Genomic DNA, 53185 nt, shown 5'->3' with positions numbered 1-53185 from the left:
GAGGCTGCCGGACATCAGCCCCAAGGTCCTCACGGACCGCTTGCACATCCTCAGGGAACGCGGCCTGGTCACCCAGGAGCGCCTCCCCGGATTCCCTGTGCGCACGCGCTACGCGCTCACCCAAGCCGGCCGGTCCCTGCGCCCGCTCCTCATCGAGCTCTACCGCACAGGCGAGGCGCTGAGGGACGGCGGGCCCGAGAGTGCGCTCTGAGAGACGCGGCACAGCACGCAGAGCCGCGGGAGGGCTGCGTGATCACCGTGTGGCCGGCGAGGCCGCGGGCTGTGGGCTGTGGGCCACGGCCTTGACAACTGCCACCCCCGGATCGGGAATGACCCCAGCGCGTAGCGCCGCCGCCCGCGGTCTTCGCCGCTGCCCGGAACCGGTCGGAGTCGTTGCTCAAGGTCAGCGAGGCGTGAGGAGGCAGAACTCGTTGCCTTCCGGGTCGGCCAGAACCGTCCACGAGATTGCGGACTGATCGATATCAGGGCTGGTGGCGCCCAGGGCGCGCAGGCGGGTTTCCTCCGCGGCCATGTCGTCACCGGGGTAGGGGCAGACGTCGAGGTGGACGCGGTTCCACACGCTCTTGGTGTCGGGGGTGCGGACGAACTCCAGGTAGGGGCCGACGCCTTGGGCGGAGCGCATGGTCGCGTGGTCGTCGGTGACCTCGTGCAGCGTCCAGTCCATGGCCCCGTCCCAGAACCGGGCCATCGCTCGTGGGTCGGTGCAGTCGACCACCACCGCGGCGATCGGCCCGGTGTCCCGGTAGATCGGGCGGGGCTCCAGGACGCAGAACTCGTTGCCCTCCGGGTCGGCCATGACCGTCCAGGGGACGTCGCCCTGCCCCACGTCGGCGAGCGTCGCGCCGAGATCCTTCAAGCGCGCGACCAACTCTGCTTGATGGGCGGTCGAGGTGGTCGCGAGATCAAGGTGCACCCGGTTCTTGTCCGTTTTGGGTTCCGGGCGGGCGACGATGTCGATGCAGACGGCCACGGGGTCGGGGTAGGCGAAGCCGACGGGTTCGAGGTTGGTCACGCCGGGTCCCTCGCTGTCGACACCCCAACCGAGTGCCTCCCCCCAGAACCGGCCGAGTGCGGAGTCGTCCTGGGCCTTCATGTTGATCTGCACGAGTCGTGCTGCCATGCCGTGGATCATAGAAGGACCGCCAGCCCAGGCCGCGGGATCATGCATGTGCTCGACCAGGTGCTGACCGTGGCCGCGTTTGCCGAGACTTCCTGGCCTTGGCCGTTTTTTATGGGCTCTGACCGGAGTTCCGTGAAGGGCTGCTCGCGCGCTGGCCAAAGAGGCTGATCGGTAGGATCTGCGGGTGATAAAGGAGCCTGTGGTCCAACTTTCGGAAGCGGAGTACCGCGACGTCTGGGACCGTTTCGACACGGAGTTCGCCTTTCGTGCCAGCATGAACCCGGACAAATGGCCGGCGATCAGGGAACCCCTGGACTCCGTTACCTGGAGCTTGGCCGCGTTGCACGACGACCCTGAATTCGAGCGGCTCGACCGGCTCGTCGAGGTGGTCGAGCAGGGCCTTACGGCCTGCGTACCTCCCCAAGGCACGCTGTTCGCACTGGATTGGCAACACGCCTCGTTCCGTTTCTCGCCTCATCTCCTTCGCGGCTCCGAACAGGAGCAGTGGCCGCTGAGCCCGTACCCCGATGGTGACTACTACATCTACCTGTCGGAGGACTTCCTGACCGGCAGCTTCGGTCACCCATGGGAGGAGTCACTGTGCCTGTTCGGGCAGGGTCTCCTTGATGCCGCATCAGCGGAGATCGATGACATCTTGGGCTCTCCGATCCGCAGGTCTGGCCAGCGTTCTCCTCATGCCTAGCGCGTCGATGGACTCATGAACGCGTGAGAATCCGGGTCCGAAGAAGCGCGAACGAAGCTCGGCCGCACATGGCCCGCTTGATGGTCTTGACCCTGTTGAAGGCCACCGACAACGCTTGAGCTCCAGCTCAGGGTGAGTGAGAGCCTCGCAGGCGGCCGGCCTCCCGGCAGTCCTCCGCTCTTGCGGAACCGGCTTCGCCACGGCGGCGGCGGAGGTGCGCCTGGTCGCCGTGCCTGCGGTCCCGGAGCTCAGGAAGCAGCGCTCGATGAATGAGTCCGATGTTCTCAGTGGCCGTAGGCGATCAGGGAGCGTTTGATCGTGGGGGCCGGTGGTCCAGTTGTGGTACGCCGGGCTCTTGTCGCCGTCACAACGTGCTCCTGCTGGTAAGCGGTCGCGGTCAGGGAGTGGCCGGGTACGGGGTTGCCTTGAGCCGGCGGGCGAGGTGGGCGGTGTTGGCGGCGAGCGTGGCGGTGGTGGCGGCTGACTTCTCGGGGGTCTTGTCGAGGTCCTGGTAGTCGGTGCCCTGCATCGCTTCACCGACCCAGTAGGTGGCGGCGTTCGGGGCAAGGGAGAACCCGACGTCGTTGAGGCCCTGGAAGAGGTCGGCGCAGGCTTTGTGGGCGCCGTCCTCGTTGCCGACCACGCACACCGCGGCGGCCTTGCCGTAGGTGAGCATCCGGCCCTGCTCGTCGGTCTCGGAGATTTCCGCGTCGAGGCGTTCCAGCACCCGCTGGGCCACGCTGGAGGCGTGCCCGAGCCAGATCGGTGTCGAGAGGATCAGGATGTCCGCGGCCATGATCGTGTCCCGGATCCCGGGCCAGGAGTCCCCGTCGCCCATGTCCGTCTGCACACCGGGCTTCACGTCGTGGTCGACGACTCGGATCACCTTGCCGGTCACGCCGTGGTCGGCCAGGGCAGCCATGGTCTGTTCAGCGAGCAACTGGGAACTCGACGGCTTCGGGGAGGGCGTGAGGGTGCAGACCAGCGCGACAGCGCGCAGGGGAGTGTTGTCTGTGGTGTCCATGTGGCCCGGCTACCCGCACGGGTGATCCGTATCCCCTTCTTCCGGTCACAGGGGTTTCGGACCTGGTCGGAAAGGTGCTGATGACCGCCACGGTAAGTGGCCGCGTGGGGATCACGCCCGCTGACCTGGCGGTACTCAAGAACGGCCGCCCCAAGGCGGTGCGCTTCGCGATGCTCGCCGTGCTCTCTGCGAGGCGCTCGAGTACCAGCCGGGCGACCTGCTGCGCTGGGAGGCCGCGGACGCCGCGGTGGGGATGACGTGCCCGGGGTGGTTCCCGCGTTCCCGCGGTCATCGGGCGGAAGTCGGCCGGCCGGGCCCTGTCGGTGGCCGGCCGGGGGCGGGAGGATGGAGCAGAACGACCCAGGCCTGCCAGGGGAGAGCCATGGCCGTCGACATCGTGTACGAGACCCACGCGATCACCGAGGACAACGAGCAGGGCATCGCCACCGGCTGGCTGCCGGGCCGGCTCTCGCAGCGCGGCCGTGAGCTGGCCGCCCGCCTCGGTGAGCGCCGCCGGAACGAGGGCTTCGCCGCCGTCTTCAGCTCCGACCTGGCCCGGGCCGTGGCGACCGCCGAAATCGCCTTCGCCGGCACCGGGATCCCCCTGCGACAGGACCGTCGGCTGCGGGAGTGCGACTACGGCGAACTCAACGGCTGCCCGGTGGACCGGCTGGCCGCCGTACGCTCCCGGCACATCGACACGCCGTTCCCCGGCGGCCAGAGCTACCGCGAAGTGATCGCCGCCACGGCCGACTTCCTGAGGGACCTCGCCCGGCACCACGACGGGCACCGCATCCTGCTGATCGCGCACTCGGCCAACCGGTGGGCCCTGCAGTGCCTCCTCGCGGGCGGCTCGATCGAGGACCTGGTGGACGCGCCCTTCACCTGGCAGGAAGGCTGGAACTACACGCTGCCCGCCGACTTCCCGTCCAACAGCCGCACCACTTCCGCCGTGGACCGGACGTCCCCGAAGCTGCGGTAGACGGTGGCCAGCGCGGCGTTGTGGGCGGCGTCGCTGCGCGTCGCGCTGGCATCGGCGACCAGCACCGCCCGGTACCCCAGCGTCGCCGCGTCCCGCACTGTCGCCGCCACGCACACGTCCGTCACGAGCCCGCACACGATCACTGTGTCGACGCCCCGCGCCCGGAGCAGCCCGGGCAGCGGGCAGTGCCCCGGGAAGAACGCGGAGGGTGCGCTCTTCTCCACCACGAGGTCGTCCGGGCCGGTCTCCAGCCCAGGCCAGAGCCGCTGCGCCGGCGCCCCGGACCCGCCGGCCAGCCGGTACTGTTCGGCGGCCCGCACTCCGTAGAACTCCACGGCCCACTCGCCGGACCGCTCCGCCCGGGCCGGCAGCACCCACGCCACGGTGCCGCCGGCCGCCCTTGTGACATCAGCGAGCTCCCGCACCCGCGGCACGACGGCGGGCGCGAACGCACTGCCCTCCACGAAGAAGGGAACCAAGTCCACCGCGACGAGCGCAGTCCGCCGCGCGCACAGCCTCTCGTACGCGAACCGCCGCCTCCGCCGCCGCTCGTGGCGCGCGTACTCTCGCTCCTCGATCGCCCACCGGTGCCCCTGCCGCAAGTCCCTGTTCATGTGCCGCCCTCCTTCGCCCGCCGGACGCTCAGCCCTTACGCTGCCCGCGACGCCGGAGAGCGATGCCGGGGCCGGCCACATCGCCCGCTCCCGGCCGGGGCCCTTCCTGCTGTTGTGCAACGCTGCCCATGGCTCCGGACACAAGCAGGCCCCGGGAACAAGAGGTTCCCGGGGCCTGATGCCGCCGTTTCACGCGCAGCCGTTTCACGCGCAGCCGTTTCACGCGCAGCCGTTCACGGGCCGCCGCCCACTTCGGCAGGGCGCGCCGGCCCGTTCGCTTGGGTCAGCGGTCGATCCAGTAGTGCGTGATGGTGCCACGGCCGCAGGTGGCGTACTGGTAGCGCGCGTCGGTTTCCCAACCGCTGTAGTAGTGCTTGCCGTCAGTGCACTTCACTCCTACCCTCCAGGCCGAGCCCGCGGAACACCAGCCCCGCGCCGTCTTGCTGCTCGTCTTCGTGGTGGAACAGGCCAGGGCGCCGCTCTCGGCGGCCTGGGCGGTGCCGGTCAGACCGAGGCCGGCGAGTGCGCCGGACAGGGTTACGGCGCCGACCAAGGTGGCGATGCGCATGCGCATGTGTGGAAGCCCCTTCCAGGGATCATCGTTCGAGGACGCCGACATCCTCGTCATCGCCGGAGGGCCGCGTCTTGAACGAATTCGCGGCGCGGACTGCTTCGGCTCACTTTCGGCCACCGGCGCAGAGCGGCGCCTCGGCCGCCAGGAGAAGACTGGTCATCCGACCCTCGACGCGGTCGTTGGCGGGCGGGCCTGCGGACGTCCCCGTGGTCGAGGCGAGCAGTTGGGTGGTCGTACGCCCTGTCATCCTGCGCACCTCGCGAGCCAGGTGGGACTGGTCGGAATAGCCGCAGGCCAAGGCCGCCTGCGACACCGCTTGACCTCTGTTGAGCAGCCTCAGCGCGCGATGCAGCCGCATGATGCGGGCGATGGTTTTCGGGGGCATCCCGATCTGCTGCCGGAACCGGCTCTCGAACTGCCGCCAACTCCACCCCGACTGCTCGGCCAAGTGCCGTATGGGCACGGTGCCACCCGTACGGGACAGCTCCTCCCAGGCCCACACCACCCGCGCGGAGCACGGGGGGCCGGCGGCCGACCACTGGGCCAGGGTGGTGTCGAGTAACCGGAAACGTCGACTCCAGCTCGGCAGGGCGGCCAGCGCCCCGGCCAAGTCGTCGACACGACGGCCCACGAGTTCCACCGGATCGACGATGCTGTCGGCCCACTCGTGCATCTCCACCCCGAGCAGGGTGTACGCGGCCCACGGTGCGAGCAGGACTTCCATACCGTGGAGAACGCCGTTGTGCTCACCGATGGTGGCGCGTGTGCGCACCGCGGAGACCAGCGAAGTGAAGGGCACCGCCGCCTGCTCCTCGGCTCTGCCCGCCGCCACACCGTCCGCGCCACCGATGTCGGTGAGGCGCAGCTGCCCTTCGAATCCGAGGACCAACGTCACCACCCCGTCGGGGAGTTCCAGGCGGCGTCTGGGCCGGTCAAGTGCCATCCGGTACCCGCGGTAGCCCAGAACCCCCGGTCGTAAGCATGGGCCGGGCCGGCCGCTGGCCAGGCTCCAGTCCGCCTCGTGTGTCGACACGCTGATCCACGCCCTCCCCGCCACACCGTTGCACTCCCCCCGCCATCGTCGGCGCGGTGGATGCAGGTGTCTGCCCTGAATCCGGCCGTAGCGCGGTTCGTCTTCGACACGTAGGAGGGCAGGGCCCTTCCTACGGCCGGCGCCGGGTCACCCGCCTGAGGGGGAGGCGGTGCGACGGGCGTAGGCGCGGGCGGCGCGTGCGCGGTCGCCGCAGCGGGTGGAGCACCAGTGGCGGCGGCCGTAGCGAAGCAGGTAGCGGCTGCAGGGGGTGGAGCCGCAGGCGGTGAGGCGGTCCGCGTCGGGACCGGTGAGCAGGTCGGAGGCGTCGGCGGCGAGGGTGGCCAGGGCGTGGTCCACGATTGCGGTGGTGGGGTGGGGGGTGGCGCGGTAGGGGCCGGTTTTGTCGTCCCACTGCAGCAATGGGGCGGTGGAGACGCGACTCATCGCGTCGTTGACGGCCCGGACCGCGGCGGGGAGGGCGGGAAGCCCCTCGGCGCGGGAGGCGAACAGCGACCTGATCTGTTCGCGCAGTGAGCGCAGCTGTGTTGCGCACATCTCCCGCATGCCGGCGTCGATCGGTGCCAGACCGCGTTCGGTTAGCCAGTGGTTCGCCTGCGCGGGAGTGCCCAGAAGATCAATCGTGTGTCCGCCCGGAAGGGTGATCGCGCTGTTCACGAGGGCGAGAGAGAGGTGCTCTTGCTCGCCCTGTGCGGGTGGCGGGACGGACTGTTCGCTCAGGGGCTCCTTCATATTCTCATGGTACGGCTTGCGCGTATCCGTGAGGAGCGGCTACGTTCTTCTCACGGTTCAATGACTTCCATCCGTGAGGTGCTCGATGTCTTCGCTTCCCGCAACGACCGACGCGTTTCCCGTCCGCGTCTTCGGCGGTCCGACCGCCCTGTTCGAGTACGGCGGTCTGCGCTTCCTGACCGACCCGACCTTCGACGCCCCGGGCGACTACGTCCGTCCCGACGGCAGGTTCCTGACCAAGACCGTCCCTTCCAGCGGAGCCCCTGCCGATCTCGGATCCATTGACGTGGTTCTGCTCTCGCACGACGAGCACCCCGACAACCTCGACACCTCCGGCCGGGCCCTGCTCGCCGACGTCCCTCTCACCCTCACGACCCCCGGCGGGGCTCGGCGCCTCCAGGAGAGGGCCAAGGGCCTGGCCGACTGGGAATCCATCGAGCTCAACCGTCCCGACGGCGGCACGATCACCGTGACCGGCGTTCCCGCCGTCCACGGCCCCGGCCCGCGTGAGGAGGTAGAGCCGATCACAGGCCAGGTCGTCGGCTTCGTTCTCGCCGGGGAGGGGCTGCCGACCGTCTACGTCAGCGGCGACAACGCTTCCCTCGACGTGGTCAAGGAGATAGCCGAGCGCTTCGCGCCCATCGACACCGCCCTGCTCTTCGCCGGCGCCCCCCGCTTCCCCGAACTCTTCGACAACCAGCTGATCGTCCTGAACAGCGCCCAGGCTGCGGAGGCCGCCCAACTCCTCGGCGCCCGACGGGTGGTACCCGTCCACTACGACAGCTGGGCTCACTTCACCGAAGGCCGCGACGAGCTGGCAGCCGCCTTCACCGCCGTCGGGCTGGCCGACCGCCTGGACTGGGGCCGGCGAGACTGAGCTCCTGATACCTGCTACCTGAGACGCAGTGGCGAGACTCCACACGGCAAGGTCCCTTTCCTCCTCCGTGGAGTCGGGTACGGGAACCTCGGAATGCCTCTGGTCGAAAGGGGCATAGGGCCCGAAGGGGCAGGGTTGACGGGCGCCTCCCGTCCTACGATGCGGCCCATGGCGATCACGTATGAATGGCGCGGCACATTCGACAACGACGCAGTAAACGCGCTCCACGCGGAGGCGTTCGGTCACGTTCAGGGGAACGCCGATTGGCAGACACGAGTGCAGCGCCACAGCCTCGGTTGGGTCTGTGCGCGTAGTGACGGCAGGCTCGTAGGGTTCGTCAACGTCGCCTGGGACGGTGGCGTCCATGCCTTCGTTCTCGACACGATGGTCGCCCAGGACGTACGCAAGACCGGTGTCGGGACCGAGCTCGTGACGGCTGCGGCGCGAGGCGCCCGCGAGGCGGACTGCGAATGGCTCCACGTTGACTTCGAAGAGCATGTGCGTCCCTTCTACTTGGACGCGTGTGGATTCAGACCGACGGACGCTGGGCTCCTCGCCCTGCGCTAGTTCACGGTTGCTCCGCAGTCCACCTGTGCGTCGACATGCACCAGGCGAAGCTCGCAACCCTCCGCCCCGCCCCCGACTCCGACGCCTCGAAGCCGTCCGCCGGTTCACCCTCCAGGTCCTGGCCACCACTGGCGCGGTGAGCGAAGAGGAGCTCGCAGCCTTCCAGACCCACGGCTACACCGCGCCGCAACGCCCTGGAGGTTGTTCTGGGTATCGGCGCGTACACCGTCTCGACCTTCGCCAGCCGCCTGAACGGCGCCGCGTAGGAACGAGCAGCATCTCCGGGCGCCCGGTGTCGGGCAGGAGCAGCCAAATCGCTCTGATGCGGCTGCGGGAGACCGGCGCGTGCGCGGTCGCTCAGCCCGAACGGCTCTACGACCTCGACTGCCCCGGCCGCTACCTGCGCCGGATGAAGAGAGTCGGGTTCACTCTGGCCTAAGACGCCGGTGCGTGAGCCGGCGGCGGTCTGATCCGGCTCGGTCCCCGACCGAGCGGAGGATCAGTGTTCGCCCCCGAGCAGCCGCGTGCGGAACAGGCCGAGTACCTGGTCCAGCGCCGCCCGGGTGGGTTCGCCGGGGGCGTCGATCAGGTGCTCGGTCAGCACGGAGTGCGGCGGAAGCACGCCGGCGGGGTTGGCCGCGCCGGCGTCCAGTTCGACAGCGACGAAGGCGTCGCCGAGTTCGCGCCGCAGGAACGCGAACCGGTCCCCGGGTACGAACCGGTCGCCCTTGAACCGAAGTCCCATGACCTGGAGCCCCTCCCGCTCACAGCGCCCCCGTACGACGGCGAGCTCCTCGGGGCTGATGTCGATCGTCCGGGACCGGCCCGTGGAGACGGCCACCGGCAGCGACGGCTGGGACAGGACCGGAGCGACCAGCCGGGGGTCGGTGGCCATGGCCAGCGCGAAGCCTCCGGTCACGCACATGCCGATGGCTCCGACGCCCGGTCCGCCGCACCGCTCGTGTTCGTGGGCGGCCAGGGCGCGCAGCCAGGACACGACGCGGGAACTGCGACCGGTGGCCAGCAGGGTGAACTCCCGGCTCACGCACACCTTGAGGACCGACGAAGTCGCGTACCGTGCGGCGGCCGGCAGGCCGTGCGCATCGGGATGGGGGTCGCGACCGGGCTCGCCGAACAACACCGGGAGCACGGCCGTGCAACCGATCTCCGCGACCTTGTCCGCGAACTCCAGCACCTTCGGGGTGATGCCGGGTATCTCGGCCATCACGATCACGGCGGGGCCGGTGCCGCGCCGCAGGATCCGGCGTTGGGTCCCTCCGTGCGTGAACGTGCTCTCCTCGTAGCCGGTCAGGTCGTGGTCCGTCATGACGCTCCTCATGTCCTCGGCACACCGGTTCCGGCCGCTGAGAGAACCTCGCCGACCGAGGCGAGTCTGGCACGCGGCGAACCGCCGCCCGGCCCGGGGGCCGTGCGACCCGTTCGATAGCCGCCGACCTGCCCCTGACCCCGGCGTTGGTCGAGCGCGGTCTGCTCAGCGAGAACTGCCTGAGGTGCGTCGGCATCGTGCCAGTGGGATTCTATGGAAGTCGCGCCGACTGAGGTTCGGACGGCCACGCCCCGGCCCGTCGGGACGACGCGCCGAAGCGGGGCGGCGGCGGTGTCTCAGAAGGCGGCGGCCGCGATGCCCAGGTAGCGCTTCGCGATCTCCTTGTCGTCGGTGGTGAGAGGCACCAGCGAATAGACGACGCTGCGGCGGAGGTCTCGGGTGGCGAACACGCCGTTGGTGTAGCCGCCGTAGCTCCCGGTCTTGCCGTACACCTCGGTGCCGTCCGGGAGCTTCGCGTACTGCACCCCGCCGAGGGTGAAGCCGCGCTCGGCGTGCCGGGGAAGTTCGAAGAGCAGTTTCTGCTGTGCCGGCGGCAGGAGCCGGCCGCTCAGCAGCTGCCGCAGGAACCGTTCCAGGTCGGGAGCGTCGGAGACCATTCCGCCCTCCGCCCAAGCCCACGGGTCGGTGGGCGGAAGCTGCGGTGCCAGCGCCGGCGCGCGAAGTGCCGTCTCTCCCCACCCGGGCACGTACGTGTGGCGCAGGCCCAGCGGGCGGACGATGCGGCGGCTCACCTCGTGGGCGTAGGAGTGGTGGGTGACCTTCTCGACCACCATGCCGAGGAGGAAGTAGTTCACGCCGTTGTAGACCTGCGGGATGTCGGGCCCGGTGGCGGGTTCACCGGCCTCGGGGCACTCGGTGACCGTCTTCACCAGGTCGGCCGGGGTGTACACGGTGTTCGGGTCCCAACAGGCGGCCCTCGGCAGGCCGCTCGTGTGGCTGATCAGCTGTCCCACGGTGATGGGCTGCCAGTGGGCCGGGAGCGTGCCGGGCAGGAGCTGTTGGACCGGGGTGTCGAGGGAGAGCCTGCCCTCGGCTGCCAACTGCAGGACGACGGTGGAGGTGAACAGCTTGGTGATGCTGCCGATCCGGAAGGAGGCGGCCGGGCCCGCCGAGACCGCGCCCATCGTTCCCGTCCACTGTCCGTCCCGTCCACCGACGCGCGCCATGGCTCCTGCGAACAGTCCATCGGCAGGGGTGCCGAGCGATGCCTGGAGCGCGGCGGGGTCGATGCGCTCCCACGCGCCAAGGGCAGTGGCCGAGGCCGGGGGCTGCGGGGCCGCCGCGCCGGCGGGCAGAGCTGTCGTGACCGTCAGCAGGGCGGCGCCCGCGGTGGCCAGAGCAATCCAACGGGCGCTTCGGAAAAGAGACTTCGTCATGTCCGCCAGTTTTCCGGCCGTGCGGCTGGCGATCTATCGGGGATGTCCCTGTAAGTACCCCGAGACCGCTCCTGCCGCCCGCCGCCCGCCGCCTTCCGGCGGGGGCGGGCACGAACTGTCGCAGGCCGCAAGGCGGCACTTCGCCATCCCGACGCTCACTCAGGCGCACGAACTCGGCTTCCGGCCCGAGGCGTACGACCCAGAGCTGAACGGCACTGCTCGGGCCGCGGCCAACGGTGAGGCCTCCTAGGCGGGGACTGCCTCCAAGCCGGCATCGTCAAAGGGCGGATAGCTCTCGCCGCCCGTTCGCTCAGCCGCGTCGATGTAGGCGGCAAGAGCGTCGCGAGATTGGGCGAGGCTAGCCATCTGCTCGTTCAGTCGCTGAAGCCGAGACCGCATCGCGGCCAGCAACTCGGGACACCCGGGCAGCTCCGGGGCCTCTCCGAGCGCACACGGAAGCACGTACGCGATGTCCTCGGAAGACAGACCGGCACCGAGCAGGTGCCGGATCTGCTTCACCCGCAGTACGGCGCTCTCGTCGTACTCGCGATAACCATTGGCACCGCGGTCCGCCTCCAGCAGCCCCTGGGCCCCGTAGTAGCGCAATTGATGAGTGTGGACTCCCGTCCGACGACTCAGTTCCCCGATCCGCATCGCAACCTCGCTTGACCTTCACACCGGTATCAACGTTGAGGATGCTGTCATGAACAACAGCACCGAAACACCCGTGACCATCATCGGACTCGGCCTGATGGGCCAGGCACTCGCCGGCGCGTTCCTGAAGGCGGGGCATCCCACCACCGTGTGGAATCGCACGTCCTCCAAGGCAGACCAACTGGTGACCGAGGGCGCACGGTTGGCGCCGACTGTGGGTGACGCACTCAAGGCAGGTTCGCTGACGATCCTCTGCGTGACCGACTACCCCGCCCTGTACGAGCTCCTCGGCGCGAACGATGCCCAGTTGGACGGCACGACGTTGATCAACCTGACCTCCGGGAGCTCGGCCCAGGCCAGGGAAGCCGCCCGATGGGCCGAGCAGCGTGGGGCCCGCTACCTGGACGGCGCCATCATGGCCATCCCGCCGGCCATCGGCACCGCCGATGCAGTGATTCTGCACAGCGGGCCGCAGACGGACTTCGAGGCGTACGAGTCGACACTCGGCGTGCTCGGCACCGTCGCCTACCTGGGGGCGGACCATGGGCTCGCGTCGCTGTACGACGTGGCCGGCCTGGCCATGATGTGGAGCGTCCTGAACGCGTGGCTCCAGGGCACGGCCTTGCTCAGGACGGCCGGCGTCGACGCGGCGACGTATGCACCGTTCGCGCGGCAGATCGCTGCCGGTGTGGCCGAATGGCTGCCCGGATACGCCGAACAGATCGACAGTGGCTCCTTCCCGGCCGAGGTTTCCGCTCTGGAGAGCGACGCGCGGGCGATGGAGCACCTGATCGAGGAGAGCGAGGCAGTGGGGGTGAACGCCGAACTGCCGAAGTTGCTCAAGGCGATGGCCGACCGGGCGATCGCCGCCGGACACGGCAAGGAGCAATATCCCGTACTGATCGAAGAGTTCGGCAAGATCCGCAATGACTGACCGACCCCGACCCCGGGATCTCACCAGCTCCCAGAAGCGGGAGTCCGTCACGGACCGCCGCACCACCACGACCACCGTCGCCTCGCCGGACTGCGCATGCCTCCTCCGCCGACCGGGGGAGGGCGGGCTGGGGCAGTGGGCGACGAGTGATCGCCTGCGGACCCCACCCCGCGCACGCCGCAGGTTCGGATCCGCGGCCGCTGGCACCGGGCCCGCCCGTGGCCGTCAGGCGGCGGGCAGGGCCTGTTCCGCCCAGATCGTCTTTCCCGTGGGCATGTAGCGCGTACCCCAGTGTTCGGTGAGCTGGGCGACCATGAACAGTCCGCGTCCTCCCTCTTCGTCGCTGCCCGCGTAGCGGGCGTGCGGTGAGGTGTGCTGCGAGTCAGAGACCTCACAGATGAGAGACCGGTCCCGAATCAACCGCAGACCGATCGGGCCGGAGGCGTACCGGATGGCGTTGGTGACCAGCTCGCTGACCACCAGCTCGGTGGTGAAGGCCAGATCGTCCAATCCCCATCGAGCGAGCTGTTCCGTGGCCATCGAACGTGCGCGTGCGACCAGGGCAGGGTCCGGAGGCAGCTCCCAGGTGGCCGTCTGCTGCGCGCCCAGTGCACGCGTGCGCACGACGAGGAGGGTCGCGTCATCCTGCACGCGATCCGAAGACAGCTCCGCGACGATCCGGGCACACAGTCGGTCGGGCGGGGATCCCCGCTGCTCAGCGAGGACGGCCGCCAACTGCTCCAATCCCGCGTCGATGCCCTGCCCGCGGGCCTTCACGAGGCCGTCGGTGAACAAGACGACCAGGCTTCCCTCGGGCAGCCCCACCTCCGCACTCTCGAAAGGCAGCCGTCCCACACCCAGGGGAGCCCCCGGTGGCAGACGGAGGAAAGTGACGGCGCCTCCGTGCGGTGTCACGACGGCCGGCGGCAGGTGCCCGGCCTGCGCCCAGGTGCTCGTCCGGGAAGCCGGATCGTAGATCCCGTAGACGCACGTCGCTCCAGCGATGCCGCTGCCCTCCGAACTGTCCCCGTTCCCGTTCCCGTTCCCCTTCCCGTTCCCGTCCGACGCCTCCTTGCTGACCTGATCGTTCAACCGGGCCAGGAGTTCGTCGGGCGCGAGGTCCAGCTCTGCCAGGGTCCGCACCATCGCGCGCAACCGCCCCATGGCGGCGGCGGCCCCCAGACCGTGGCCGGCGACGTCGCCGACGACGAGCCCGACGCGTGCGCCGGAGAGCGGGATGACGTCGAACCAGTCGCCGCCGGCGACGAGATGGCTGTCAGCCGGCAGGTAGCGGCTCGCCGCCTCGACCGCGCTCTGCTCGGGAAGCGATCGCGGTAGCAGACTGTGCTGGAGCATGAGCGCAGCGGTGCGCTCGCGGCGGTAACGCCGGGCGTTGTCCATGCACACGGCGGTGCGCGACACCAGTTCCTCCGCCACTGACCGGTCTCCCTCGTCGAAGGGTTCGGAGTCGTCGCCACGCACGAAGGTAACGAGCCCCAGAGGCGTGTCCCGTACGCGGAGGGGGACGTACAGCCGTGCCGGGTCGAGTACCGCATCGGTGGCCGACCGACCCCTGGCCAGGCATTCGGCCTGCGGTGACGTCGTGGCGTACACGACCCGTTCCCCCACCCGGGAGGGTTTGTCGTCGGAGTCCGCCACGCGTACGAGGTCCCATGCCGTGACGGGTTTCAGGTCCTCTCCCTCGAGCACTTCCGCCGCTACGTCGACGACCACGGCGTCGGCGTACTGCGGCACCACGATCTTGGCGAGCTCCGCCGCCGTACCGGACGGATCGAGTGTCGACCCGATCCGTGCGCCGGCCTCCGCGAGGAGCGCCAGGCGCTGTTGCGCCCGGTACCGGTCGGTGACGTCTATGGACTGCTCGCAGACGCCTACTGCCTTCCCCCGGCCGTCCACCAGCCGGAAGTAGGAGGAGGACCAGACGTGCTCACGCCCGGGGTCGGCCGGGGCGCGTCCTCGGAACTGCACGTCGATGACCGGTTCACCGGTCTCCAGGATCTGTTGGATGAGCTCTTCCGGCGGCTCCGGATGCTGGGCCGTGAGGACGTCGCCGGGAAAGAGCTCGCTCATGGAGCGGCCCACCCGAGCGGCGAGGTCGCCGCCGAGCTCCCGGATGCTGGCCGCGTTCGCCCACAGGAGGCGCGTGTCGGGGCCGTAGATGGTCAAAGTCACCGGGGACTGGGCGACGAGCCCCTGCAGCATCGCCTGACGGGTCTCCCACCAGCGCAGTTTCTCCAGCTCGGCCGCCATGAGGACGGTGGAGGCGATGCCGTCGGACGCCGGGGTCAGGGGGTGAAGAGTCACCGCGATGCGCACGGTCTCTCCGTTTTGGTGACGCACGTCAACGATGGAATTGCGTGCACCGCTGACCTGCTGCCGCCGGTCCGGCCGCAGCTCCTCCGGTCCGCTCCGCTTGCCCCCAGGAGCTGCGACCAGATCCGCCGCCCTGCGCCCCAGCACGTGCGAAGCCGGATATCCCAGGAGGTCCTCGGCCGCGCGACTCCACCCGACGAGCACTCCATCCGCGTCGAGCAGGGCGATGGCGGCCGCAGGCGGGCTGACGGGCCCCCCTTCGTCCGCCTCTCCCGCCCCGGCGGCAGCCATGAAGGGCATTCCATCCATACGTTCCATCATCCTGCCGGTCCGTCGCGGCTGCAGCGTGCTGGTCAGCCGGGCGGAGCCGGCGGGGTGTGCGCGCCTGCCGATGTCCTCCTCGGATCTGTCTCAGCGAAGTCGGTCGCCTGGAAGCTGCTGACCTGGGAGGCGTCGTCTCTCAGTGCCCGCCCGAGGGCGACGTGGCGGCGCTGTTCAGGCAGCGGTCGAGGAGGGCGTGCATGCGGGGGACGGGGAGAGACGGGTTGGCCGCGGCGCCCTCTGCGGTGCGCGGGTCGGCGAGGAGGGCCTCCAGGGCTTCCGGCGTCAGGCTCGGGTTGGCGGCGGCTGCCCGGCGTATCGACCCGTCGGGGTCGTCCACCGGCGGTTCGGGCAGGCTGGGGTCGGCTGCGGCCAGGGCTCGTACGTCCGGGTCCGGGTGGGCGATGAGGTGGGCCGTGCCGGTGCGGGGGAACGCGGGCAGGGTCAGCAGGTGGGGGCGGTGGGCCGGGCGGGTGACGAAGACGTCCAGGAGGAGGTGCGGCGGAGCCAGCGGGTGGTGGCAGGCCAGCCGGATCCGTACCTCCTCGTCGGCGTCCTGCACGAGTGTCTCGACGATTTCCGCGGGCAGGCCGGGGAAGCTCGCCGCGACCCGGCGGAGGACTGGTTCCTCGGACGCGGCGCAGGCGGCGTACCAGTCGGGCGACGGCTCGCCGGCCGGCTCGGTGATCGGGCAGGTGCAGTCAGGGCCGTGCCCGATGACCCTGTCGATCGCCCAGTACTCGGCCCAGGTGCGGGGGAAGGGGTGGAGGCGCACGCGCATCCGCACGTTCTCGTCCGGGTCCTCCCTCAGCTCCGCTACCAGGTCCGGTCCCAGGTCGGGCCGGGCGGCGACCAACTCGCGGACCGTCGCCTCGGGGTGGCGGGCGAGCCGGGCGACGGCGTCGGCCGGGGTGTGGGGATTCCAGGCCAGGGGTTGCACCGTGCCGTCCGCGAAGCACCGCTCGACGAGCCCGGGGGACAGGGCGCACGTGCCGAACACCAAGCCGTTGCCGCGTGCACCGAAGGACGGCAGCCTCGTCTCCACCCGTTCCGGGTCCAACACCCAGCTCCTGTCCTGCGCCGCTTCACGGACCGCGGGGTCCGGATCGTCGAGCAGCGCCGCCCGCTGCGCCGGGGTGAGGGACTCCCACCTCCAAGTGGCCCGTATGCGGAGTTCGCGGTGCTCGTGGCCGGCCATGGAGCGGTAGAAGGACGGCGGGATCTGCCGGGACGATTCGAGCTCCCCGATGATCTCGTTCTCGGTGACCTTGCCGTCCTCGCCCCCGTCCTGGGCGGTCAGGAGGGTCACGAGGATGTCGTCCGGCAGCGGTCGGACCCATCGGGGGTAGTGACGGGGGCCGGCGGCGAGCCGCCCGCGGACGATCCCAGACGGGTCCGTCGCCAAGGGGGCGAGCCGGGCCGGGTCGACGTACCGGTTGCGGGCGAGCGCGCGGCGGATGACTCCGGCCGGATGGCGCAGGGCAGCGTCGATGACGGCGTCGGGCAGGTCACGACCCTCGCACATCAGCAGGCCGGCCTCACCGGCCGCTCGATCCAGCAGACGTACCAGTACGTCGGAGGGCGCCGCCGGATTGAAGGCGATGCCGCGCAGCCACGGTTCATGCAGGGAGTCGGACACTGCTTCATCCTGTCACCCGGCCTTCTGTAACCGGGCCGCCCGACTACGACCGCGGCGGCACTTGGCGGCGTTTCCGTCCGCAGGGCGTCGGACCACGGTGCGAGGTCACTTGCGCACGCTGACCGTACGAGGTACACCGCCAGGCTCCGCATCCACCATCCACCCACGCCGGGGAACGCACGACACCCGGGGCAGGGCCAACCGCCTCAGGTGGAGGGGGCGTTGAGGAGGGTTTCGGCAGCGGTGGTGCGGGCGTACAGCACGGAGCGGCCGGCGCGGTGGGTGCTGACCAGGCCGGCCTTGTGCAGGGCGGTGAGGCATTGGGACACCCCGGCCGGGGACAGCCCGGTGCGCTGCGCCAACTGCGTGGTGGAGGCCGGGGTCTGCAGTTCGGTCAGCAGCAGGGTCCGCGAGCGGCCCAGTACGGCGGCGAGAGCGTCGGCTCGAGGGGCGGGCCGCGCAGTCCACAGAGTGCCGGTGCCGCGTGCGGGATAGGCGAGCTGCGGCGGGTCGGGCAGTGTGATGCGGGTGCGCAGTCCCGGGCCGGCGAAGGCCGACGGGATCAGCAGCAGTCCCGTGCCTGCCGTGTTGCGGGTCAGCGGCTGCTTGCGGTGGGCCATCCGCAGCGCGTCGTCGTCCCAGGTCACGGAGGCGTGCAGGTCGTTCAGGACCCGGCCCGCGCCGTGCTCGGCGATCATGCGGGCCCGGTGGAGGACGTCGGCGTCCAGCACTGTCCGGATCCGCGCCCAGTACGGGGCGAGCGCCAGTTCCCAGTACGTTTCGAGCTCTTGTGTGACCTTGGCCAGGCGCGTCGGAGGGTCGCGGTGCAGGGCCCGCAGGCGCGGACCGAGCGTCCCCTGGTGGCGGGCCAGGTGGTCGAGGTCGCGGCGTACCCGCTCGGCGGGCGAGGCTCCGATCGCATCCCACTCCGCCTCGGGTGGGGGAGCGGGTGTGGTGGGGGCCGGATTGAGGAAGTCGGGGACGTAGCCGGTGGGCGGGATCAGTTCGCTGAGCCAGCCACGGTCCAGCCCGGCGGCTACCAGACGCGGCCGTACCTGGTCGGCCCAGGCCCGGTGAATGGGGTCCGGGGTGGCGGACAGCAGGATCCGGAAGCTCGGCGCGACCTCCCACATCGGTGAAACGGCGAACCGTACTTGCGCCAGATCGCTCGCCGAGAACGCCAGCTCCGTCACCATGGACGCCCTCCAACGGATTCAGGTATGTGCGAATCAATGGCGGGCCAGCTTACCGCCGTAGATCATCCCGTCATGACCTCACAGACGATCACCGCGTCCGCGTCCGCATCCGCATCAGGCACCTGGACACTCGGCGACCGCACCGTCAACCGGATCGGTTTCGGTGCCATGCGCCTGACACAGCACGGCGAAGCGTTCGCCCCTGATGCCGTCCCACGCGACCGCGACCAGGCAATCGGCGTACTGCGCCGCGCGATCGAACTGGGCGTGAACCACATCGACACCGCCGCGTTCTACTTCTCATCGCTGCGCTCCGCCAACGAGCTGATCAACCGGGCACTGGCTCCCTATCCCGACGACCTCGTCATCACCACCAAGGTCGGACCGGACCGCGACCCCTCAGGGCGATGGCTGCCGCACGCCACCCCCGAGCAGCTGCGTGGCCAGGTCGAGCAGAACCTGCGCCAGTTGGGCCTCGACCACCTCGACGTGGTGAACCTGCGCATTGTCGGCACCGATTCCATCGCCGAACGCTTCGGCGCGCTCGCCGAAATGCGCGAGGCGGGACTCATCCGTCACCTGGGCCTGTCCAACATCCGTCCCCACCACCTCGCCGAGGCACGGGCGATCGCGCCCGTGGTGTGCGTACAGAACATGTACGGCATCGGCGCATCGCCCGACCGGAAGGAATTCCTGGACCTGTGCGGTGCCCAGGGCATCGCGTTCGTGCCGTTCTACTCCATCGCCGGCACCGGGCGTACGGTCGGTGCGACAACGGATGACAGCAGCGAAGTGCACACCCTCGCGCGCGCCCGCAACGTGAGCACAGCCCAGATCCGGCTCGCATGGACCCTGCACCAGGGTCCCCATGTCCTGGCCATCCCCGGCACCGGCGACCTTGACCACCTCGCCCAGAACGTGGCCGTCGGTTCACTGCGCCTGTCCGAGGACGAAATGCACGTCTTGGACCGTCTCCGCCACGGAACAGGGTGAACGAGATCCCGTGAGGTTGTGTGGCCCCACGCCGTTGCTCGCGACGCAGGCCCGCTCTGCTCCCCGGATTTCCCGCTTCTTCCGAAGAACGCCCCGTTTGGTCCCGGTATATGCGGTCAGTAGATCCATGTCCCGAGCGGAACGGCAGAGCGCCCCCCTTGCCGCCGCCGGTGACCGTCCCTCTCGTCCCTACTGGAGAACAGGTGAGGCCCATGCCTTCCCGCCCTGCCGACACCGGCGTGCACCAGCCGCTCCGCAAGGTCCTCACCACGCGCCTGCTGTACTTCTTCATCCTCGGAGACGTCCTCGGCGCGGGGGTGTACGTACTGATCGGGCAGGTGGCCGCGAAGTCGGGGGGCGCCGTATGGGTTCCCCTCACGGTCGCGCTGCTCCTGGCGCTGCTGACGGCAGCCTCGTACGCGGAGCTCGCCACGAAGTACCCGCGGGCCGGCGGCGCCTCGCACTACGCCACGCGCGCCTACGGCCCCGCCGCGGGGTTCTTCACCGGATACTGCATGCTGGCCGCGGGCATCGTGTCGGTCGCGGCACTCGCCCGCGGCTTCGCCGGCGACTACCTCACCGCTCTCGTATCGCTGCCGGTGGTGCTCGTCGCCGTGGCCTTCCTGATCCTGCTGGCGCTGCTGAACGCGCGCGGCATCCGCGAGTCCACCCGAGTGAACACCCTCGCCACCCTGGTCGAAACGGGCGGCCTGGTGCTCATCGTGGGACTCGGTGCGTGGATCGTCATCCGGGGCGACGGTGACGTGGGCAGGCTGACGCAGCTCGGGACGCAATCCGCGTCCCCCGCGGCGGCCGTGATGGCGGGAGCCGTGCTCGCCTACTACTCCTTCGTGGGCTTCGAGACGTCCGTGAACGTCGCCGAGGAAACCCTCGACCCGGCACGTTCCTACCCGCGGGCCCTGTTCGGAGCGCTCGCCACCGCGGGACTCATGTACGCCGCCGTCGGCGCAGCGGCGTCCGCCGCCGTGCCCACCGCCACCTTGGCCACCTCCGACGGCCCGCTGCTGGAGGTCGTACGGGCGGCCGGGGCGGTACCACCGCGGCTGTTCGCGTTCATCGCGCTGGTCGCGGTGGCCAACGGGGCTCTCCTGACCGGAATCATGAGCTCCCGCCTGGCGTACGGGATGGCCAGGGAGGGGCTCCTCCCCGCGTTCCTCACCCGCGTCCTCCCGTCCCGGCGCACACCCTGGGCGGCGATCGCCACGACGACCGCCGTGTCCGCGCTGCTCGCCGGAACCGGCGAGATCGACGTCCTGGCGGGCACGCTGGTGCTGCTCCTGCTGGCGGTCTTCTTCACGGTGAACACCGCGGTCCTCGTCCTGCGGCGTGACCGGTCCGCCCCCTCCGCACACTTCCGTGCACCCACGGTGGTACCCGTACTCGGCGCCCTCTCGTGCATCGTTCTGGCGACACAGGTGGAGGCCAGGGTGTGGACACGTGGCCTGGTCCTGATGGGCGTGGGCGCCGCCCTCGGCCTCGTCATGCTGGGCCGACGGGGACGGCGGCAGCCGATGACGGGCGGAGCAGCCCTCCCGGACGGTCCAGGAGCAGCAAACGCATCGCCGGCCTCCACGCGATCCGGGCGCTGACCTGCCCCGGCAGAGGCGTGGCAGGCAGGAAGGCGGGTAGCCGCCCAGGTGAGCGGCCGCTGCGCACTTGGCCGCGCGCCGCCTCTACGCATACGCGTATCCCTCAACCGGCACCGACGGCCAACGCCGACCGGGAAAGGAACGAGACCATGGGTGACGCTCAGCAACCGGAGGCACGACGCAGCGGAAAGGGTGCTGCGACCCCGCAGGACAGCAGGCATCTCAAGGCCGCCCAGCCGCAGAATCCGAAGAAGTCGGGCGGCAGCAAAGAAGACCAGAGGCAGACGGGTGGCCCCACACCGCCCGAACAGCGCCCCGACCACCCGTGACCCACGACGGTGGCGGTCGACGGAGGAGGCGCCCGGGAACGTCCGGGGCAGCCTCCTCCCGCATTTCCTGGAGCGACGCCCACCCGGCCTGACCGAGCAAAGGTTCAAGATAGACCTCGGTAGAACGCTGCGAGCGTGTGCGCGCCCCGGATGAGGGCCTGGGCCTCGACCTTTTCGTCCGGCCCGTGCCAGCGGTCGTCCAGAAGGCCGGTCCCGAAGAACAGCACCGGCGCCTCCATGGCGCGGGACAGCTGCGCGGCCGGTGCGGCCCCACCGTTTCCCATCCGCCGGGGCGGCCCCCCGAATGCATCAGCCATGGACCGTCGCAACACGGCCAGGGCCGGAAGGTCTGCCGGTGTGGTGTAGGGGTCGGATTTCGTCGACGAGACCTCGAGGTCGTACTGGAAGCTCTTCCCGCCGTGTCCCTCGAGCCATCTGCCCAGTTGTTCGGCGACCTCGTCCGCGCTCTGGTCCGGCACGAGGCGCAGCAGGAGGTCCGCAGATGCGGCGGCCGGGATGACGCCCCGGGCAGGCTCTTCCGGGTCGCCACCGACCATGCTGCTGACCTCCGCGGAGGGCCTGAACCAGATGCGTTCTTGGATGCTGCGGTCTTCCTCACCCACGACGGCGAAGGTTCCGGTGTCGCTCAGCCACGCATCGTGATCCACGGCGGGCAGGGGGTCCTGCTCGGCCTGTTCGTCGGGCGGTGACTCGCGTACGGAGTCGTAGAAGCCGGGCAGCGTGATCCGGCCCTCGTCGTCGTGCAGCTGCCCGAGGATCCGGCACAGCTCGGTCAGGGGATTGGGTGCTGCTCCGGACACCGCTCCGCTGTGCACATCACGGTGCGCACCTCGGATCTCAAGGTGGGCGTTGACCGAGCCGCGAACCGTCGTGCACACGGCGGCGTCGTCCAGGGACCACAGCATCGTGTCGGAGACCATGACCAGGTCGGCTGCGAGTGCCTCCCGGTGGTCGGCCAGCAGGTCTGCCAAGTGGACCGAACCGATCTCTTCCTCACCCTCGATGAGCAGCTTGAGCGTCACCGGGGGAGCGGTACGCCCGTCGGAGAGGTGGGCACGCAGGGCCCAGAGGTGGCTGATGACCTGCCCCTTGGCGTCCGAGGCCCCCCGCCCGAACAGCCGCCCGTCCCGAAGGGCCGGTGTGAAGGGAGAGGTCTCACACCACTCTTCCTCCTTCACCGCGTGGACGTCGTGATGGCTGTAGACGAGCAAGGTGTCAGCCGCGGGATCGTCAGCAGGCCAGCACGCGTAGACGGCCGGCAGGCCGTCCGTGCTCCACTCCTCGACCATGGGGAACCCGAACGTCCGCAGGGTGGCGCACAGCCATCGGGCGGAGCGCGTCACATCGGTCTTTCGCGCAGGATCTGCCGAGACCGACGCGATGGACACCCACTCGGCCAACGCCCCGAGCATGACGTCCGACTGCGCCACGACGGCCTGCCGCAGGGATGATTCCAGGGGATCAGTCACCGCAGCCCGCCTCGTCCTCGATGATCGTGAGTGATGACGTGCATTGCGTCCCGGCAGCCGACCCGCCTGTCCTTATGGGCCATGTCCTCCTCCTTCAGGCAGTCGGCCGACCTGCCACCACGCCCAGATCCATCCGGCCTCCTTGGCCGCGTCCAGCAGATACGTCGCGGGGATCACGCGCCGCGGAACATAGACGAGGTCGATGGCCAGAAGGGTCAGGGCGGTGCCGACACCGACGCGACGGGCGTGACGCAGCCCGGTGCCCGTAGCGCCGGCGCTGATCATGCTCAAGCCGGCCGACACGAGCAGAGCGCCGCTCGTCTTCGCGCCTTCCCTTCCAGAGTTCCGCCATGCGGGCTGAGGTGGTCGGTCGGGGGCGCCCGTCTTTCACTGATGGGCCGGCTGGGGGAATCGCGGGCTCTCCGGCCGCGCAAGAGCAGACACAATCCACGTGCCCGATGACAGACTCGCCAGGCGCTCGGTTCTACCGAGCGTGACTGGGTGACCGCACCGAGTGGCGTCCCTCTATTTCGGGAGTACCGGATGACTTTCAATCCGCTGGAGCAGCGGGGTATCCCGCTGGACCGTCAGCTGCGTAATTGGCGGGAGCTGAACGTCAAGCCGATCGATCCCGACCACTGCGACCCGTACACACGGTGCCGGATCATCACCATGAACGGGATCGAGGTCGAGGCGATCCTCTTCAGCCACAATCTCGCCCGAAACACGGTCGATCCCGACATCAAGCGCCAGCTGGCCCGGACCCGTTACATCGAGGCGCAACAGCAGAAGGTGGTGAACTGGCTGCTGCCGGGGGTGTCCTCGGTATTGGAGACGACGATCGCGTACGAGCAGGTCGCGGTGGACCTGACGTCGTGGGTGGCGCGCATGGAGCCGGATCCGTATCTGCGCCAGGCGTACCAGTTCGGCGTACTGGAGGACTTCGACCATCTCTACCGGTACGCGAACCTGTACGAGATGATCGAGCACCGCAAGGCAGAGGCGATCGTCGACGGACTCACCGAGGTCATGCCGGGCCGGCCCACCAAGTTCCACCACCGCGACGCTTTCGACAACGTGCGCGACCCGTACGAGAAGGACGGGACCGATCCGCTGTCGAAGCTCCACGTGCTGACCATCCTGTCCGCCGAACAGCAGACCATGAACTTCTACATGAACACCGGCCCCACCTACATGGAGCCGATCGCCCGTCAGCTCTACCAGGAGATCGGCCTCATCGAGGAGGAGCACGTCACCCACTACGAATCCCTGGTGGACCCCGGTGAGACGTGGTGGGAGCAGCTGGTCACCCACGAGTACAACGAGTGCTACCTCTACCACTCCTTCATGGAGCAGGAGAGCGACCCGAAGGTGAAGGCGGTGTGGGAGCTGCACCTGAACATGGAGCTGGAGCACCTGCACACCGCGTGTGACCTGATGCGCCAGATCGACGGCAAGGATCCGGCGGAGATCCTGGCGCCGGAACTTCCGAACGTGCTCACCTTCGAGCCCAACAAGCAGTACCTGCGCGAACTCCTCGACACGCAGATGGACCTCACCACCCTGGGTGCCGGCTACGTACGCGAGGCCCACGAGCGGTTCGAGAAGATGCAGGAGCAGATCCACGGCGGCGAGGAGCCCCCGAGCGAGCGCGTCATGGCCGAGCACGACGCGATGTTCGGCCGTGAGTACCGCGTTCAGACCGAGGGCGAGCACCCCGACCGGCGCGTGAAGAAATGAGGCGGGGACACGTGTCAGACCTCGAGACGCCCCAGGCCGGGGACGACCACGCTCCCGACACTGATGTCGTCGCGCTTCTCATGCGCCAACACGGAGACATCCGCAACCTCTTCGACGAGGTCGAGGCAGCGGCCGGGGACGAGCGCCGTGACGCCTTCCACCGTCTGGTGCGCTTGCTCGCCGTCCACGAGACGGCGGAAGAAGAGGTCGTGCACCCCTTCGTCCGCCGTGCCGTGCCGGGTGGTGCGGAGGTCGTCGAGGACCGCCTCGCGGAGGAGGAGGCCGCGAAGGAGGCCCTCGTGGTGCTCGAGGACCTGGATACGAACGATCCGACGTTCATGCCGCGGTTCATGAAGCTGCGCACCGATGTACAGGAACACGCCCGAGCCGAGGAACGCTACGAGTTCACCCTGATCCGCCGCAGCACCGACGTCGCCACCCTGGCCACCATGGCCAAGGCGGTCAAAGCCGCCGAGGCCATGGCTCCCACCCGGCCCCACCCCGGCGTTGAGTCCGCCGCCGCCAACATGGCACTGGGACCGCTCGCCGCTTTGATGGACCGCACCAAGGACGCCGTACGCAAGGCCATGGGAAGGCACTGATACAGGACCGTTTGGGCGTGCTGAATCGGGTAGGGGCCGGACATGCGCGCGGCCCTGAGTGTGGCTGTCCCGGGCCCAGGCCGCGTGGAAGGAGATGAGAGCGATGCGCAATCGTCTGCTGATCACGGCGGCGGTCATGACTGCGGTGAGCGGGGTCTGCAGCCCGGCGGCGTTCGCCGATACGCCCGCCGGCGACCAGGACACCGCCTTCGTCCAGGCCGCGCACCAGAGCAACCTGGCCGAGATAGCGGCAGGCCAGGACGCTCAGAAGAGCGCCATGACCGCATGTGTGAAGGACGTGGGCGCGAAGCTGGTCACCGATCACCAGAAGCTGGATGCGGACCTGAAGGCGCTCGCCGGCAAGAGCGGCATGACACTGCCGACCGAGCCGACGGCCGAGCAGCAGCAGAAGATGAAGGCGGTCCAGGAGAAGGCCGGGACGGCCGGCTATGACGCGGCCTGGCTCGCCGACCAGGAAGCCGGCCACACCAAGACGCTTGCGCTGATCGGCCAGCAGATCAAGGCGGGCACCGATGAGGCCGTCACCGCCACAGCCGAGAAGGCCCGCCCTGTCGTCGCCATGCACCTCGAGATGGTCCGCGGCGGCACCTGCCACACCATGTAACGCTGACCGGACACCCTCCCGGTCGACCTCTCTCGCTGGACCTGTGCCCGGAGGGGCGCCAGGGTCGTCCTCGCCGCCCGCAGCGCCGACGAGCTCGCAGCACGCGGGTCAGCAGCCGCCGGAGGCGGCAGGCTCCCCGATGGCGAGGGTGGCCGGGGCCGCGCAGCAGCCGCCACCGCTCTGCTCGGTGATCTCGGGCTGGTCGAAGAGACCGGCCCCGCCGCACACGCCGGTCTCGGGCAGGGTCAGCTCGACGCGTTCGGCGGCCTCTCGGTCGCCGGCGAGGTGAGCGGCGATGGAGCGGACCTGCTCGTAGCCGGTCATGGCGAGGAAGGTCGGGGCGCGGCCGTAGGACTTCATGCCGACCAGGTAGACGTCCTTCTCCGGGTGGGAGAGCTCGTTGACTCCGTGCGGGTAGACGGTGCCGCAGGAGTGCTGGTTCGGGTCGATCAGCGGCGCCAGCTCCGCCGGGGCCTGCAGGCGCTCGTCCAGACCGAGGCGCAGCTCGTCCAGGAACGTGAGGTCCGGGCGGAAGCCGGTCAGCACGATCACCTCGTCCACCGCGTCGAGGCGGCGGCCGTCCTCACCGACGAGGACCAGGCGCCCGTCGCCGTCCCGCTCGAACGCCTGGGTACGGAAGCCGGTGACCGCGTCCGCGTACCCGGCGTCAACGGCGGCCTTGGCCGCCAGGCCCAGGGCACCGCGCGCGGGAAGCTGGTCGGCCTCACCGCCGCCGAAGGTGGAACCGGAGATACCCCGGCGCAGCACCCACAGCGCCTTGGTGCCGGCGCCCTCGTCGGCCTTGGCCAGGTCGGCGAGGTAGGCCAGGGCGGTGAAGGCGGAGGCGCCGGAGCCGACGACGGCGGTGCGCTTGCCCGCGTACCGCGCCCGTACGGCCGGGTCCTTCAGGTCGGGGACGCGGTAGGTGATCCGGTCCGCAGCCGCCCGCTCGCCGAGAGCGGCGAGGCCGCTGCCGCCGGCCGGGCTGGGGGTGGACCAGGTGCCGGAGGCGTCGATCACGGCGCGGGCGAAGACGCGCTCCTCGCGGCCGTCGGCGTGCTCGACGTGGACGACGAACGGCTGCGCGTCACGGTCGGCATCCACGATCCGGTCGCGGCCCGTACGGGAGACGCCGGTGACTCGGGCTCCGAAGCGGACGCGGGCGCCGAGGACGCCGGCCAGGGGCTGGAGGTAGTACTCGGCCCAGTCCCCACCGGTGGGGTAGGCGGCCGCGTCGGGCTTGACCCAGCCGGTCGGGGCGAGGAGCTTCTCCGCAGCCGGGTCGACGACCTCGCCCCAGGTCGAGAACAGGCGCACGTGTGCCCAGTCGCGGGTGGCGGCACCGGCGTGCCGGCCCGCTTCGAGGACGAGGAAGTCGAGGCCGCGGTCTTCGAGGTGGGCGGCGGCGGCCAGGCCGGCGGGTCCGGCCCCGATCACGAGGACGGGCAGATCGGTGGTGGCAGGCGCGGTCATGGTCGGCTCCTCGTTATTTCGATGTCTGTCGATGTCGTGCGTGATCAGCATGGCACTTGTTTCGATGTGCGTCAACATAGATATTCATCTAACTAGCCAGGTCGTCACCTGAATACGCTGTTCAGGCAGAGGGTGTGGCGCCGGAGGCGCTGGAGGCCTCCGATCGGACCGGCCGGGGTCGTGGCTGCACCCACCTCACCGGCACTCCAGGGGCCCGGCGCACCCGCGGCGCCGTAGTTCGACATGTGTCAACATAGACGTATGTCGAATGCGAACGTGTTGCCGCTTCTGGAGCCCGAGGCCGTCGTGCCGTGCTGCCCGCCGCTGACCGAGCGCCCGATGTCGGCGGAGGAGGCCGAGGCCGCGGCGAAGATGTTCAAGGCCCTCGGTGACCCGGTGCGTCTCCGCCTGTTCTCCGCCGTGGCCTCCCATGAGGGCGGCGAGGCGTGCGTGTGCGACATCTCCGACGTGGGTGTCTCGCAGCCGACCGTCTCCCACCACCTGAAGAAGCTCAAGGAAGCCGGCCTGCTGTCCTCCGAGCGCCGTGGGACGTGGGTGTACTACCGGGTCGAGCCCTCCGTCCTCGCCGCCATGGGTGCGCTGCTGGCCGGCGCCGCGAAGGACGCGTGACCATGGTGCACGTCACCGGAATGCTGCCCGAGCACGCCGCGCAGGTGCTGGCGATCTACCAGGCCGGCATCGACGAGGGTGACGCCACGTTCGAGACCACGGCACCCGACTGGGCCGCGTTCGACGCCGCGAAACTCGCCGAGCACCGCTTCGTCGCCGTCGACGAGGAGGTGCTGGGGTGGGTGGCGGCGAGCGCCGTCTCGGATCGCTGCGCGTATGCCGGCGTGGTCGAGCACTCCGTTTACGTCCATCCCGACGCCCGAGGAAAAGGAGTCGCCCGTGCCCTGCTGGAGGCGCTGATCGCCTCGACGGAGGCGGCCGGGATGTGGACGGTCCAGTCCGGGATCTTCCCCGAGAACACCGCCAGCCTCGCCCTCCACGAGCGGGCCGGGTTCCGGGTGATCGGGACCCGTGAGCGCATCGGCCGCCATCGCGGCGTCTGGCGTGACGTCGTGCTCCTGGAACGACGCAGCCCGCTGATCGTCTGAGCCGGGTCCGTCCGGTTCCCGCGTAGGCCCGTCAGTCCAGGAGATCCCGGATCTGGCGGGCGGTCTCGCGAGCGGGGCGGCCGACACCGATCAGGGTGGCCGAGGCCGGGCCGGTCCAGTCGCCGTAACCGAGGAAGTGGAATCGCGGATCCTCCACGGACCGGGTGCCGCTGGTGGTGATGTGACCGCGGGTGCCACGCAGGCGCAGGCCGGCCAGGTGGGCCAGGGCGGGACGGAACCCGGTACACCAGATCACCGCGTCGGCCTCGGCCTGGGTGCCGTCCGCCCACTCCACGCCGCCGACGGTCAGCCGGGAGAACATCTGCCGCACGGCCAGCAGGCCGGCGTCCCGGGCCGCTCGCACCGGTGGGACGGCGACGATGTCACCGAGGGATGCCACGCCCCCGGTGTCGGCGCGGCCTTCGTCCAGCGCCCGGCGGCGGGCGGTGGCGTGGTCGAACAGGGCGCGGCCGTCGATGTCGTCGGCGAGATAGCGCGGCGGGCGCCGGGTCACCCACGTGAGGTCCGCGTGGCCGGTGAGATCGGCGGCGATCTGCGCGCCGGAGTTTCCGCCGCCGACCACGATCACGCGCTGCCCCGCGAAGTCGCGCGGGCCCTGGTAGTGGGCGCTGTGGACCTGACGGCCGGCGAAGTCCCGGCGGCCGGGGACGGCAGGCAGGAAGGGCCTGGTCCAGGTGCCGGTCGCGCTGATGACGGCCCGGGCGCGCCACCCGCCGCAATCCGTCTCGACCCGCAGGAAGGCGCCGTCGCGATGGACGGCGTCCACCCAGACCCCGTGCTGGACGGGCAGTTCGTACCGCTTCTCGTAGTCCGCCAGGTATGCGATCACATGGGCGGCGTCCGGATAGACCTGTCCCTCCTGTACGGGCATCAGCCGACCCGGCAGCGAGGAGTACGCAGCGGGCGAGAACAGACGCAGCGACTCCCAGGTGTGCTGCCAGGCCCCGCCGGGTGCGGGCCGGGCGTCGAGGATGACGTGCTCGATGCCCAGGCGGCGCAGATGGTAGCCGGCGGCAAGTCCTGACTGGCCGCCGCCGATCACCACCACGTCCGTACGCCGGCTCATGCCGCGACCGCGGGCGTCCCGGTGTCCGTCTTGCCCCGCATGAAGATGACCGCGACCAGCGCGAGGCCGACGACCACACCCACCAGCTGCATGCCGATGAAGCCGGCCACCGAGGCTGGAGCGATGCCCGCGAAGGTGTCGGTGAAGGCACGCCCGATGGTCACCGCCGGGTTGGCGAACGACGTGGAAGAGGTGAACCAGTACGCGGCGCCGATGTACGAGGCCACCGCGAACGGCGCGAACCGCAGCCGGTCCGTCCTCGCCAGACCGAAGATCAGCAGGACCAGGCCCGCGGTGGCGACGACCTCGCCCAGCAGCAGGTTCCCCGCGGAACGGTCGTGCGTGGACCAACGCACGAGCGGCTCGCCGAACATCGCGTCCGCCAGGACCGCACCCGCGATCGCCCCGGCGATCTGCGAGGGCACGTACACGGCGACCTCGCCGGCGTTCACGCCCGCGCCGCCGCGGCGGGCGGTCCACCACTCGGCGAGCGTCACCGCCGGGTTGAAGTGCGCGCCCGAGACGGGCCCGAGGAGGGCGATCAGCACGCCGAGGCCGAAGACGGTGGCGGTGGAGTTGGCCAGCAGCTGCAGCGCGACGTCGTCGGTGAGCTCGGTGGCCTGGATTCCGGAGCCCACCACGACGGCGACCAGCGCGGCGGTGCCGACCAGCTCGGCCGCGGCCCGGGCGATCAGTGGCGTGCGGGGCGGGGTCGCGCCGGGTGCGGGCTGCGGCGACGAATCGGCGGCTGACGAATCGGCGGCTATGGCGTCACGCGCGGCGGGCTCGATGGCGGTCAAGGCAGGTTCTCCTCGGGCAGGTGAGGCAAGGCGTAAGAGACGGCCTAAGGGCAGGACCGCTTGAGGTTCGCTTCGGTGGTGGCACGCGCGGTCCGGGCGAGGTCGGCGAACTGACCGGCGATTCCTTCGATGACCTCCGGGCGCAGGTGGTAGTAGGTGAACCTGCCGCAGGGCTCCGTCTCCACGACCCCGGCCTCGCGCAGCACCTTCAAATGGTTGGAGAGGTTCGTCTGCTTGGCGCCCGTCTCCTCCACGAGGTGGGTGGTGCACAGCGTCTCCCTGGCGAGGAGAGTCACGATCTGGAGCCTGAGCGGGTCGGCCAGGACCCGGATCAGATCAGTGTCGACTGACGTCATCATGGGCTGATACTGTCACATCATCGAGGGCTGACACCAGTCCAGGCTGAACCAAGCTACGGGTCTGTGGCGCGCGACAGCCGCGCCTGCCATGAAGGAAAAAGCCGATGTCCGCGAACCCGCTCGCGTCCGTTCTCTTCGTCTGCATCCACAACGCCGGCCGCTCCCAAATGGCCGCAGGCTTCCTGCGCCACCTCGCAGGCGACCGCGTAGAGGTCCGCTCCGCGGGATCCATGCCCGGCGACCGGATCAATCCCTCCGCCGTCGCCGCGATGGCCGAGCTGGGCATCGACATTTCCGACCAGACGCCGAAGGTCCTCACCCCCGAGGCCGCCCAGGCATCGGACTACATCATCACCATGGGCTGCGGGGACGCCTGCCCGTACTTCCCCGGCAAGACCTACCTCGACTGGCAGTTGGAGGACCCGGCCGGCCAGGGCGTCGAGGCCGTGCGCCCGATCCGGGACGAGATCAAGGGGCTCATCGAGGGCCTCATGGCCGAGATCGACGCCCAGCAGAAGGCGTGACCCGGGGGAATCCCCATAGGTGGTCCGGGACAGCGTGCGGGGGCGGTACTGGTCGAACGACGGCCTCCAGTGGCCGGCACCATCTGAACCCCGGCCGGGAGGCGGGCCCCTGAATGGTGCTCGCCTCCGGCGCGTACGAGCCGGCCCGTATGGTCCCGCTCGCTTCCTGTCCTGTGTACGGGGTGGCCCGAGTCGCCCTGGCGGAACGGCTCGACGTGTGATTCTGCGCCTGGCAGGGCCCTCAGGTGTGCACGCGGTTGTTGGTGCCGTCGTGGTCGTCGGCGTGGTCCTCGTCGAACCAGTGGTCTCCGGAGGCCAGGTAGCGGAACGAGTGGACGCTGTTGTCGGGTAGGGCGACGCTGACGGCGCGCATACCGTCGGCGCGGGGTTCCAGGGTGTGGATGCCGGGCTGCCAGTCGTTGAAGTCACCCACGACGCAGACCGACCCGGGAGGGGCGTCGGCCGGCAGGACGAAGGTGACCTGCGAGTGTTCCTTGAGCCGCTTGCGTTCCAGCATGGTGTCTCCTGACGGGAGGGGTTGTCGCGGCTCATCCTCCGGTCGGCGCGGTGAGCGGACCTGCGGAGACAGCCGAGGGGGTGACCCCCTTCACCCGCGCGGCAGCGCACGGCCAGATGGCGCGCCGGCCACCGGCCCACGCCGGCGCGGACGGAGTACGACTTCCGAGGCACAAGGGAGCCGGCCTCAGGGGCGCCACACAGGCGAGTGACAGCAGCCGGGACAGCTCGAGACTCACTCTTCGGCGGGGCAGGACCGCGTCCCGGACGGGAGCTTCCCGTCGATCAGGAAGTGGTCCACGTAGCCCTTCACGCAGGACGAGGACAGATAGCCGGTGTGCCCCTCGCCCTTGTGGTCGATGATCACCGCCGAGCCGAGCCGCTCGGCCATGTCCTCCGTCCACTCGTACGGGGTCGCCGGGTCTCCCCGGGTGCCGACCAGCAGCATCGGCGGTGCGCCCGGGTGGTCGACCTTCCGGAGGAAGTCGGTGCTGACGGGGCGGCCGTAACACATGAGCACCCAGTCCAGAAGGGGCGGCCCGAAGACCTCCGACGCCTCGCGGAGCTTCCCCTCCAGGGCGGTGATCTCCTTCTCCACGGCCGCCGGGGTGGCCTTGTCGAAGGGCCGGTCCGGATCGTCCACGCAGTTCACGGCGCCGCCTGCGGCATCCCAGTTGTCGGCGGGCACCGGGTCGGGGCCCTCGTCCTGCGACTCCTCGTCTTCACCGGACAGCCCGGCGAACCGGAGCATCCCCGCCGGGTCGCCGTCCTCGGCCTGCGCCAGCACGTCCGCCAGCGCGGGCCAGACGGCGGTCGTGTAGAGGGCCTGGGCGATGATCTGCGAGGCCAGCCAGCCGGACAGGGCCGGGCCCTGTTCGGCGATCAGCGGCTTCTTGTCGAGCCGTTCGACGAGGTCGGCCACCTTCTCCTTGGCGGTGCGGGAGTTGGTGCCATACACGCAGTCGTCCTGGTGGGCGCACCAGGTCAGGAAGTGGCCCAGGGCCCGCTGGCGGGCGCGTGCCGTGGCGAGGGACCGATCTTCCAGCGAATCGCTGTGGTCATCGATGCCGTCGAGGACCATGCGGCCGGTCCGCTGTGGGAAGAGAGTCGCGTACGCGGCACCGAGCCGGGCCCCGTAGGAGAAACCGAGGAAGTTGAGCTTCCGGTCGCCGAGGGCCTCACGCAGCACCTCCATGTCGCGCGCGACGTTGTTGGTACCCATGTACGGGAAGACGGGGCCGGAGGCCTCCGCACAGCGCCGGGCCTCGGCGCGCAGCGCGGCCAGCCCCTCGGCCGTGCCGGTGTTCGGGTCGGGCACCACCGAGCCGTCGCGCCCGCAGGTGACGGGGTCGCTGTGGGCGACCCCGCGGGGATCGAAGGCGACGACGTCGTACCGCTCGCCCAAGTCGGCGAAGAGCCTCGGATCGTCTGCCAGGCCCTCGATGCCCGGGGCGCCGGGGCCGCCGAAGTTCAGCAGGAGCGAGCCGATCCGCCTGTCGGGTTCAGTGGCCGGCAGCCGGGCCACGGCCACGGTGGTGGTCCCCTTCGCGGGGTCCGCGTGGTCGAGCGGGACCTCGATGGTCCCGCACTGCATCCCGTCCGGCACGGACTCGAGGGGACACGTCCCCCAGCTGATCCGCTGGGCCTGCGAAGGGCTTGGACGGGGGCTCGGTGCGGCCCCGAACCCTGCCAGAGCCAGTACGCACGCCAGGACGGCCGCCCCGGCGCGGCCCAGACGGCAACGGAAGGGGACGGCAGGAGTGGGGTGGGACACGGCACCCTCCTCGGGCAACCCCCCACAGCCGGTCAACCCACCATAGGCACGCTCGCCCGCCCCCCGCTCGTCCGGCCCCAGCCGACGATCGAGCGGGGGACCGGCCCCGCATCCGCCGCTACGAGATCTACATCGAGCGCGGGAAGCGGTGGCGCAACCCGGAGACGACCGGCGGCCCGGCGATTTCGAAAGCGGCCCGCACCGTGCACGAACATCGGCAGCCAGGCGATGGCGTGATGGTCTACGGGCACGTCGAAAAAAGAACGTCTGCATGCGGATCAGCGTCCGACCCTGGTCCAGCGGACCACGAGGTCTGTGACGTAGGTAGCGGCGTTGAAGCGGCCCACGGCGATCTGGGTGGCGGGGGACCAGACGGATCCGGCGGGGGCCAACTCGATGGTGGTGCCGACAGTCACACGAGCCGTTTCCACCGGCTCCGTCGCGGCCCCGTCAACCGGCTCCGTAATCGCCGCGTCAACGAACGCACCAGCGGCGAAGTGGATCTGTACTCGAGGGTGAAGGCTTTGCGCAGGACGAGCGCGGCCCCGCCCGAGCAGGGGCGGGCTAGCCTGGCGGCTCGTACGAACCAGGCCTGCCCTCCGCCGTTTCCAGCCGACCCCGGCCCCGACCCCGGCGCCGGTGCCTATACGTCATGCCCATGAGCGGCAAGCCATCGGTGGACCGCAGCCTTGTCGGCGACGGTGATGCGCGCTGCCTCGGGGGGAGCAGCGGGGCTCTCGTCCTCCTTGAACGCGGTATCGGTGACCCGGGCGGTTACCCAGTCGGCCAGTTCCCGCGCCGACTCGCTGGACAGGCGCCCTGACCTCCAGTCACGCGCCGTCTCTGCGGTGGTGGGGGAGTGGTGGCGTTCCGCCTCAGCCAGCCACACTGGTACGAGTCGTTCGACCACCTGCTCGTCGTGCGAAGGGGAGGGGGCGTCCGTGGATCCGGTCATGATGACAGCATGGCCTGCCGACAGAGCCTTCGCTCGTAGCCTCGACCACCCGCGTCCCCGCGCCGCGCCGTACCGATCCCCTGATCCCCGTACGCCCGCGCCCGTATCGCCGCGGCCCGCTCCTCGAAGAAGCCTGCCGCACCTGCAGCTGTCCGGCGGGGTCAGAACGCGCTGCGCCTCCGGAGTTTGAACGGGCGCCCGTCCGGGTCGACGAAGAGGCGGTACAGGGGCATGGCGAGCGCACGCACCGGAGCCGACATGTCCGGCGGGCGGTAAGTGCGCAGGCGGCCCGGCGGCCGCGGGCCGCGGCGGCCGCCGTCATGCCAGGCGTCCAGTGCCGCGGCGCACTCGGCGAAGGTATCGAATGCCCGTACCGGATCACACACGTCGTCCGGCCCGTACGGTGAATCCGGCTCCCCGGCGTCGAGGTGCTCGAGGGAGAGTTCGAGCCGCAGATCCCTGGCGAAGCGGCGGGCGCCGTCCCCCTGCCCGCCCGGGTCGCGCGGCGGGCGAAGGTCGGCACTCCCGTCCAGTACGGCGCAGTTGAGCTCCGAATCATGGGTCCAGGAGCGGAGGTTGACGTTGTCGGAACCCACCGTGGCCCACACGTCGTCGATCACGCACACCTTGGCGTGCACGTAGACCGGTGTCCCGGCGTGGTTCTCCAGCCCGTAGACCGCCACGCGGTCGCCGCCCGCGCGGCGCAGCCTCTCCAGAGCCGTGACGCGCCCGACCTCGTTCATCGGCAGCGTCAGCCGGCCGTCCTGATCGGGGAAGGCGGGTATGACGGCGATCAGGCGCAGGCCGGGGCGGTCGCGCAGCGCGCGGGCGAATGACTCCACGACGTTGGGGGACCACAAATACTGGTCCTCCAGGTAGATGAGCGATCGAGCCCGGCGCAGTGCCTTGAGGTAGCTGCGCGCGATGCTGCGCTCGCCGTCGGGGGCGAACGGGTAGCCACCCAGCAGCCGGTTCGGGTACGTACGCAGCACCTGCACCGTGTGGCTGCCGCAGGGCGGTGGGTCGGGCAGTTGCGGCGGGATGGAGTCCGCTGAGGTGTCCTCGTGGTGCAGCAGTTCCCGGAGCCGCACGAGGGGGCTGCGGCTGAGGGGCGACGGGTCCTCCCAGCGCTCGCGGAAGCATGCTTCGACGTCTCCGACGGCGGGCCCGCGTATCGCCAGCTGCACATCGTGCCAGGGCGGCCGCGACCCGTAGGCCGATGCGAAGGGCACCGCTTGGGGGTCGCCGGAGTGGGAGGCGTCGTCGTTGCGGCCGTGGCACAGGTCGATGCCGCCGATGTAGGCGACATCGAGGTCAGGACGCCCGCGGTGCCGCATGACGAGGAGCTTCTGGTGGTGGGAGCCGCCGGGGCGCACGCGCATGTCGAGCAGGCACTCCGCGCCGGCAGCCTCGAGTTCCTCTCCGAGATGGCGGTTCTCGGTCTCGCTGAACTGGAACCGGTCCAGGTGGGAGCGCCAGACGAGCCCCTTGACGACGACTCCGCGCTCGGCCGCCTCGGCGAGGACCCTGCCGATCCCGGTCCCCGGTCCGTCGAGACGCTCGTCGGGATCTCCTCGCCAGTCGGTGAACAGCAGCAGGTCCCCCTCGCGCTGCTCCCGGATCGTCCGGAGCAGCTCGGCGAAGTACGTCGCCCCGTGCACCAGCGGCCGGACGTGATTGCCCGATGTCCATGCCGCCCCGCCGAGGTGGCGCCGGTCCAGCCGGGTCGAGCCGTTCCCGCGTTCACGTTCCGTGAGCATCCAGTCGCTGTTGTCCACGAGGAGACCTCCTCTGGGGCGGCTACCCGGCCGGGCCGTGCTGACACGAAAACGTGAGCGCCCCTGGGGGCCGTCGCCGGCCCCAGCAGGGTGCCGCGGCAGGGCCTGGGGCGGCCGCGCAAGCGGCCAGACCGAGTGTGTGCCGACAAGGCATATGACTCCGCAGGAACCGCGCCTACCTGCGAAGGTGCGGCATTAGGGCGACGATCCCGGTCCGTGCCGATCGGATCCGCAACCGGCGGAGCCGCGGCTCGCGAGGCCGCTGGCGGCCGAAGTTCGACAAGACCGATTACAAGCACCGGCACGCCGTCGAGTGCGGCATCAACCGGCTCAAGATCCACCGCGCGGGCGCTACACCGGACACAGCAAGCTCGCCGTCCGCTACGAAGCGACCGTGCTGGTCGCAGTCCTTAACGAGTGGCTGCGACCGGCACGCTGCTGAGACCATGCGCCAGTGAACTCAGGACTCCCCGCCGGATGGACGATCGAACGCGTGCGCGCTCTTTCGGGAGACCCGAGCGCCGCCTCGCTCTCCATCGATCGGCTCGTAGTCGTCGAGGTGGGCGATCAGGGTGACTACGAGCCGCTCCCGCCGGACGTGATTCTTGCGTTCCACGAGTTGTGCCTCGTGAGCAACGACGGTGAGTGGTTCATGGGGCAGCTCGACAACGATGGCTCGGTGATCTGCTGGGCCTCGTACGGATCCGACCTGGCCGAGGCCATCCGCAGCCTCTGAACGTCATTCCGCACCATTAGCCACCTTCGCAATAGACCCCAGCGGCTCGTGCGTCGGCGCGGTGGGCTGCGGTGCCGTAGGGCGGCGCACCGGGCCAGGCGCCACTGGTCTCTCCCGAAGCGGGTCCGCCGGCTTCCGGTGAGGATCCTCGTAGGGAGGAGACCTCCCGGTCGAACGTCCGGCCGATGACACCCGCGGTCCTGGCCCACCCCAAACGGTCCACCCCTTCGGCCCCATGCTGCGCGTGTGTGGCGTGGGGTGAGTGGGAAGGAAGAGGACAGGCTTCCATCCGGAGCCCGGGCAGCCTTGGGGCTGCCGGCAGGCTGTACAGAGGGATTGAGCATGGCACGTGGCACGGTGAAGTGGTTCAACTCCGAGAAGGGCTTCGGGTTCATCGCCCAGGACGGGGGCGGACCGGACGTATTCGCCCACTACTCCAACATCGCCGGGCACGGCTACCGTGAACTGCAGGAAGGCGAGACGGTTACCTTCGACGTCACGCAGGGGCAGAAGGGCCCGCAGGCGGAGAACATCACCCGCGGCTGACCGACGACCCGCGGGAGTGAGAACGGCGGCGCCCGCCATCGACGCGGGCGCCGCCGCCGCATCAACCGTCGAGGACGTTCTCGAGTTGCTCCGTGCCCATGGTCGCTTGGACGCCGATGCCTCGCTCCTCGATCCTCGTAAAGCTCTCCTCGTCGGGCTTTGACGAGCGACCCCGCGCCCCACTACACCCCCCACCAGGTCGGGAAATACGACACAGATCGCTGCGCAAGGTCATGCCGACGCGGTCGTCTGCGGCAGAACCTGCACGCACGATCCCCTGGAGCACGACGAACCGCATCCGGGCCCGGGCTGGTGCCCCTTCGCGACGGTCCCGGGCTCACCTGCGGCCCGGCGGCCATCCCGTCCGTTGGTCCCGTGCTCTGCAGCCGTCCGCACCGCCCCAGCACCGCACCCACCCGATCGACCTCCATCGGCTTCAGCGCGGACCCTGGACCGGACGCAACCGGGGGGTCAATGACCGTACCGGTGGCGAGGCGGGCGGGGCCGCGAAGGCGGCAGGAATCAGGCCTGCGTCTCGGCGCTGCAGACCCAGTCGCCGTAGCGGACGCCGTCCTTCGAGCGGACGATGCAGACCCGGACCGTGTCGTTCTCGTTCAGGTCGTAGTCGCAGAACGAGTAGCCGTCGGTCGTGTCGTTCTTGGTGGTCGTGTCGTAGCAGCCGGTCCGGTGGTCCACCCAGCTCCACGCGTCGATGTTGACCTTCTGCCAGCGCTGGATCTTGGCGTGCACGGAGTATCCGTCCGCCGACAGGTCCTTCACCCACAGCTCGTCGCCGTAGGTCTTGAACGTCGCCGTGCCCCAGGTCCGGGAAATGGTCACATTGCTTCCGCTTGCGGAGGCCGAGCCCGCCGTGCCCCCAACGATGATGACGCTCGCCGCGAGAGCCATACCGGCCTTTGCCACCGTGCTGCGCTTCATCAAGCGTTCCCCCTGTAGGTGTCGGGTCGTTACGAGTGCTAGATCCAAGCGTTGTCGTGAATCACCTGTCAACCACTTTGCGTGGAGCGGCAGTTGGGTGTGCTCCTCGGCGGAGAGGACCCGGCCATTCGGCCGTTGTGGTGGTCGAGCGGCAGCGTGGCCGGCCGCCTGGCCGAGGCCCAGTACTCACTGGCCTGCTGACGACATTGCCGTCGGATAAAACGGACAGGTGCCCGGCCCGCCGACACGGTGCGCCGGGCTGCGGCGCCCGCGCACGTGCCGCAGCCCGGGGCCAGGGCGGGATCGCCGGCACGATGGGTTGCGGTGCGTCAGGATGTTCAGCCATGAGCGAGATTTCTGAACTGGTCGCACAGCTGGGACTTGAGCCGCACGTTGAGGGCGGTTGGTTTCGCCGTACCTGGCGCACAGAGCCCGAAGCGGTACCGGACGGGTATGCAGGCAGGCGTCCGTTCGCAACCGGGATCTACTTCCTGCTCCACCCGGGCGAGGTCTCACGCTGGCACCGGGTGCGTTCCGACGAGCTGTGGCTGTGGCACCGGGGCGGGCCGCTCGCGATCAGGCTCGGCGGCAATGGGGACACACCCGGGGAAACGACGGCCTCCGTTCTGGGACCCGGCGTCGAGGCCGGGGAGCAGCCGCAGTTTCTGGTACCGGCCGGCACGTGGCAGACGGCTGAGCCGACGGGCGGTGAGGCGGCGCTGGTGTCATGCGTCGTCGCTCCCGGCTTTGACTTCGAGGACTTTGAGATGGTGTGAGCCCTGTTATGGGTCGCCGGTCGCCCCCCGGTTCAACGCCGGCGTGGGCAGCGGCTGTTCGGCGTCAGGCCGCGCGAACCGCGTCGGCGTCGGGTGGTCGGACGGCCCGGACCTGAACTCGCGCTCGTCGAAGCGGCCCTTGGGCTGTCCGTCTATCGCAGTCCGGAAACGGGAGAACTCCCCCTCCCCGCGAGGGGGATGGGGAGTGAGCCCGCCACAACGCAGGTCGCTACGGGGTGTGGTAACGGCCCGCGCGGTGCTGCCGGGGGACGGTGTTCAGCCTGTGCGTGCCGGAACGTCCGCGGCCGGGGAAGGGGTTGCGCCGCGAGGGGGCCGAAGGGGCCGCGACCAACAGGATGATGAGGGCGACGACCGCGACGAGGATGAGACCGGTAACGAGGGTCATGTTCCTGCCTTTCGTCGGGTGCTGAGTGTCTGTCACTACATTCTGTAACCAAAAATCTTGCCGTTAAACACGACGGGTGAGTGCAACCGGCAACACTGGCCAAGGAAGGAGCCCTGGCGAAGCCTCCAGGAGGCGAGGGGAGTGGTCAGGGTGGTGGGCCTGGTGGGCACGCCGAGGTGGGTGAACTCCCAGGCGGAACGCGTCGTCAAAGGCCCGGTAGTCGCTCCGGAGTAGGGGCCATGCCGTGCTCTTCGCTTGTACTTGTTCAACGACCAATTCGTACTCTTGTTGCACGCGGCGGGGCTGGAGACAGTCTTTGGCGCCGCCTGCGGTTTGCTGGACTGATAAGTCCTCAAAGGTCGGCCATTCCCTTTCCGGAGCCTTCAATCCTCTGGCTTGGATGCTCCAGGTTCCATGAACTCACAGGTAGACGATCACTCGACCCCCGTGTTAAGTACGTGTAATTTCGGGCAACTGCTTCGAAGTAGTAGCCACCGCAAACGGACGAGCAGAGACGGGGTGAGCCGCATGAACCACGAGGAGACAAACACGTCAGTTGTGACGGCAACGAAAGTCGTCTGCCTCTCGGTGCGCCGGCCGGCAGCTGTCGCGGAGGCCCGCAGGCGGGCATGCGCGTTCCTGCAACGTCTGGAGCCGGCTGTGGAACCGGATGTGGGCGACACGGTCGTGCTGGTGGTCTCCGAACTGGTCACCAATGCGCTGCGCCATGCAGGCGGCATGTGTTTTCTGGAACTGGCCGCCGCCGAGCATCACATCGACGTCTTCGTGCGCGACGCCAGCCCTCTCTTCCCGCTCATGCGCACCCCTGACTTGAACGGCGGTGCGGGCGGGTTCGGTTGGCCTATGGTGCGCCGTTTGGCGAGCCACGTCACAGTGACGCATGAAGAGCATGGGGGAAAGACCATCCGTGCCCGCCTGCATCGCCATGGCGACCCCCAGGCGTAAGCCCGGCGCAGGGGCGTAGCGGCGTGGATCTTATTGCGCGGCGGAAGGTGCGCATTCCCACTCTGTCTGCGGCTGCCGGCCGGCCGGGGCCGGGCGCAGGGCCCCGGTCTGCTGGGTGTGCCGTGAGCTGGCGTCATGCCCCTCCGGCAGCGGATCGTCGGCCGATCTTCAGGGTCGGAGCAGGTAGCATTCATAGTTGTCGCATGACAACTATTGGCGTGCCTGCCTGCCCTCCCAGCAGCTGTGATACGCGCTCGGCATGGTGGTGGTGCGGACACCTCGGGCGCGAACGGCTCTGCGCGCGCCGACGCGCGGCGACAGGTCCGATTTCCCCTTACGTCTCGAAGGAATGGCCCTCACCATGACGAACTTCCTGGCCGTGGAGCGCGCGGTACGCGCGGCAGCCCCCGATGACCTTCTGCGGACGCTCCGAGACGCGCTCGTCGAGCACTTCGAGGCGATGGAGGTGGAGCTGCTCATGGCGGATTACAGCCTGACGTGCCTCCAACCTGTGACTTTCCTGCCCCACACCGGGGAGCCGCTGCCGGTACAGAGCAGCCCCGAAGGGAGGGCGTTCGCCAGTCAGGAGCCCTACCGCCAGTACGCGGCCCAGAACGGGGCTGTGGACATGCATCTGCCGGTCACGGTACGGGGCGACCGGCTGGGAATCTTGACGGTGCGCCTTCCCGAGCATAGATGCACGTCCGAAGCCGTCGCCGAACTGAGGGAGCTGGCAGAGCTGCTGGGGCACGAGATCATCGTGGCCGAACGGGACACCGATCTCTACCTTCAGGCGCGCCGGGCCTCCAGGCTCACCCTGGCGGCGGAGATGCAGTGGCAGATGCTGCCCGCTCGCTCCTGTGCGCGGCCGGAGTATGCGATCGGCGCCCAACTGGAGCCTGCTTACGACATCCACGGCGACAATTTCGACTGGTCCACCACCGGGGAGACCCTCACCTTGACCGTCACCAACGGCATGGGGAAAGGGATCGAGGCCTCGCTGCTCACCAATCTCGCCATCAACGCCCTGCGCAACGGGCGTCGGGCGGGCATTGGCATCGCCGATCAGGCCGCTCTGGCAGACCAGGCCATCTATGCCCGTTACCGCGGCGCGGAATACGTCTCCACGCTCCTGCTGTCTTTTGAACTGGCCACGGGGCGCGGGCGCGTGGTGGATGCCGGTTCTCCGCAGCTGTGGCGGTTGCGGGACAAATCGGTGGAGCGCGTCGAGTTCGAGGCCCAGTTTCCCCTGGGCATGTTCGAGGAGACTCCTTATGTGACGCAGGAGTTTGATGCGCTGCCAGGTGACCGGCTGGTCTTTGTCAGCGATGGTGTGTATGCGGCCGCTTCCGCCGGCGGGGAGGCGTACAGCGAGCGGGCGCTGGCGCGGGCCATCCAGGCCACCCGTCTGCTGCCGGCCGCTGCGGTGCCGCGCGGCATCCTGCAGGAACTGGCCGTGCACCGCGACGCGGACGCGGAGGACGACGCCTTGGTGCTGTGCATGGACTGGTTCGGCCGGGCAGCCGCGTCCGGCTGAACGGGACGAGGTGTGGGGGAACCTCCGCAAGGATGTGGTTTGCCCCGGTCAACTGAACTCGTGTCGGTCAGGCGATGTCGCAGACGCCTTTCGCGGCGGGAGCTTCGTCGTTGACCCCGACGTGGCCGAGGGCGGCACGGTGGAAGGCGCTCATGCCCTCGAAGAGGGCTCGCTGCTGTGCGGGCGACATCCGGGCAAGGACCGCTTGGAGCTCGCTCGCCCGGGCAGCGCGTACGGAGGCGAGGACGGCCCGCCCTCCTCGGCTCAGCCGTACCTCCAGTTCCCGCCGGTTGGTCGTGGCGCGGGAGCGCTGGATGAGGCCGGCGGCTTCCAGCCGGTCACAGAGCCGGCTGATGGAAGGGGGCGTCGAGCCGAGCGCTTCGCCCAGGTCGCGCAGGTTCACGCCCTCGCGCTCGTCGATCACGGTGAGCGCGCGCAGCTGGGACGGCGGCACGGCGGTCAGGGCCTCCTGACCGCGGCCCCAAAGCAGGTCCAGCATCTCCAGGAGAGCGGATGCCTCGAGAGCCACCTGTTCAGGGTAAAGGGATGGCAGCGGGAAGGCGTGCGGCATCGCACCAATCTAGTCACCCCTGCGAGGGTTTGCCAGCCCGCTCACGTGCGCCCACGCGCCCGCAGCGGGTGTGCCACCCGGCCGTGAACGCAGTCCGGGTCACCTGTTCGGCTGTCTCATTCTGAAGGCCAGGGCCAGGGTGTCGTCGGCGTGGTACACGACGGTGTGCATGTCAGCGGCGATCGCGCTGGGGATGTCGGCCACCGGGAGGTGGGAGTGGGCGCGCACGGCTTGGATCAGCCTGCGCTCACCTTCGAGCATGTCCCTGCGGCTCTCCGTGAGCCCGTCGGTGTACAGGAGCAGGAGGTCTCCCGGCGCGATGTGGACGGTCAGTACGGCGTCACTGCCCGGAGAGGGGAAGCCGATGCCCCTGCCTTTCACCTCCAGGTACTGCGTGGTGCCGTCGGTCCGCAGGAGGAGGGCGGGTGGATGGCTGCCGTTGGCCAATTGCAGTTCTCCGGTGGCCGGGTTGAGCCGGCCCAGGAGCACGGTGGCCATCAGGTCCGCGTCGATGGGCCTCAGGAGGTCGTGCGTGCGCGCGAGGAGCGACTGCAATGAGTGACCCTCGAGTGCCAGCGCCCGCACGGCGTGGGTGACGGTGATGGCGCTGCGGGTGCTGGTGACACCGTGGCCCAGGGCGTCGACGACGGTGACGTGGACGGTCCCGTCGGGCAGCGCGAACCAGTCGTACAGGTCTCCGCCGGTGGGGGCGGCCGGGTCGGCGGGTGCGTAGTGGACGGCGAGTTCGAGTCCCTCGATCTGCGGTGGTGGGGGGCGCAGCGCGTCTTCGAGTTCGCGCAACACCCGGCCGTGGGCGCTGCGCAGCTGCTCCTCCTGTTCTTCGAGTTGTACGTAGAGGGCCAGGACGCCTGCATTGGTCTCGGCCAGTTCGTGCTTGAGGAGCCGGTGGTCGGCTGCGAGCGAGTCGGCGAGCGCGAGTGCGGCGCGCAACTCTTCGTCGGCCTCGGTCCAGGGGGCGGGCGACATTCCCTGACGAGGGGCGGGCAGCCGGCCGGGGTTGCGGTTGTCGGGTCGGCGGCCGGGGGTGTGGGTCAGGGCGGTCCGCCAGGTGACGGAGTTCGCCGTGGTGGCGGGGGCAGGCAGTGCCAGGCCGTCACAGGCGAGGGCCGTGACTGCCTGCGGGGCGATCAGTGTGACGACCAGCTGGGCGTCGGCCTGTCCGCTACCGCTGTCGTAGGCGGCGGTGAGCTCGACGTGATGTCCGGCCTCGAACTCCGCTGTGGCCAGCTCCGTGACGGACAGGACCAGGCGGCCGCGCACGTCGGCGGGCAGCCGGTACGAACGGGCAAGCGCGCGTACGGCCTGGCGCAGGACCGTCACATCGTGGAAGGTCTCACCGTTCATGAGCGTGCGGCGCGGGGCTGGGCCGCGACCACGGTCGCGTCGTCACGGGTGCGGTGGTAGCCGTGTACGAGAGCGGTCGCGAGCAGGGAAGCCGGCAGGCGCAGGAAATGGGCGGGTGGGGTGTGAGCCCAGCGAAGGTCGATGCCGTCGCTGTGGAGTACGACAGTGGTCGCGGCGGTGAGAGGGATGCCGTGCGTACGGGGCGCCGGCATCCGCCAGCCGACCGTACCGGGCTGGCCGGTCAGCCGGTGGTGGACCTCGTTCGGGCTGAGGGCCACGGCTCGGACGTTTCCGATGCCGCAGTACTCGGCCTCACCGGCGTTCAGCCGCAGAAGCCCGACGGCGGCGCCGCGGGTGTGACGCAGGGTTCGGTGCATGGCGGTCATGATCTCCGTGAGGGGGCGTTCGGCGGTGGCGCGGAAAGTTCGGACGGCCGCCTGCGCGGCCTCGGCCGCCTCGGGGCCGTGTCCGAGGCCGTCCACCACGGCAGCGGTGCGCAGATCCGCGGCGTCGGTGATCGCGGCCGCGTCCCCGCACTGCTCTTCGTTCGCCGCGGGCAGGCTGAGGATCCCCACGGCCTCGCGGGCCGCCTCGCGTTCGTCGGGAAGGGTGAGCCGGGCGCAGATCAGGGTTCCGCTGTCGGTCCGCGTGCTGATGGCGAGGTCGGTGGCGATGCGGCGTACGGCGCCGAGGCCCGCGCCGAGCGTGCCTTTGGTGGTGTAGCCGTCGGTGAGGCAGCGCTCGAGTTCGGGCATGCCCGGCCCGCGGTCCGCGGCCATGATCTCCAGGCCGCCGCCCAGCGGCAGCGGCTGGAGGTAGAGGCTGCCGTCAATGGCGTGCTTGTCGAGGTTTCCTGCGAGCTCGGAGGCGAGAACGGCCGCCTGATCCGGCATGGCACCGGGCAGGCCGCATTGTCGTGCGAGGGACCGGGCGGCTTCGGCGGCGTCGTGCACGGCGCTGTGGTGGTCGATGCGGACGTGGCGGGTCGCCGGCGGGAAAGAAAAAGAAGGGGTCATCAGTGCGTCCACCTCGTTGTGATCACTGTCGTGCCCTGGCCGGACAAGGAGTGCACGTGGAACTCGTCCATGAGTCGACACGCCCCGCCCAGTCCGTGGCCGAGACCCGCGCCCGTGCTGTATCCGTCCATCAGAGCGGCCTCGAGGTCGGGGATGCCGGGCCCGTTGTCCCTGATCGTCAGCCGAAGCCCCGACCTGCCCGGAGCATGCGTGTGCTCGATGAGCAGGTTCCCTCCTCCGCCATGGATGTAGGCGTTTCTCGCCAGTTCGCTGGCGGCGGTGACCACACGGGTCTGGTCGACGATCCCGAATCCCGTCTGCACGGCGGCGGATCGCACCGTATGGCGGACCGTCAACAGGTCGTCCTCCGTGGTTACCGAGAGACGGACGGACTGTCCGGCCTCGTCGGAACCGGTTGCTCTGTAGGTGCTGGTGGTGCCAGTGGTGTCGGTAGTGCTCGTCTTGCCGCTGTTGTCAGCGAGAGGTTTCATGTGGTGCCCCTTCCGGGGGCTGCGGGTTGTGGTGCCATCCCAGGGCCGCCAGGCCCTGCTCCGTGCCCCACGCGGGTTCGACACCGGTCAGCTCGGGAAGACCGCGGCGGTCTTGTCCCGGTACGGCATGGGTGTGCCGCCTCATCGGAAGTCCTGATCCGACCGGGGGAGCGCTCCGGAACGACCGGTGATCCTCATCGCTTCGGCCAGCGCGTCCGCCAGTGTGGCTCTGGTGAGGATGTCGAGGAGGTCGATGCCCGACTGTGCGACGGTCTGTGCGATGGCCGGCCGAATCCCACTGGCGATGCAGTCGGCCCCCATGAGGCGCACTGCCCTGACCGTCTGCATCAGGTGCTGGGCCACCGCGGTGTCGACGGTGGGCACTCCTGTGATGTCGATGATCGCCACCAGCGCGTCATCGTCTTGTATGGCCTGGAGGAGGTTCTCCATCACCACCTGGGTGCGGGCGGTGTCGAGGGTGCCGATCAGGGGAACGCCCAGCACCCGCTGCCACAGCCGTACGACAGGGGTCGAGACCTCCCACAGCTGTCTGCTCTGGCGCCGGATGATCTCCTCCCTGCCCTCGACGTAAGTGGCGAACGACAGCGCGCCCGCGGCGTCCAGTAGCTGGTTCAACAGCAGTGCCGCGGAGAGGAGGTGTCCGGCGTCGTCGATCGACTCCCCGACGACCTCCAAGAGCACGGTCTTGAGGGCGAGGACGGACAACGAGGTGGCGGTGGGCGAGGCGCCGGTCCTCGCCCGGCGCAGGGACAGGTCCCTGACGGCACTGCGCATCCCTGGGTGCGAGCTCGCCGCCTGCTCGAGCGGCAGAGTGCTGTCCAAGGCAGCCAGAAGTGCTGTGACCAGGGCATCTGCCTCATCGCGGAGCCCGCGCTCGATGATGGCGCCGCCTGGAGCGGCTCGCTCCCGCTCCAGCAGGACCCACCGGTCGGCGATGTCCTCGGCACGCCCTTCCAGCGAGCTGGTCACGCGTTGCCGGACATCAGCCGGGCTGCTGATCACGAGGCACCTTTCGGGCTGGTGGTGAGGCGGCGACGTAACGCCAAAACTTGCCGCAGGGGAATTGTTGTCGTGAGGCAAATATAGGCACGGCGGTGCGCCGCAGGGAAGCGCACACCGCTCGCCTCCCCCCTTCCAGGCCTTGAGGTGGAAGCCGCACGGGAGATCAGGGCGCGGACGACCTGGTGTGCCCGGCCGGTGAAAACCTGCTGGGGAGGCGCTTTCCCCCGCGTGGGGGAGGTAGAGTTAATAGTTGTCGCATGGCAAGTTTTTAGGCATCTGAGTACCGCCTGTTGTCCTCTCCAGGCTTCGGTCGGCTCGGCGTCGCTCTGATCGCCGGGTCCCCTCGATGCGACGCTGCCCTTGAGGCGTCACTGCGGCCCCGTCCAACCGGTCCGTTTTTCCATTAAGGGATGGCCTACGTCATGACAAACCTGCCGGCCGTGGAGCGCGCGCTGCGTACCGCGGCGCCCCACGACCTCCTGCGCAGACTTCGTGAGGCGCTGGTGGAGCACTTCGGCGCGCTGGCGGTCGAACTGCTGATGGCCGACTACGGCCTCACCGTCCTGCAGCCGGTGACGTCCCTGCCGCACACCGCGGAGCCGCTCCCGGTGCAGTCCAGCGCGGAGGGCCGGGCCTTCGGCAGCCAGGAACCGTACGGCCAGTACGCCGCTCAGGACGACGCCGTGGACCTGCACCTGCCCGTCACCGTCCGTGGGGACCGCCTCGGTATCCTCACCGTGCGCCTGGCCGAGGCCGACTGCACCCCGGACACCGTGGAAGAGCTGCGGGAGGTCGCGGAGCTGCTCGGCCACGAGATCGTCGTGGCCGAACGCGATACGGACCTCTACCTCCAGGCACGGCGCGCCAGCCGGCTCACCCTCGCCGCGGAGATGCAGTGGCAGCTGCTCCCCGCACGCTCCTGCTCCCACCCTGAATACGCGATCGGGGCGCAGCTGGAGCCCGCGTACGACATCCACGGCGACAACTTCGACTGGTCCTCCACGGCGGAGAACCTCACGCTCACCGTCACCAATGGGATGGGGGAGGGGATCCAGGCCTCGCTCCTGACGAATCTGGCGGTCAACGCCCTGCGCAACGCCCGTCGAGCCGGGATCGGGATCGCCGACCAGGCGGCGCTGGCCGACCAGGCCATCTACGGCCGCTACCGCGGAGCGGAGTACGTCTCGACTCTTCTGATTTCGCTCGACGTGGCAACCGGCAACGGTCAGGTGGTCGACGCGGGCTCGCCCCAGTTGTGGCGCTACCGGGACCGGACGGTCGAACGCGTCGAGTTCGAGGCGCAGTTCCCGCTGGGAATGTTCGAGGAGACCCCGTACGTCGCGCAGGACTTTCAGGCGCGCCCGGGCGACCGGCTGGTCTTCGTCAGCGATGGCGTGTACGCGGCTGCTTCCGCGGCAGGTGAGGCGTACAGCGAGCGGGCGCTCGCGCGGGCCGTCCACGCCACCAGCCTCCTGCCGGCCGCCGCCGTCCCGAGCGGAATCCTGCGGGAACTGGCCGCCTACCGCGATGCGGATGCGGAAGACGACGCCCTCGTGATGTGCATGGACTGGTTCGGCCGGCAGGAGCCGCACTGAACTTCCGGCGTCTCCCGCAGGGGCGGCGGCTCATGAGACCGGCCTTCCGGGGACCCCTTCGGGCCGGCGATCCGGATCACGGCAGCACCCCGCCGGGCGACTGCGGTGACCGAGTGATGGTGCGCTGCAGCGTGGTGTCGTCGGCATACAACGGGATGTGGTGGCCCCGGCCGGGCATACTCTCGTCAGAGAGGGCAGACGCGGGAGATCCCGCGTAGAGGCGGTGGCGGTTGCCGGCGGCCTCTGGGGGCATTGCACCTGCTCATGGAGAGTGACCGCCACTATGGACCGCGCGGAATCGGCCCAGGATCCTCTGTACGAGGTGTCCCGTGAGGTCGCCGACGCCGCCGAGGCGTTGGTGGACTGCTGGACCCGCGCAGGCCAGAACGTCGCCCCCCGCCTCTCGGCCCTGCAGGTGCGGGCACTGCTGGCCGTACGGCGCTCCCCGGGAGTCAACCTCTCCCGGCTGGCCGAGATGGTCGGCGCCTCCGTTCCGGCCGCGAGCAGGCTGTGTGACCGGCTCGAAGCCGCTGGGTTACTGCGCCGCGACCGGGCCGCCACTGACCGCCGCGAGATCGGGCTCTCCCTCACCAAAGACGGCGGTGACGCTCTGCTGTTCCTGTCGGAACGGCGCGCAGAGGACCTGCACGACGTGCTGCGGAACATGCCGGACGAGGAACGGGACCTCCTCCTGGCCGGTCTGCGTGCCTTCACCCGCGCCGCACACCCTCCGGACGGTGATGCACCCGGGCGCGGCCACGGACGATGACGCCTCGCCTGCGACCCACCGGGAGGAATCATCCAGCGGCTACGGGCGACCTCGCCAGTCAAGGCACACCACGGCCGCGTCCTGCACCAGCTCGGCGCCGTGGCGGTGCTGCACCAGACCGTCGACCACCGCGCGGGCGGCCTCGTGGGGGGAAGCGGTACGGGTGGCCGCGATGGTCTCGCGCAAGGCTCGCTCGCCGAAGTCGTGGCCGTACTCCTGGGAAGACGAGCCGTGGACGCCGCTGCTGACGATGACGAGCCGGTCGCCGGGCAGGATGCGGAACGGCTCCTGCCGATAGTCGGTCTCCTCGAACATCCCCAGCGGGGCCTGGGCCTCGAACGTCACCTGTTCGACGATGTCACGGCGGAGCCGGAACAACTGGGGAGACCCGGCATCGATGCCGTGGGCCTGCCCGGTCTCCAGATCGATGCGCAACAGCAGAGTCGGCGCGTAGTGCTTGCCGCCGTACTCGGCGTAGATCGCCTGGTCGGCCAGGCAGGCCTGGTCCTCCAGTGAAATGCCCGCGCGGCGGGCGTTGCGGAGCGCGTTGATGGTGAGATTGGTCAGAAGGGCCGCGTCGATACCGTGACCCTGGCCGTCGGTGACCGTGATGCTCAGCGTGTCATCGGTGGCACTCCAGTCGAAGTTGTCACCGCCGATCGCATACGCAGGCTCCAGATGGCCGCCCAGCGTGTACTCGGACACGGCGAATCCGCGTCCCGGCAGCAGCTGCCACTGCATCTCCGCAGCGAGGGTCAGCCGCCGACGGCGCCGGCCCTGGAGGTAGAGGTCGGTGTTGCGATCGGCCACCACCAGCTCGTGTCCCAGTGCTGTGGCGAACTCCGCCATCTCCAGCACCGCCGACGCTCCCTTCAGCGGCTCCGGAAGACGCACGGACAGCACTCCGAGCCGGTCACCGCGCACGGTGACCGGGAGGTGGGCGACGACCATGCCGGGCTCGTCGGTGACCTCCACGATGGGGGTGCCCACTGCGAAGGCCCGGCCGGCCGGCGCGCCGTCGCGGACAGGGACTTCCTGGCCGGTGTGGGGGAGCCGGGTAACGGGCTGCAGCAAGGTGAGACCGTAATCCGCCAGGAGCAGGGTCACAGCCTTTGCGCCCAGGTGGCGGCTCAGCAGTTCTTCCGCTGCCGACAGCAGGGCGGTGGGGGGCGCCGCCCGCAAGGCCCTTTCGGCAGCTCCCAGCCAGACACCGGAATCCTCGCTCATGCCTCTTCCCTCATCGCCCGCACACGCTGTGCACCGGCTGTCGCAAGCAGACTTCGTCTCCTGGAGTCTTCCACCCGCCGCCTGCGGCATGCCCGGGCCACATGAATGCCGCGCCGGATTCTGCGGTGCTCTGTTCAGAGCCCGGCCCGGAGAGCACAGCGCAATGCCAGGTCAGGCGATGTCGCTGGCGCCGGCCTGGGATGTTTCGGGAGCGTCCGGTGTTCCCTCGACGGCAGCACCTCGGAAGGCGGCCATACCCTCCATGAGGGCCCGCTGCTGCGCCGGGAGCATTTGGGTGAGGACCGCTTCGAGTTGCTTCGCCCGTGCCTCGCGCACGGAGGTGAGGACGTCGCGGCCGCTGCGGCTCAGCCGTACTTCCACCTCACGGCGGCTCGCCGTGGCCCGCGAGCGGTGGACGAGACCGGCCGCCTCCAGCCGGTCGCAGAGTCGGCTCACCGAGGGGGGCGTCGAGCCGAGCGCCTCACCCAAGTCACGCAAATTGACGCCGTCCCGCGCACCGATCACGATGAGCGCTCGCCATTGCGAAGCGGACACGGGCTGCAGTACTGCTTCCTGGGCGCGATCCCACAGGAGCTCCAGCGCTTCCAAAAGAATGGACGCCTCAAACGCCACACCCTGAGGGTAAAGGGTTGGCAATCCAGAGGCGGGCGGCATCGCACCACTGTCTCATCCGAATGGCCTTTTGTCAGCCCGGTTCCGGCGAGGCGGTGCGCGCCGCCCAGGTCACGGCGGCGTGATCCGCACGGCCAGGGCGAGCGTGTCGTCCGCGTGGAGGACGACGGAGTGCATGTCCGCGGCGATGGCGGCAGGCACCTCGCCCAGAGGGCGGTGAGCATGCTTCCGGGCAGACGTGATGAGCCTGCGCTCACCTTCGATCAGATCTTTGCGACTTTCGGTCAGGCCATCGGTGTACAGCAGGAGCAGGTCACCGGGGGCCAATCGTTCCCTGCGTACTCCCTCACTGCCGGGGGAGGGGTAACCGATGCCTCTTCCCCGTGCTTCGAGGTATCGGGCCACTCCGCTCGTCCGTACGAGAACGGGCGGTGGATGGCTGCCGTTGACCACCTGAAGCTCCCCCGTGACGACATCCAGCCGGACCAGGAGCACCGTCGCCATCACATCGGAATCGAAGGACATGAGGATGTCGTGGCTGCGGGTCAGGATGGAGTTCAGGGAATGTCCCTCCAGCGCCAGAGTGCGTACCGCGTGGGTCACGGTGATCGCAGTCCGGGTGCTGCGCACCCCGTGGCCCAGCGCGTCGACGACGGTGATGTGGAGCGTCCCGTCCGGCAGGGTGAACCAGTCATACAGGTCGCCGCCTGTCGGGGCGCCCGGATCGGCCGGTGCGTAGTGCACGGCCAGCTCCACGCCCTCGACCTGCAGTGGCGCCGGGCGCAGTGCGTCCTCCAGCTCCCGCAGCACCCGTCCGTGGGCCTGACGGGCCTCTTCCTCCCGCTCTTCCAGCTGCACGTACAGGGCCAGGACGCCGGCGTCGGTCTCCGCCAGTTCGTGCTTGAGCCGTCGGCGTTCGGCCGCGAGCCCGTCAGCCAGGGCGAGGGCGGCACGCAGCTCCTCATCGGCTGCTCTCGCCTGATCAGGCAGCGAGCCGGGCCCGGGCTTGTCAGGCCCCTGTGGTCCGCCGGGAAACGGTGTGGCCGAGACCGGCCGTGTGATGTTCCAGGTCACCGAGTTGCCGGACGTGGCCGGCGCCGCCAGCGCAAGCCCGTCGACCTGCAAGGGACGCCCTGCCCGGGGAGCGGTCAGCGTTACGGCCACGTGGGCGGCCGTCCCGGACACGTCGCGGATGGTGGTCAGCGTGACGGGATGCCCGGCCTCGAACTCTCCGGCCGCCACGTCGGTGACGGACAGCACCAGACGTCCCCGCAGGTCGGCGGGCAGCCGGTAGACCATGGCCAGGCTGCGCACCTCTTCGCGCAGCTGCGCCAGATCCCAGAACAGCCTGCTCATGATCGTGTGGTCCGAGCTGCTGCTGCCGCCGCTGCCGCCGCTGCCACCGCCCCGTCGGCGCCGTCCGGAGCACGCCCCCTGCCGGCCAGGACCCCCCTGAGGGTCCTGGTGACCGGAACGCGCCCACCGGATGTCACTGCCGCCACCGCGTGGTGATGATCGTCGTGCCGACGCCCGGCTCCGTGCGCACCTCGAACTCGTCCATCAGGCGGCGCGCTCCGCCCAGCCCGTGGCCCAGGCCCACCCCGGTGCTGTAGCCGTCGGTCAGGGCGGCCGTCAGATCGGGGATGCCCGGTCCGCGGTCGCTGATCGTCAGGCGCAGCCCGGTGCGTCCCTCTGCCCGCGCGGAGTCGACCACCAGGCTCCCGCCGCCGCCGTGGACGTAGGCGTTGCGCGCGAGTTCGCTGGCGGCGGTGATCACCCGGGTCTGGTCGATGATGGAGAAGCCGGCCGCCACCGCGGCGGACCGGACGGCGTGCCGGACCGTGAGCAGGTCGTCCTCCGTGGCCAGCGGGATGCGAACGGGTTCGTCGTCGCAGACGGCCGGCTGCGCCGCGTCCGGAAGGTCGTCCCTGGTCCGCTTGCCCTCAGCCAGCGGTGTCATCTGGTGCCCCTTCCCGGGGCGGCGGGGTGCGGGTCCAGCCCAGCGCGGCCATGCCCTGTTCGGCGTGTAGCGCCGTTTCGACGCCGGTCAGTTCCAGTCCCAGCTCCACGAGGGTGATGGCCACCGGGGGGCGCATCCCCGCGACGATCACCCGGGCGCCCAGCAAGCGGGCCATGCTCGTGACTTCCATCAGGTTGCGTGCCACGAACGAGTCGATGATCTCCAGGCGGGAGATGTCGATGAGGACGCCCCGTGCCCGATCGGCGGAGATCCGCTCGGTGAGCTCTCGCGCGAAGGCGACGGCCGACTTGTCGTCCAGCTCATTGAGCAGTCCGGTGATCAGGACATCACCCAGGCGCAGGATCGGCACGGCCGACGAGTGCGCCGTCATCGGACGACCGGGGCTCGCGGCGCCGGCGCGGAACCGCCGGTGATCTTCATGGCTTCCGACAGGGCCTCGGCGAGCGTGGCCCGGGTGAGGATCTCGGAGAGGTCGATGCCCAGTTGCGCGATGGTCTGCGCGATGGTGGGACGGATCCCGCTGATGACGCAGTCCGCACCCATCAGGCGCACCGCTCGTACGGTCTGCATCAGGTGCTGGGCCACCGCGGTGTCGACGGTCGGGACCCCGGTGATGTCGATGATCGCGACCTGTGCGTCCTCGTCCTGGATGGCCTGGAGCAGGTTCTCCATCACCACCTGGGTGCGCGCGGTGTCCAGGGTGCCGATCAGCGGCACCGCGACGACTTGCCGCCACAGGCGGACGACGGGTGTCGAGACCTCCAGCAG

Annotated in this window: 59 protein-coding genes and 1 pseudogene (2 of these 60 running past the window's edge); 24 read left to right on the top strand and 36 right to left on the bottom strand. The window is 69.8% G+C overall.

The genetic code is table 11. From position 1 onward, the window contains the following. A protein-coding gene (locus tag ACIP5M_RS17795) for a winged helix-turn-helix transcriptional regulator (RefSeq protein WP_401197912.1) crosses the window boundary here: on the top strand, positions 1 to 211 show its 3' portion. 143 nt of this gene lie to the left of the window's left edge; only the last 211 of its 354 coding nucleotides appear in the window; its start codon lies beyond the left edge, outside the window; the stop codon is at positions 209 to 211. Between the two features lie 192 nt (positions 212 to 403). Here the strand turns inward: ACIP5M_RS17795 and ACIP5M_RS17790 are convergent, their stop codons facing one another. After that, a complete protein-coding gene (locus ACIP5M_RS17790) occupies positions 404 to 1141 on the bottom strand; it encodes a VOC family protein (RefSeq protein WP_401197910.1) in 738 nt (245 codons plus the stop codon). Between the two features lie 184 nt (positions 1142 to 1325). Here ACIP5M_RS17790 and ACIP5M_RS17785 point away from each other — a divergent pair, with 184 nt between their 5' ends. Further along, positions 1326 to 1844, top strand: coding sequence for a DUF2716 domain-containing protein (locus ACIP5M_RS17785; protein ID WP_401197907.1), 519 nt, complete (start codon positions 1326 to 1328; stop codon positions 1842 to 1844). Positions 1845 to 2241: 397 nt separating this feature from the next. Here the strand turns inward: ACIP5M_RS17785 and ACIP5M_RS17780 are convergent, their stop codons facing one another. Beyond that, entirely contained in the window at positions 2242 to 2868 is a 627-nt protein-coding gene (locus ACIP5M_RS17780) for a flavodoxin family protein (RefSeq protein ID WP_401197904.1), read from the bottom strand. Positions 2869 to 2966: 98 nt separating this feature from the next. On the opposite strand from ACIP5M_RS17780, the pseudogene ACIP5M_RS17775 reads away from it, so the two are divergent. Together ACIP5M_RS17775 and ACIP5M_RS17770 are read left to right on the top strand one after the other, a co-directional pair. Beyond that, positions 2967 to 3115, top strand: a pseudogene (locus tag ACIP5M_RS17775) (helix-turn-helix domain-containing protein); the annotation flags it as partial. 135 nt (positions 3116 to 3250) lie between these two features. Continuing rightward, on the top strand, positions 3251 to 3850 hold the full coding sequence (locus tag ACIP5M_RS17770; protein ID WP_401198025.1) for a histidine phosphatase family protein: 600 nt from the start codon (positions 3251 to 3253) through the stop codon (positions 3848 to 3850). Here the strand turns inward: ACIP5M_RS17770 and ACIP5M_RS17765 are convergent. The 4 genes from ACIP5M_RS17765 to ACIP5M_RS17750 form a co-directional block, all read right to left on the bottom strand. Then, positions 3772 to 4464, bottom strand: coding sequence for a cysteine hydrolase family protein (locus ACIP5M_RS17765; protein ID WP_401197902.1), 693 nt, complete (start codon positions 4462 to 4464; stop codon positions 3772 to 3774). The two genes, ACIP5M_RS17770 and ACIP5M_RS17765, sit on opposite strands and share 79 nt — an antisense overlap. Positions 4465 to 4747: 283 nt before the next feature. After that, the gene (locus ACIP5M_RS17760; RefSeq protein WP_401197899.1) at positions 4748 to 5038 is read right to left on the bottom strand and encodes a hypothetical protein; all 291 of its coding nucleotides are present in this window, start codon (positions 5036 to 5038) and stop codon (positions 4748 to 4750) included. 103 nt (positions 5039 to 5141) lie between these two features. Further along, entirely contained in the window at positions 5142 to 5981 is an 840-nt protein-coding gene (locus ACIP5M_RS17755; protein WP_401197897.1) for a helix-turn-helix transcriptional regulator, read from the bottom strand. A gap of 237 nt (positions 5982 to 6218) precedes the next feature. After that, a complete protein-coding gene (locus ACIP5M_RS17750; RefSeq protein ID WP_401197895.1) occupies positions 6219 to 6821 on the bottom strand; it encodes a CGNR zinc finger domain-containing protein in 603 nt (200 codons plus the stop codon). An 85-nt stretch (positions 6822 to 6906) separates the two neighbouring features. On the opposite strand from ACIP5M_RS17750, the gene ACIP5M_RS17745 reads away from it, so the two are divergent. From ACIP5M_RS17745 to ACIP5M_RS17735, 3 genes are all read left to right on the top strand, one after another. Beyond that, positions 6907 to 7698 carry an MBL fold metallo-hydrolase gene (locus tag ACIP5M_RS17745; protein ID WP_401197893.1) on the top strand — a complete coding sequence of 264 codons (792 nt, stop codon included), beginning with the start codon at positions 6907 to 6909 and terminating at the stop codon, positions 7696 to 7698. Between the two features lie 168 nt (positions 7699 to 7866). Beyond that, entirely contained in the window at positions 7867 to 8265 is a 399-nt protein-coding gene (locus tag ACIP5M_RS17740) for a GNAT family N-acetyltransferase (protein WP_401197891.1), read from the top strand. Beyond that, the gene (locus tag ACIP5M_RS17735) at positions 8195 to 8704 is read left to right on the top strand and encodes a hypothetical protein (protein ID WP_401197888.1); all 510 of its coding nucleotides are present in this window, start codon (positions 8195 to 8197) and stop codon (positions 8702 to 8704) included. Before ACIP5M_RS17740 ends, ACIP5M_RS17735 begins: the two co-directional genes overlap by 71 nt. A gap of 60 nt (positions 8705 to 8764) precedes the next feature. Here ACIP5M_RS17735 and ACIP5M_RS17730 read toward each other — a convergent pair whose 3' ends face one another. Both ACIP5M_RS17730 and ACIP5M_RS17725 read right to left on the bottom strand, forming a co-directional pair. Continuing rightward, the gene (locus tag ACIP5M_RS17730) at positions 8765 to 9592 is read right to left on the bottom strand and encodes a dienelactone hydrolase family protein (RefSeq protein WP_401197885.1); all 828 of its coding nucleotides are present in this window, start codon (positions 9590 to 9592) and stop codon (positions 8765 to 8767) included. Positions 9593 to 9888: 296 nt separating this feature from the next. Further along, positions 9889 to 10989 (bottom strand): serine hydrolase domain-containing protein, encoded by a 1101-nt coding sequence (locus ACIP5M_RS17725; protein ID WP_401197884.1) that lies wholly within the window; start codon positions 10987 to 10989, stop codon positions 9889 to 9891. On the opposite strand from ACIP5M_RS17725, the gene ACIP5M_RS17720 reads away from it, so the two are divergent. Then, positions 10988 to 11239, top strand: coding sequence for a hypothetical protein (locus ACIP5M_RS17720; protein ID WP_401197882.1), 252 nt, complete (start codon positions 10988 to 10990; stop codon positions 11237 to 11239). The genes ACIP5M_RS17725 and ACIP5M_RS17720 overlap by 2 nt on opposite strands. On the opposite strand, the gene ACIP5M_RS17715 is transcribed toward ACIP5M_RS17720, so the two are convergent. Then, positions 11236 to 11643, bottom strand: coding sequence for a MerR family transcriptional regulator (locus ACIP5M_RS17715; RefSeq protein WP_401197880.1), 408 nt, complete (start codon positions 11641 to 11643; stop codon positions 11236 to 11238). The genes ACIP5M_RS17720 and ACIP5M_RS17715 overlap by 4 nt on opposite strands. A gap of 49 nt (positions 11644 to 11692) precedes the next feature. Between ACIP5M_RS17715 and ACIP5M_RS17710 the strand changes: the two genes are divergently transcribed. Continuing rightward, positions 11693 to 12577: an NAD(P)-dependent oxidoreductase gene (locus ACIP5M_RS17710; RefSeq protein WP_401197877.1), complete on the top strand. Its 885-nt coding sequence runs from the start codon at positions 11693 to 11695 to the stop codon at positions 12575 to 12577. 225 nt (positions 12578 to 12802) lie between these two features. On the opposite strand, the gene ACIP5M_RS17705 is transcribed toward ACIP5M_RS17710, so the two are convergent. The 3 genes from ACIP5M_RS17705 to ACIP5M_RS17695 all read right to left on the bottom strand — a co-directional run bounded on the left by ACIP5M_RS17705 (position 12803) and on the right by ACIP5M_RS17695 (position 18067). Continuing rightward, positions 12803 to 15202 carry a SpoIIE family protein phosphatase gene (locus ACIP5M_RS17705; RefSeq protein WP_401198023.1) on the bottom strand — a complete coding sequence of 800 codons (2400 nt, stop codon included), beginning with the start codon at positions 15200 to 15202 and terminating at the stop codon, positions 12803 to 12805. Positions 15203 to 15371: 169 nt separating this feature from the next. Then, positions 15372 to 16871, bottom strand: coding sequence for a hypothetical protein (locus tag ACIP5M_RS17700; protein WP_401197875.1), 1500 nt, complete (start codon positions 16869 to 16871; stop codon positions 15372 to 15374). Between the two features lie 206 nt (positions 16872 to 17077). Continuing rightward, positions 17078 to 18067, bottom strand: coding sequence for a DUF5937 family protein (locus ACIP5M_RS17695; RefSeq protein WP_401197873.1), 990 nt, complete (start codon positions 18065 to 18067; stop codon positions 17078 to 17080). 72 nt (positions 18068 to 18139) lie between these two features. On the opposite strand from ACIP5M_RS17695, the gene ACIP5M_RS17690 reads away from it, so the two are divergent. Both ACIP5M_RS17690 and ACIP5M_RS17685 read left to right on the top strand, forming a co-directional pair. Beyond that, positions 18140 to 19060, top strand: a complete 921-nt coding sequence (locus ACIP5M_RS17690) for an oxidoreductase (protein WP_401197871.1) — start codon at positions 18140 to 18142, stop codon at positions 19058 to 19060. A gap of 212 nt (positions 19061 to 19272) precedes the next feature. Then, positions 19273 to 20670 (top strand): APC family permease, encoded by a 1398-nt coding sequence (locus tag ACIP5M_RS17685; protein ID WP_401197868.1) that lies wholly within the window; start codon positions 19273 to 19275, stop codon positions 20668 to 20670. A gap of 433 nt (positions 20671 to 21103) precedes the next feature. On the opposite strand, the gene ACIP5M_RS17680 is transcribed toward ACIP5M_RS17685, so the two are convergent. Continuing rightward, positions 21104 to 22489 (bottom strand): M20/M25/M40 family metallo-hydrolase, encoded by a 1386-nt coding sequence (locus ACIP5M_RS17680; protein ID WP_401197866.1) that lies wholly within the window; start codon positions 22487 to 22489, stop codon positions 21104 to 21106. Positions 22490 to 22561: 72 nt separating this feature from the next. Further along, complete coding sequence (locus tag ACIP5M_RS17675) at positions 22562 to 22780, bottom strand: hypothetical protein (RefSeq protein WP_401197864.1); 219 nt, start codon at positions 22778 to 22780, stop codon at positions 22562 to 22564. 252 nt (positions 22781 to 23032) lie between these two features. Here ACIP5M_RS17675 and ACIP5M_RS17670 point away from each other — a divergent pair, with 252 nt between their 5' ends. The 3 genes from ACIP5M_RS17670 to ACIP5M_RS17660 all read left to right on the top strand — a co-directional run bounded on the left by ACIP5M_RS17670 (position 23033) and on the right by ACIP5M_RS17660 (position 25456). Next, positions 23033 to 24229 (top strand): hypothetical protein, encoded by a 1197-nt coding sequence (locus ACIP5M_RS17670; RefSeq protein ID WP_401197861.1) that lies wholly within the window; start codon positions 23033 to 23035, stop codon positions 24227 to 24229. An 11-nt stretch (positions 24230 to 24240) separates the two neighbouring features. Next, the gene (locus ACIP5M_RS17665; protein ID WP_401197858.1) at positions 24241 to 24831 is read left to right on the top strand and encodes a hemerythrin domain-containing protein; all 591 of its coding nucleotides are present in this window, start codon (positions 24241 to 24243) and stop codon (positions 24829 to 24831) included. Between the two features lie 103 nt (positions 24832 to 24934). Continuing rightward, positions 24935 to 25456 (top strand): DUF4142 domain-containing protein, encoded by a 522-nt coding sequence (locus ACIP5M_RS17660; RefSeq protein ID WP_401197857.1) that lies wholly within the window; start codon positions 24935 to 24937, stop codon positions 25454 to 25456. Positions 25457 to 25564: 108 nt separating this feature from the next. Here ACIP5M_RS17660 and ACIP5M_RS17655 read toward each other — a convergent pair whose 3' ends face one another. Beyond that, a complete protein-coding gene (locus ACIP5M_RS17655; protein ID WP_401197855.1) occupies positions 25565 to 26929 on the bottom strand; it encodes an NAD(P)-binding domain-containing protein in 1365 nt (454 codons plus the stop codon). Positions 26930 to 27190: 261 nt separating this feature from the next. Here ACIP5M_RS17655 and ACIP5M_RS17650 point away from each other — a divergent pair, with 261 nt between their 5' ends. Both ACIP5M_RS17650 and ACIP5M_RS17645 read left to right on the top strand, forming a co-directional pair. After that, positions 27191 to 27559, top strand: coding sequence for an ArsR/SmtB family transcription factor (locus tag ACIP5M_RS17650; RefSeq protein WP_401197853.1), 369 nt, complete (start codon positions 27191 to 27193; stop codon positions 27557 to 27559). A 2-nt stretch (positions 27560 to 27561) separates the two neighbouring features. Next, the gene (locus tag ACIP5M_RS17645; RefSeq protein WP_401198020.1) at positions 27562 to 28047 is read left to right on the top strand and encodes a GNAT family N-acetyltransferase; all 486 of its coding nucleotides are present in this window, start codon (positions 27562 to 27564) and stop codon (positions 28045 to 28047) included. Between the two features lie 31 nt (positions 28048 to 28078). Here the strand turns inward: ACIP5M_RS17645 and ACIP5M_RS17640 are convergent, their stop codons facing one another. From ACIP5M_RS17640 to ACIP5M_RS17630, 3 genes are read right to left on the bottom strand one after another with little or no spacing between them, the layout of a single operon-like run. Continuing rightward, positions 28079 to 29134 (bottom strand): ArsO family NAD(P)H-dependent flavin-containing monooxygenase, encoded by a 1056-nt coding sequence (locus tag ACIP5M_RS17640; protein ID WP_401197851.1) that lies wholly within the window; start codon positions 29132 to 29134, stop codon positions 28079 to 28081. Then, positions 29131 to 29934: an aquaporin gene (locus ACIP5M_RS17635; protein WP_401197849.1), complete on the bottom strand. Its 804-nt coding sequence runs from the start codon at positions 29932 to 29934 to the stop codon at positions 29131 to 29133. Before ACIP5M_RS17635 ends, ACIP5M_RS17640 begins: the two co-directional genes overlap by 4 nt. Positions 29935 to 29978: 44 nt before the next feature. Beyond that, positions 29979 to 30293 carry an ArsR/SmtB family transcription factor gene (locus ACIP5M_RS17630; protein ID WP_401197848.1) on the bottom strand — a complete coding sequence of 105 codons (315 nt, stop codon included), beginning with the start codon at positions 30291 to 30293 and terminating at the stop codon, positions 29979 to 29981. A 104-nt stretch (positions 30294 to 30397) separates the two neighbouring features. On the opposite strand from ACIP5M_RS17630, the gene ACIP5M_RS17625 reads away from it, so the two are divergent. Then, entirely contained in the window at positions 30398 to 30817 is a 420-nt protein-coding gene (locus tag ACIP5M_RS17625) for an arsenate reductase ArsC (RefSeq protein WP_401197845.1), read from the top strand. A 241-nt stretch (positions 30818 to 31058) separates the two neighbouring features. On the opposite strand, the gene ACIP5M_RS17620 is transcribed toward ACIP5M_RS17625, so the two are convergent. From ACIP5M_RS17620 to ACIP5M_RS17600, 5 genes are all read right to left on the bottom strand, one after another. Continuing rightward, positions 31059 to 31334, bottom strand: coding sequence for an isoamylase early set domain-containing protein (locus ACIP5M_RS17620; RefSeq protein ID WP_401197842.1), 276 nt, complete (start codon positions 31332 to 31334; stop codon positions 31059 to 31061). A 234-nt stretch (positions 31335 to 31568) separates the two neighbouring features. Continuing rightward, the gene (locus ACIP5M_RS17615; RefSeq protein ID WP_401197840.1) at positions 31569 to 32939 is read right to left on the bottom strand and encodes an alpha/beta hydrolase; all 1371 of its coding nucleotides are present in this window, start codon (positions 32937 to 32939) and stop codon (positions 31569 to 31571) included. Between the two features lie 446 nt (positions 32940 to 33385). Then, entirely contained in the window at positions 33386 to 33523 is a 138-nt protein-coding gene (locus tag ACIP5M_RS17610) for a hypothetical protein (protein WP_401197838.1), read from the bottom strand. A 227-nt stretch (positions 33524 to 33750) separates the two neighbouring features. Continuing rightward, complete coding sequence (locus ACIP5M_RS17605) at positions 33751 to 34062, bottom strand: hypothetical protein (protein WP_401197835.1); 312 nt, start codon at positions 34060 to 34062, stop codon at positions 33751 to 33753. Positions 34063 to 34223: 161 nt separating this feature from the next. Beyond that, a complete protein-coding gene (locus ACIP5M_RS17600) occupies positions 34224 to 35840 on the bottom strand; it encodes a phospholipase D family protein (protein WP_401197833.1) in 1617 nt (538 codons plus the stop codon). A 493-nt stretch (positions 35841 to 36333) separates the two neighbouring features. Between ACIP5M_RS17600 and ACIP5M_RS17595 the strand changes: the two genes are divergently transcribed. Together ACIP5M_RS17595 and ACIP5M_RS17590 are read left to right on the top strand one after the other, a co-directional pair. Further along, positions 36334 to 36576 carry a hypothetical protein gene (locus ACIP5M_RS17595; RefSeq protein WP_401197830.1) on the top strand — a complete coding sequence of 81 codons (243 nt, stop codon included), beginning with the start codon at positions 36334 to 36336 and terminating at the stop codon, positions 36574 to 36576. A 342-nt stretch (positions 36577 to 36918) separates the two neighbouring features. Further along, positions 36919 to 37122 carry a cold-shock protein gene (locus tag ACIP5M_RS17590; RefSeq protein WP_401197828.1) on the top strand — a complete coding sequence of 68 codons (204 nt, stop codon included), beginning with the start codon at positions 36919 to 36921 and terminating at the stop codon, positions 37120 to 37122. Between the two features lie 522 nt (positions 37123 to 37644). On the opposite strand, the gene ACIP5M_RS17585 is transcribed toward ACIP5M_RS17590, so the two are convergent. Then, positions 37645 to 37962, bottom strand: coding sequence for a hypothetical protein (locus tag ACIP5M_RS17585; protein WP_401197826.1), 318 nt, complete (start codon positions 37960 to 37962; stop codon positions 37645 to 37647). A 443-nt stretch (positions 37963 to 38405) separates the two neighbouring features. Between ACIP5M_RS17585 and ACIP5M_RS17580 the strand changes: the two genes are divergently transcribed. Then, on the top strand, positions 38406 to 38837 hold the full coding sequence (locus ACIP5M_RS17580) for a cupin domain-containing protein (RefSeq protein ID WP_401197824.1): 432 nt from the start codon (positions 38406 to 38408) through the stop codon (positions 38835 to 38837). Between the two features lie 229 nt (positions 38838 to 39066). On the opposite strand, the gene ACIP5M_RS17575 is transcribed toward ACIP5M_RS17580, so the two are convergent. Beyond that, complete coding sequence (locus tag ACIP5M_RS17575) at positions 39067 to 39243, bottom strand: hypothetical protein (RefSeq protein WP_401197822.1); 177 nt, start codon at positions 39241 to 39243, stop codon at positions 39067 to 39069. A 528-nt stretch (positions 39244 to 39771) separates the two neighbouring features. On the opposite strand from ACIP5M_RS17575, the gene ACIP5M_RS17570 reads away from it, so the two are divergent. Together ACIP5M_RS17570 and ACIP5M_RS17565 are read left to right on the top strand one after the other, a co-directional pair. Further along, a complete protein-coding gene (locus tag ACIP5M_RS17570; protein WP_401197819.1) occupies positions 39772 to 40209 on the top strand; it encodes an ATP-binding protein in 438 nt (145 codons plus the stop codon). A 361-nt stretch (positions 40210 to 40570) separates the two neighbouring features. Continuing rightward, positions 40571 to 41746, top strand: a complete 1176-nt coding sequence (locus tag ACIP5M_RS17565) for a PP2C family protein-serine/threonine phosphatase (protein WP_401197817.1) — start codon at positions 40571 to 40573, stop codon at positions 41744 to 41746. Positions 41747 to 41813: 67 nt separating this feature from the next. On the opposite strand, the gene ACIP5M_RS17560 is transcribed toward ACIP5M_RS17565, so the two are convergent. The 5 genes from ACIP5M_RS17560 to ACIP5M_RS17540 form a co-directional block, all read right to left on the bottom strand. Continuing rightward, the gene (locus ACIP5M_RS17560) at positions 41814 to 42317 is read right to left on the bottom strand and encodes a MarR family transcriptional regulator (RefSeq protein WP_401197815.1); all 504 of its coding nucleotides are present in this window, start codon (positions 42315 to 42317) and stop codon (positions 41814 to 41816) included. A 99-nt stretch (positions 42318 to 42416) separates the two neighbouring features. Then, the gene (locus ACIP5M_RS17555; RefSeq protein WP_401197814.1) at positions 42417 to 43682 is read right to left on the bottom strand and encodes a PP2C family protein-serine/threonine phosphatase; all 1266 of its coding nucleotides are present in this window, start codon (positions 43680 to 43682) and stop codon (positions 42417 to 42419) included. Continuing rightward, positions 43679 to 44698, bottom strand: coding sequence for a SpoIIE family protein phosphatase (locus ACIP5M_RS17550; RefSeq protein WP_401197812.1), 1020 nt, complete (start codon positions 44696 to 44698; stop codon positions 43679 to 43681). The genes ACIP5M_RS17555 and ACIP5M_RS17550 overlap by 4 nt, the downstream gene beginning before the upstream one ends. Next, entirely contained in the window at positions 44698 to 45189 is a 492-nt protein-coding gene (locus ACIP5M_RS17545) for an anti-sigma regulatory factor (RefSeq protein WP_401197810.1), read from the bottom strand. The genes ACIP5M_RS17550 and ACIP5M_RS17545 overlap by 1 nt, the downstream gene beginning before the upstream one ends. Positions 45190 to 45330: 141 nt before the next feature. Next, on the bottom strand, positions 45331 to 46212 hold the full coding sequence (locus tag ACIP5M_RS17540) for an STAS domain-containing protein (protein ID WP_401197807.1): 882 nt from the start codon (positions 46210 to 46212) through the stop codon (positions 45331 to 45333). Positions 46213 to 46634: 422 nt separating this feature from the next. Here ACIP5M_RS17540 and ACIP5M_RS17535 point away from each other — a divergent pair, with 422 nt between their 5' ends. Beyond that, positions 46635 to 47807 (top strand): PP2C family protein-serine/threonine phosphatase, encoded by a 1173-nt coding sequence (locus ACIP5M_RS17535; protein WP_401197804.1) that lies wholly within the window; start codon positions 46635 to 46637, stop codon positions 47805 to 47807. 271 nt (positions 47808 to 48078) lie between these two features. Then, positions 48079 to 48576, top strand: coding sequence for a MarR family winged helix-turn-helix transcriptional regulator (locus ACIP5M_RS17530; protein WP_401197802.1), 498 nt, complete (start codon positions 48079 to 48081; stop codon positions 48574 to 48576). A gap of 39 nt (positions 48577 to 48615) precedes the next feature. On the opposite strand, the gene ACIP5M_RS17525 is transcribed toward ACIP5M_RS17530, so the two are convergent. From ACIP5M_RS17525 to ACIP5M_RS17500, 6 genes are all read right to left on the bottom strand, one after another. Then, positions 48616 to 49803 carry a PP2C family protein-serine/threonine phosphatase gene (locus tag ACIP5M_RS17525; protein WP_401197799.1) on the bottom strand — a complete coding sequence of 396 codons (1188 nt, stop codon included), beginning with the start codon at positions 49801 to 49803 and terminating at the stop codon, positions 48616 to 48618. A 171-nt stretch (positions 49804 to 49974) separates the two neighbouring features. Next, positions 49975 to 50436, bottom strand: coding sequence for a MarR family winged helix-turn-helix transcriptional regulator (locus ACIP5M_RS17520; RefSeq protein WP_401197796.1), 462 nt, complete (start codon positions 50434 to 50436; stop codon positions 49975 to 49977). Positions 50437 to 50547: 111 nt separating this feature from the next. Then, positions 50548 to 51792: a PP2C family protein-serine/threonine phosphatase gene (locus tag ACIP5M_RS17515; protein WP_401197793.1), complete on the bottom strand. Its 1245-nt coding sequence runs from the start codon at positions 51790 to 51792 to the stop codon at positions 50548 to 50550. A gap of 133 nt (positions 51793 to 51925) precedes the next feature. Further along, on the bottom strand, positions 51926 to 52396 hold the full coding sequence (locus ACIP5M_RS17510; RefSeq protein WP_401197790.1) for an anti-sigma regulatory factor: 471 nt from the start codon (positions 52394 to 52396) through the stop codon (positions 51926 to 51928). Then, the gene (locus tag ACIP5M_RS17505; RefSeq protein ID WP_401197788.1) at positions 52380 to 52787 is read right to left on the bottom strand and encodes an STAS domain-containing protein; all 408 of its coding nucleotides are present in this window, start codon (positions 52785 to 52787) and stop codon (positions 52380 to 52382) included. Before ACIP5M_RS17505 ends, ACIP5M_RS17510 begins: the two co-directional genes overlap by 17 nt. Beyond that, positions 52784 to 53185: the end of an STAS domain-containing protein gene (locus ACIP5M_RS17500; RefSeq protein ID WP_401197786.1), read on the bottom strand. The gene runs 486 nt beyond the window's last position; 402 of the gene's 888 nt are visible here — the last part of the coding sequence; its start codon lies off the right edge, out of view; it ends in the stop codon at positions 52784 to 52786. Before ACIP5M_RS17500 ends, ACIP5M_RS17505 begins: the two co-directional genes overlap by 4 nt.

The sequence above is a fragment of the Streptomyces sp. NPDC088762 genome (assembly GCF_044750905.1).
Taxonomy (GTDB): Bacteria; Actinomycetota; Actinomycetes; order Streptomycetales; family Streptomycetaceae; genus Streptomyces.
Note: the sequence above shows the minus strand (reverse complement) of the source record. Positions and strands in the feature narration are given on the sequence as shown.

What these genes read in the sequence shown, in the direction of transcription:
- ACIP5M_RS17790 (WP_401197910.1), bottom strand. Translation starts at nt 1,141, where the DNA reads ATGGCAGCACGACTCGTGCAGATCAACATGAAGGCCCAGGACGACTCC.
- ACIP5M_RS17780 (WP_401197904.1), bottom strand. Translation starts at nt 2,868, where the DNA reads ATGGACACCACAGACAACACTCCCCTGCGCGCTGTCGCGCTGGTCTGC.
- ACIP5M_RS17770 (WP_401198025.1), top strand. Translation starts at nt 3,251, where the DNA reads ATGGCCGTCGACATCGTGTACGAGACCCACGCGATCACCGAGGACAAC.
- ACIP5M_RS17765 (WP_401197902.1), bottom strand. Translation starts at nt 4,464, where the DNA reads ATGAACAGGGACTTGCGGCAGGGGCACCGGTGGGCGATCGAGGAGCGA.
- ACIP5M_RS17760 (WP_401197899.1), bottom strand. Translation starts at nt 5,038, where the DNA reads ATGCGCATGCGCATCGCCACCTTGGTCGGCGCCGTAACCCTGTCCGGC.
- ACIP5M_RS17755 (WP_401197897.1), bottom strand. Translation starts at nt 5,981, where the DNA reads ATGGCACTTGACCGGCCCAGACGCCGCCTGGAACTCCCCGACGGGGTG.
- ACIP5M_RS17750 (WP_401197895.1), bottom strand. Translation starts at nt 6,821, where the DNA reads ATGAAGGAGCCCCTGAGCGAACAGTCCGTCCCGCCACCCGCACAGGGC.
- ACIP5M_RS17745 (WP_401197893.1), top strand. Translation starts at nt 6,907, where the DNA reads ATGTCTTCGCTTCCCGCAACGACCGACGCGTTTCCCGTCCGCGTCTTC.
- ACIP5M_RS17740 (WP_401197891.1), top strand. Translation starts at nt 7,867, where the DNA reads ATGGCGATCACGTATGAATGGCGCGGCACATTCGACAACGACGCAGTA.
- ACIP5M_RS17735 (WP_401197888.1), top strand. Translation starts at nt 8,195, where the DNA reads ATGTGCGTCCCTTCTACTTGGACGCGTGTGGATTCAGACCGACGGACG.
- ACIP5M_RS17730 (WP_401197885.1), bottom strand. Translation starts at nt 9,592, where the DNA reads ATGACGGACCACGACCTGACCGGCTACGAGGAGAGCACGTTCACGCAC.
- ACIP5M_RS17720 (WP_401197882.1), top strand. Translation starts at nt 10,988, where the DNA reads ATGTCCGCCAGTTTTCCGGCCGTGCGGCTGGCGATCTATCGGGGATGT.
- ACIP5M_RS17725 (WP_401197884.1), bottom strand. Translation starts at nt 10,989, where the DNA reads ATGACGAAGTCTCTTTTCCGAAGCGCCCGTTGGATTGCTCTGGCCACC.
- ACIP5M_RS17715 (WP_401197880.1), bottom strand. Translation starts at nt 11,643, where the DNA reads ATGCGGATCGGGGAACTGAGTCGTCGGACGGGAGTCCACACTCATCAA.
- ACIP5M_RS17710 (WP_401197877.1), top strand. Translation starts at nt 11,693, where the DNA reads ATGAACAACAGCACCGAAACACCCGTGACCATCATCGGACTCGGCCTG.
- ACIP5M_RS17705 (WP_401198023.1), bottom strand. Translation starts at nt 15,202, where the DNA reads ATGGCTGCCGCCGGGGCGGGAGAGGCGGACGAAGGGGGGCCCGTCAGC.
- ACIP5M_RS17695 (WP_401197873.1), bottom strand. Translation starts at nt 18,067, where the DNA reads ATGGTGACGGAGCTGGCGTTCTCGGCGAGCGATCTGGCGCAAGTACGG.
- ACIP5M_RS17690 (WP_401197871.1), top strand. Translation starts at nt 18,140, where the DNA reads ATGACCTCACAGACGATCACCGCGTCCGCGTCCGCATCCGCATCAGGC.
- ACIP5M_RS17685 (WP_401197868.1), top strand. Translation starts at nt 19,273, where the DNA reads ATGCCTTCCCGCCCTGCCGACACCGGCGTGCACCAGCCGCTCCGCAAG.
- ACIP5M_RS17670 (WP_401197861.1), top strand. Translation starts at nt 23,033, where the DNA reads ATGACTTTCAATCCGCTGGAGCAGCGGGGTATCCCGCTGGACCGTCAG.
- ACIP5M_RS17660 (WP_401197857.1), top strand. Translation starts at nt 24,935, where the DNA reads ATGCGCAATCGTCTGCTGATCACGGCGGCGGTCATGACTGCGGTGAGC.
- ACIP5M_RS17655 (WP_401197855.1), bottom strand. Translation starts at nt 26,929, where the DNA reads ATGACCGCGCCTGCCACCACCGATCTGCCCGTCCTCGTGATCGGGGCC.
- ACIP5M_RS17650 (WP_401197853.1), top strand. Translation starts at nt 27,191, where the DNA reads ATGTCGAATGCGAACGTGTTGCCGCTTCTGGAGCCCGAGGCCGTCGTG.
- ACIP5M_RS17645 (WP_401198020.1), top strand. Translation starts at nt 27,562, where the DNA reads ATGGTGCACGTCACCGGAATGCTGCCCGAGCACGCCGCGCAGGTGCTG.
- ACIP5M_RS17640 (WP_401197851.1), bottom strand. Translation starts at nt 29,134, where the DNA reads ATGAGCCGGCGTACGGACGTGGTGGTGATCGGCGGCGGCCAGTCAGGA.
- ACIP5M_RS17630 (WP_401197848.1), bottom strand. Translation starts at nt 30,293, where the DNA reads ATGATGACGTCAGTCGACACTGATCTGATCCGGGTCCTGGCCGACCCG.
- ACIP5M_RS17625 (WP_401197845.1), top strand. Translation starts at nt 30,398, where the DNA reads ATGTCCGCGAACCCGCTCGCGTCCGTTCTCTTCGTCTGCATCCACAAC.
- ACIP5M_RS17620 (WP_401197842.1), bottom strand. Translation starts at nt 31,334, where the DNA reads ATGCTGGAACGCAAGCGGCTCAAGGAACACTCGCAGGTCACCTTCGTC.
- ACIP5M_RS17605 (WP_401197835.1), bottom strand. Translation starts at nt 34,062, where the DNA reads ATGACCGGATCCACGGACGCCCCCTCCCCTTCGCACGACGAGCAGGTG.
- ACIP5M_RS17590 (WP_401197828.1), top strand. Translation starts at nt 36,919, where the DNA reads ATGGCACGTGGCACGGTGAAGTGGTTCAACTCCGAGAAGGGCTTCGGG.
- ACIP5M_RS17580 (WP_401197824.1), top strand. Translation starts at nt 38,406, where the DNA reads ATGAGCGAGATTTCTGAACTGGTCGCACAGCTGGGACTTGAGCCGCAC.
- ACIP5M_RS17575 (WP_401197822.1), bottom strand. Translation starts at nt 39,243, where the DNA reads ATGACCCTCGTTACCGGTCTCATCCTCGTCGCGGTCGTCGCCCTCATC.
- ACIP5M_RS17570 (WP_401197819.1), top strand. Translation starts at nt 39,772, where the DNA reads ATGAACCACGAGGAGACAAACACGTCAGTTGTGACGGCAACGAAAGTC.
- ACIP5M_RS17565 (WP_401197817.1), top strand. Translation starts at nt 40,571, where the DNA reads ATGACGAACTTCCTGGCCGTGGAGCGCGCGGTACGCGCGGCAGCCCCC.
- ACIP5M_RS17560 (WP_401197815.1), bottom strand. Translation starts at nt 42,317, where the DNA reads ATGCCGCACGCCTTCCCGCTGCCATCCCTTTACCCTGAACAGGTGGCT.
- ACIP5M_RS17555 (WP_401197814.1), bottom strand. Translation starts at nt 43,682, where the DNA reads ATGAACGGTGAGACCTTCCACGATGTGACGGTCCTGCGCCAGGCCGTA.
- ACIP5M_RS17550 (WP_401197812.1), bottom strand. Translation starts at nt 44,698, where the DNA reads ATGACCCCTTCTTTTTCTTTCCCGCCGGCGACCCGCCACGTCCGCATC.
- ACIP5M_RS17545 (WP_401197810.1), bottom strand. Translation starts at nt 45,189, where the DNA reads ATGAAACCTCTCGCTGACAACAGCGGCAAGACGAGCACTACCGACACC.
- ACIP5M_RS17535 (WP_401197804.1), top strand. Translation starts at nt 46,635, where the DNA reads ATGACAAACCTGCCGGCCGTGGAGCGCGCGCTGCGTACCGCGGCGCCC.
- ACIP5M_RS17525 (WP_401197799.1), bottom strand. Translation starts at nt 49,803, where the DNA reads ATGAGCGAGGATTCCGGTGTCTGGCTGGGAGCTGCCGAAAGGGCCTTG.
- ACIP5M_RS17515 (WP_401197793.1), bottom strand. Translation starts at nt 51,792, where the DNA reads ATGAGCAGGCTGTTCTGGGATCTGGCGCAGCTGCGCGAAGAGGTGCGC.
- ACIP5M_RS17510 (WP_401197790.1), bottom strand. Translation starts at nt 52,396, where the DNA reads ATGACACCGCTGGCTGAGGGCAAGCGGACCAGGGACGACCTTCCGGAC.
- ACIP5M_RS17505 (WP_401197788.1), bottom strand. Translation starts at nt 52,787, where the DNA reads ATGACGGCGCACTCGTCGGCCGTGCCGATCCTGCGCCTGGGTGATGTC.